Raw genomic sequence first — 57,671 nt, forward strand, 5'->3', positions numbered from 1 at the left:
ATACTTTTTCTTTTATATTTCTGACACTCACCGTTATAGTAGGATTTTTAAGTACAGTGTTTATTATGTATATCACCAATAAAAGGATTACCGCTATGGTTCGTCTTGCGGAAAATATTTCAAAAGGGAATTTTACAATGGTGAAAGATACCAGAAACGATGAGCTGACTGCTTTGTCAAAATCGCTTAACAGAATGTCTGGTAAGCTGGATAAAAATATTCATGAACTTAAAAACAGAAACGCTGAGCTCAACAAATTTGCGTACGCGGTTTCGCATGATCTCAAAGCACCAATCCGTGGAATTCACAACGTTGTGAGCTGGATTGAAGAGGATCATGAAAAGGAACTATCGCCAGAGATTAAAAGATATCTCAGCATTATTCCGCAAAAAACAAGACGCATGGAAGCACTTATTAATGGTTTACTGGATTATGCCCGTCTGAACCTGAAAGCGCCTTCAGAAAATATAGATACAAATGCTCTGGTACGTGAAATTGCAGCTTCTGTTGTTCCGAGAAATTTTAAACTTGAAATAGGGAATCTTCCCAGTTTATTTACCGAAAGAATCAAACTTGAACAGGTATTTGCCAATTTGATTAGTAATGCCGTAAAATATACACCACAAGAAGACGGAGTGATTCAGATAAGCTGCGAAACATTTGGGGGCGTTCATGAATTTTCTGTTAAAGACAACGGAATTGGAATTGCAGTTGAATATCACGAAAAAATATTCGAAATTTTTCAGACATTACGCGAGCAAAATGAGCAGGAAAGCACTGGGGTGGGACTGGCAATCGTAAAGAAAATAATTGATGATCAGCAGGAAAGTATTATAGTTAAATCAAAATTGGGCGAAGGTGCCGAATTTATTTTTACATGGAGAAATAATTAAGCGTATGAAAAAGCCAACGATTTTATTAATTGAAGATGATGAACTGGATGTGATTAGTGTAGAACGGTCTTTAAAGAAATTAGAAAGTGAATATGTACTTCACACGGCTTATAACGGAATTGAAGCCTTAAAAATCCTGAGAGAGCCGGAATTAGCATTAATTCCCGATGTGATTCTACTGGATATTAACATGCCAAGAATGAACGGAATAGAATTTCTTAAAGTATTGCGGGAAGATAAAAAGCTACAAGATTTAAAAGTGTTTATCATGACAACCTCTTCGGAGGAAATGGATCGTTCAGAAGCAGAAAAATTAGGAATAGCAGGTTATATCATAAAACCGCTTAATTATAATGATAACACCAAACGATCAGATTCTATGGACGCGTTTGTGCAATTTCATTTAAGGAAAATATTGTTTGACGAAATTTAAAACCTGAGATCATCATCAGGTAAGCTAAAATATAAAGTATCAGATTTTTTTAATCATTCGATAAAGAATTGGGAATATGAAAAAAACAAACGAAATTAATATTGAAGAAGTTCAGGACATCCTTGAATTCCCGATTATTTCAGGAGATAAACCTTCGCAGGCGAGAGGGAAAAAGGAAGATTCAGAAGAATCTATTTTGACTGATGCAGAGTTTTTAAAGATTTTGCTGAAAGTCAAAAACGGTAATTTCACTCAGCGTTTCCCAACGGATCAGAATGGGATAAAAAGATCAATCTGCGATACTTTGAATGAAATCATCGACCTGAATGAACGTATGGTTTTTGAGTTTCAAAAGGTTGGAAAAAGCATTGGTAAGCAAGGAAAACTGACCAATCGCGTTGCACTTGACGGTGCGAGAGGTTCGTGGAGTTCCTGCGTTGATTCGGTAAATACGCTGATTTCAGATCTGGTGCATCCAACGATTGAAATTGCACACGTAATCACCTCGGTGGCAAAAGGAAATTTATCTCAGGAAATGCCGCTTTCTATTGAAGGAAATCCATTGCAGGGAGAATTCCTCAGAATTGCAAAAGAGGTAAACGGAATGGTAAAACAGCTGAATCTGTTTTCGATGGAGGTTACCCGTGTGGCACGTGAGGTAGGTACAGAAGGTAAACTGGGAGGTCAGGCAAAAGTGAGAGGTGTTGGTGGTGTTTGGAAAGATTTGACCGACTCGGTAAATAAAATGGCAAGTAACTTAACGGGTCAGGTACGTAATATTGCCGATGTAACAACGGCTGTAGCAAAAGGAGATTTATCTAAAAAGATAACCGTTGACGTAAAAGGAGAAATTCTGGAGTTGAAGAACACCATCAATACGATGGTGGATCAGCTGAACTCGTTTTCATCTGAGGTAACCCGTGTGGCGAGAGAGGTAGGAACCGAAGGAAAACTGGGTGGTCAGGCACAGGTAAAAGGAGTTGGAGGAACCTGGAAAGATTTAACGGACTCCGTAAATCAAATGGCTTCTAACTTAACCGGTCAGGTGCGTAATATTGCCGATGTAACAACGGCTGTGGCAAAAGGAGATCTTTCTAAAAAAATTACAGTAGACGTAAAAGGAGAAATTTTGGAGTTGAAGAACACCATTAATACGATGGTGGATCAGCTGAATTCCTTTTCTTCTGAGGTTACGCGTGTGGCGGTAGAGGTTGGTTCTGAAGGAAAACTGGGAGGTCAGGCAAAAGTAAGAGGAGTTGGTGGTGTTTGGAAAGATTTGACCGATTCGGTAAACCAGATGGCATCAAATTTAACAGGTCAGGTAAGAAACATTGCCGAGGTAACAACAGCGGTGGCAAAAGGCGATTTGTCCAAAAAAATTACAGTAAACGTTGCGGGAGAAATCCTCGAACTTAAAAATACAATTAATACCATGGTGGATCAGCTGAACTCCTTTGGTGCCGAGGTAACCCGTGTGGCACGTGAGGTAGGTTCAGAAGGTAAACTGGGAGGTCAGGCCAAAGTAAAAGGGGTTGGTGGAACCTGGAAAGATTTAACCGATTCGGTGAATCAGATGGCCTCGAACTTAACGGGTCAGGTGCGTAATATTGCCGAGGTAACCACTGCGGTGGCGAATGGAGATTTATCCAAAAAAATTACGGCTGTAGCTGAAGGGGAAATTCTGGAGTTGAAAAAAACCATTAATACGATGGTGGATCAGCTGAACTCTTTCTCTTCTGAGGTTACGCGTGTGGCACTTGAGGTAGGAACAGAAGGAAAACTGGGAGGTCAGGCGAAAGTAAAAGGAGTTGGAGGAACCTGGAAAGATTTAACAGACTCCGTAAATCAGATGGCATCCAACTTAACGGGTCAGGTGCGTAACATTGCTGAGGTAACCACAGCGGTAGCAAAAGGAGATTTATCACGCCAGATTACCGTAGATACAAAAGGAGAGATCCTGGAGCTTAAAAACACTATTAATACCATGGTGGGCCAGCTGAATTCATTCGCCTCTGAGGTAACCCGTGTGGCGCGTGAGGTGGGTACCGAAGGAAAACTGGGAGGTCAGGCGCAGGTGGAAGGTGTTGGTGGAACCTGGAAAGATTTGACGGATTCGGTAAATCAGATGGCATCGAATTTAACAGGTCAGGTACGTAATATTGCTGAGGTAACCACAGCGGTAGCAAAAGGCGATTTATCACTCCAGATTACCGTTGACGTAAAAGGAGAAATCTTAGAGCTTAAAAATACAATTAATACCATGGTGGATCAGCTTCGAGGCTTTGCTTCGGAGGTAACCCGTGTATCAAGAGAGGTAGGTACCGAAGGAAAACTGGGAGGTCAGGCGAATGTGCCCGGTGTTGCCGGAACCTGGAAAGATTTAACGGATTCGGTGAATCAAATGGCAGGAAACCTTACCGCTCAGGTACGTAACATTGCCGATGTGGCGATTGCCGTGGCCAACGGGGATATGTCCCGAAAAATTACCGTTGACGTTCGTGGGGAGATTCTGCAATTAAAGGAAACCCTGAATACGATGGTGGACCAGCTTCGTGAGTTCGCATCCGAGGTAACCCGTGTGGCCCGTGAGGTAGGAACGGAAGGAAAACTGGGAGGTCAGGCCAATGTACCGGGAGTTGCCGGAACCTGGAAGGATTTGACCGATTCGGTGAATCAGATGGCGGGTAACTTAACCACTCAGGTACGTAATATTGCCGAGGTTACAATTGCCGTGGCCAACGGAGATATGTCTAAAAAAATTACGGCCGACGTTCGTGGAGAAATTCTTCAATTAAAAGAAACCGTAAATACGATGGTGGATCAGCTTCGAAGTTTTGCTTCGGAGGTAACACGTGTATCCAGAGAGGTAGGAACAGAAGGAAAACTGGGAGGACAAGCGTTCGTACCGGGAGTTGCGGGAACCTGGAAAGATTTAACGGATTCAGTGAATCAGATGGCCTCTAACTTGACAGGTCAGGTGCGTAACATTGCCGATGTAACCAAAGCCGTAGCTAATGGTGACCTTTCCAAACAAATTACCGTTGACGTAAAAGGGGAGATTCTGGATTTGAAGAATACCTTCAACACGATGGTGGAGCAGTTGAATTCGTTTTCATCTGAGGTAACCCGTGTGGCGCGTGAAGTGGGTACGGAAGGAAAATTAGGAGGACAATCAGAAGTAAAAGGGGTTGCGGGAACCTGGAAAGATTTAACAGATTCGGTTAACCTGATGGCATCCAACTTAACGTCGCAGGTACGTGGAATTGCAAAAGTGGTAACCTCCGTAGCAAAAGGAAATCTGAAACAAAAACTATCTATTGATGCCAAAGGTGAGGTGGCGCAATTAACCGATACGATCAACGAAATGATTGATACGCTGGCAACCTTCTCCGATCAGGTAACAACCGTAGCGCGTGAGGTAGGAGCAGAAGGAAAACTGGGAGGTCAGGCCAATGTACCGGGAGCTTCCGGAACATGGAAAAACTTGACCGAAAACGTAAATCAGCTGGCAGCGAATTTGACCACGCAGGTACGTGCGATTTCTGAGGTGGCTTCTGCAGTTACACAAGGGGATTTAACGCGAACGATTGGTGTTGAAGCAAAAGGTGAAGTAGAGGCGCTTAAGGATACCATCAACCAAATGATTTCAAACCTGAAAGCAACAACCTTACGAAATCAGGAACAAGACTGGCTGAAATCGAATTTGGCTAAGTTTACCCAAATGCTTCAGGGGCAAAAAGAACTGAATTCGGTTACCAAAAAAATCCTTTCTGAATTGGCAACCGTTGTAACCGCCCAACACGGACTCTTCTATATTTTGCAGGAAGATGAGAATTTTGAGGACTCAAAACTGAACCTAATTGCGTCTTATGCCTATATCAAAAGAAAGAATTCTCCAACGCAATACGCTATGGGAGAAGGTCTTATTGGTCAGGTGGCGATAGAGAAAGAAAGAATTATTCTGAGCAATGTTCCAAAAGATTATATCAGAATCAATTCGGGTCTGGGTTCTGCCAAGCCTCAGGATGTAATTATTTTACCGGTTTTATTTGAAGGACAACTTAAAGCTGTTATTGAATTGGCTTCGCTTGATACTTTCAGTCAGACACACTTAGATTTCTTAGAAGGACTTACGGAAAGTATTGGAATTGTACTAAATACAATCGAATCGAACTCCAGAACAGAAGAACTTTTGGTACAATCACAATCGTTGGCAAGCGAGCTAAAAAGCCAACAGGAAGTACTGAAAAATACCAACGAAGAACTGGAAGAAAAAGCCTTCTTATTAGCCAATCAAAAAGAAGAAGTAGAGCTCAAAAATCAAGAAGTTGAGGTGGCCAGAAAAGCTTTGGAAGAAAAAGCAGATCAGCTGACTTTAACTTCCAAATACAAATCGGAGTTCCTGGCCAATATGTCGCATGAGCTCAGAACACCGCTTAACAGTTTGCAGATTTTAGCCAACGAATTAATCGCCAACAGAGATGGAAATCTTTCAGAAAAACAGATTCAGTTTGCCAAAACGATCAACTCTTGTGGAGACGATTTAATTCAGTTAATTAATGATATTCTGGATCTTTCGAAAATTGAATCCGGTTATATTTCTGTGGATTACAATCCAATTAGTTTTGATGAAATCAGCCGATTTGTGGAATCCACTTTTAATCCTATTGCAGAAGCCAAACATCTTCGTTTTAAAATCAGTATGGATGACGAACTTCCGGAATTGATCGAAACCGATTCACAGCGATTAAATCAAATTTTGAAAAACCTGCTGTCGAATTCATTCAAGTTTACCGAAAAAGGAGAAGTACAATTAAAAATATACAAAGCCAATAACAATTGGAAAATGGCAAATCTTAGTCTGGATAAAGCAGAAGCAGTTGTGGCTTTTGAAATTTCGGATAGCGGAATTGGAATTTCCAAAGAAAAGCAAAATATCATATTTGAAGCTTTCCAACAGGCCGAAGGTTCAACGAGCCGTAAATATGGGGGAACAGGTTTGGGATTATCCATCAGCCGTGGACTTTCAGATTTATTGGGTGGAAGTATTGAACTGGAAAGTGAAATGAATGTTGGAAGTAAATTTACGCTGTTTCTGCCTCTGCAATACGTTGATATTTCTGAAATTATAGATATTGATGTAGAAGAAGAAATAGATCTTAAAGGCCGTATCAAATCATTGCCTTCAGAGAAGTTTAACCGCTCTGATATTGATTTGTTCTTTGTAGATGAAATAGGGGATGACAGAACCGATATTAAACCCGGTGATAAAATCTTATTGATTGCAGAAGATAATCTGACCTTTGCCAAGATTATGCTCGAGCAAGCGCATATTAACGGAATTAAAGCGATTGTAACCACAAAAGGGAATGATGTGGTTGATTTTATAAATCAGTTTCATCCGCATGCGATTACCATGGATTTGAATATGCCGGATACCAGTGGCTGGAAAATTCTCGATCGCCTGAAAACCGATTTCAATTTACGACACATTCCGGTTTATATTATTTCTGGTGAAGATGAGCGAAACAAAGGCCTTAAACGCGGTGCCAGAAACTTTTTCCTGAAACCGGTTAAGAACGATTCGCTGTCGTATCTTTTTAATGATATTCACGATTTCAAAAATAAGAAGATCAAAAATCTGTTGGTTGTAGATGACAATGAACAGGAACTGAGCAGAATTGTAAATGCAGTTGATGGTGATGATATTAGAATTTCGAGTGCAACAACAGCAGCTGAAGCAGTTAAATTGATTCAGGAAAAATCATTTGATTGTATTATCTTAGATTTGGTTTTACCAGATGCAGACGGACTCGATATTATTACCGATCTGGAGAATAATATTGCCGGACAGGAAACTGCCATTATTATACATTCAGCGGCAGATGTCAATAAAAAACAGCGCTCAAGACTGAATCGATTTGCGCATAGTATCATTACGAAAAGTGCCGGTTCGATGGAAGAATTGATCGATCAGACCGCTTTGTTTATGCATCGTGTTCATAAAGAACTACCAGATGAAATGAAAGAAATCATCGAATCTTTTTACTTAAGAGAAGATGTGCTGCCGGGCAAAAAAGTATTATTGGTTGATGATGATGTGCGTAATCTTTTTGCCTTGACTACCGCTTTAGAACGATATGGATTGGACGTAATCAGCGCCGAAAGCGGTCAGGAAGCAATTGATCTTCTCAATGAGAGTAAAGATATAGATATTGTTTTGATGGATATTATGATGCCGGAAATGGACGGTTACGAAACCATGAAACGCATTCGTAAAGATGCCAGACACAAAGATCTTACCATTATTGCCGTAACAGCAAAAGCAATGAAAGGCGATAGACAGCGTTGTATAGAATCAGGGGCTTCAGATTATATGACGAAACCTGTAAACGTGGAACAATTGTCTTCGCTAATGCGTGTGTGGCTTAAATAATAATTTCATATTCATTTCAAAATAAGAATGGGAGACGCAATTAAAATCTTAATAGTCGATGACAAAAAGGAAAACCTGCTTTCGTTGCAGGTTATCCTGGCTGATCGTGGTTACCAGTTTGTTGAAGCAACATCAGGGAAAGATGCGTTGCGGATCCTGCTGAAAAACCAGGATTTTGCTATTATCCTAATGGATGTACAAATGCCTTTGATGGATGGTTTTGAAACGGCTGAAATGATTCGGCAAAGTGAAAAACTAAAACACGTTCCCATCATCTTTTTAACAGCCAATATGAACACCAATGAATACATTTTCAAAGGATATCAGTCTGGCGCTGTTGACTATATGATCAAGCCATTGTCTCCGGAAATATTGCAGGCAAAAGTGATGGTTTTCACTGAATTGTTCCGAAAAAACCAGGAATTAAGAAAGAAGGAAGAAGAAACCCACGCCCTGAACGAAATGATTTTAAAAGCTAATAAAGAACTTGCTTCTCAATACGCAGCAATTGAAAAACATGCTGATGAACTGAAAAAGAAGAACATGGAACTTGATGCGTTTACCTACATATCAAGCCATGATTTGCAGGAGCCGCTGCGTAAAATTCAGACTTTTGCCAATCTTATTATGTCTAATGAATATGCTAATTTATCGGATGATGGTAAAACGAAATTTGATCGGATTTTATACGCCTGCAACAGAATGCGAGAGCTGATTAACAGTCTGCTTACTTTTTCGAGAGCCACTCTGGTGGACAGAAGGTATGAAACAGTTGATCTGAATACCATTATTAAAGATGTAAAAGAGGCACTGCATGAAAATCTACACGAAAAAGGAGCTATGATTACAACGGATTTTCATGATACGGCTAAAGTGATTCCTTTTCAGTTTGTGCAATTAATGGAAAACCTGATTCATAATGCTATCAAATTTGCAAAAACAGAAACACCATTAGAAATTACAATAAAAAGCCGTTTGGTGAATGGACTTGATTTACAAATTGAAAACCTGTCAACAGCTGTAAATTATTGTCACATTAGTTTTGAAGATAACGGAATTGGATTTGAAGCGCAGCATAGCGAGAAAATTTTTGGTGTTTTTCAGAAATTGCACGGCAGGGATGTGTACGAAGGAACCGGAATTGGACTGGCAATAGTTAAGAAAATTGTAGAAAACCACAATGGTCATATAAATGCTGTGGGCGAGCCTATGCAGGGCGCGACCTTTAATATTTATATTCCTTATTAGGCAGAATGAGGTAATGGTATGTTTTATTCTTTAGCATAAGATTTATTCATCCATCCGTATTTTATGGATTTAGTTTAATATTTTTAAGATAAAAGATCTGATATTGAGATTTTTATAGTACTTTTAAGTTGTAATACTTTAATTTTTTATCATATGAAAAACAAGATTTTAAATGGATTATTATTAGGAAGTGTGCTGATTTCAATGTTAGCCTGTAATACTAAGAAGGAGGACGAAAAACCTGTCGTAGTAGTTGATAAAGAACAGGTAAAAAAGGAAATCCAGGCAAAAGAAGATGAATTTGCGGCAACTTACAATTCTGGTGAAGCTAAAGAAATTGGATACTATGCTGATGATGCTATAAGTTATTACCAAAACAGAAAACCTTTGGTGGGTAAGAAGGCGATTGGTGAGTTCCTGATGGCTGATTTAGGAACAAATTCTAATAAAATTTCTTTTAAAACGAATGAAGTTTTTGTTTCAAATGATGGAAATCAGGTAGTAGAAAGCGGTTCTTTTACCGTAACAGATTCCGTTAGTAAAACTGTTATTAATACCGGAAATTATCTTAGTTTATTTGAAAAAAGAAACGGTAAATATGTTTGCGTCAGAGATATGAGTGCTTCAGATATAGAGGCAAGATAAAAAGATCAAAATTCATAAAAAAAATGGACTAAAACCTAATAAGTTTTAGTCCATTTTTTTTGAAAAGAAGTATTAACGTCTTCTTCCACCGCCCCCGCTTCCAAAGCCTCCGCCACCTCGGCTGCCTCCGCTAAAGCCTCCGCTACCTCTGCTGCTGCTGCTGTTAAAACTACTTCCGCCGCTGCTTCTGGTACGGCCGGAATCAAAACTTGGACTTGATGAACGATTTGAAGTTGATGGACGATTTACGTTTGAAGATCGATCTGAAGTACCTGCTGAAGGGCGATTTACGTTCGAGGAACGATCTGAAGTACCTGCTGATGGGCGATTCACTTTTGATGAACGGTCTGAAGTACCTGCTGAAGGTCGATTAGCATTGGACCCACGATCAGATGTCCCCGCCGTTGGTCGATTGCTTGTGTTTGCACGATTACCATTGCCATTACCATATCTTCCATTTGTGCGGTTATTGTTAACGGTATTGGATCGGTTTCTTTCGTTATTATAATGATTAATCTGATTTCTGTTGTTAATAATTACAGTGTTGTTACCTCCATGATAATGTCCTCCATAATAACCGCCGTGGTGATACCAGTTGTTATGACGATAAATACCAACTGCCAACACTGTAAACGCTGCAAAATAAGGCGGATAATAGCCATAATAATACGGTGGATAATAGGGCACATAGGCAGGAGAATATACATATTGTACAATTGGAGCTGATTCTACGACAACAGTAGTGGTAGCAGGAACATTTACTGTAACAGGGTTAGAACCAACATAGGCCGGATTAGCAGTTACTGAATCACTTTTGGTTTTAGGTTCAATAATATAATTTTTGCCATAAAGATCTTCATCTCCAACTATTTGCAAAGAAACTTTTCCGTTCTTATCTTTATTTACTAATATAACAGCAACATCCTGTGTTTCTTTTTTACTAACGTTTACCTGCAGCACAAAAGTATAAGCATTGCCATCTTTTTTGGTGACGACTTTGATAAAATCTACTTTTTTGTCAAGATTTAAATCCAGGTTATTTATTCCTGTTTCTTTCTGATTTAATGACTTTTCAAACTCTTCAATTGTTTTTGATTTTTGAAAAAGATCCAGAACTGCATAAAGATCCAGATTATCGCCTGGAAGGCCTAACTCTGGTGCATCTTCTGCTGTCTGAGAAAATACAGTAGGACTAAACAAACATATTACAACCACTAAAAAGGACAATAGAGATTTTTTCATAATTATAAAGTTTAGGAAAGTATATTGCAAGTTAGTGAATATCAATTGTATAAAAAAATATTGTGTTTATTTATTTACACCTGTAATTTTGGCTGTGCAGAAAGAAAATAGTTAGTTTTTTAACGTTCTAAGAAGAGATAGTATTAAGCGTCAGGCTTAGAATTATTAAATACTGTTGCAAGAAACTAGTTTGAATAGCTAAATAATTTATTTTTGTATTAACTTAATTAATTATGGCTAAGAAAATTTTAATAGTTGATGATCATTTAGTAGTACGAAATGGGGTTGCCATGGTTTTAGAAAAGCAAATTGAAGATGTAAAGATCTCAAATGCCGAAAATTTCTTTGATGCGATTGCACTGTTAAAAGAAGAATCTTTTGATTTGATTATTTTGGACATCAATATTCCAGGAGGAAAAAGTACAGAGATGATTACTGATTTGAGAGCGATTCAGTCTGCAGTCAGGATTCTTATTTTCTCTGCCCATGAAGAAGAGCAATATGCTTTAAAGTATATTTCTGCCGGTGCTAATGGATATCTAAACAAACTTTCCAGCGAAGAAAAAATGATGTTTGCCATTAACTCTATTTTTGAATCGTCGACCTACATTTCTGCTGAACTGCTTACTAAGCTGGTTGATGCAAGGACAAGTAAAAAGGTGATAAATCCGTTAGAAGTCTTGTCTAAAAGAGAGCTTCAAATCGCACAATTGCTAATAAACGGTAATGGTAATCTTGAAATCTCGAATATGCTGGACATTCACATGTCTACTGTGAGTACCTATAAAGCCAGGGTTTTCGAAAAACTTAAAATTAATAACCTTGTAGAACTTATTAATCTTTACAAAACTTTTGAATGCTAGGCATACTCAACTATAATTTCAATAATGGTACCTTCATTAATCGAACTCGAAATATTAATATCTCCTTTGATGATAATAAGAAGTTCAATAATCATATGAAGTCCCAGATGATAATTTTTTACAATTGGATTTTTGTAAAAATCAAGATAATACTCAATGAGCTCTTTGCTCATTCCTTTTCCATTATCCATAACGGTTAAGGATAACATATTATCTTTTGTGGCACATTGCAATTCGATCTCTCCATTGTTTGTGTTTTTTGTCGCGTTATCCAAAAGATTATGAATAATAATAGATAATGCCTTCTTGTTTGTTTTGATGAAAAAATCTTGTGGAACTGTATTGATAATAACTGTATTTTCTGCTGCCGCAATATTTTCGAAAATCTGAATTTTTTCCTCAATTAAATCATGTAACGAATAGCTTTTGTCTTCAAGCTTTCTTCCTTCTATAAATATCGTCGAATATTTAATTAGGTTTTCAACATATTCATATAGTTGATCTGATGATAATTGTATCGTTTCTATTTGTCTTTTTAGTTTTTCATCTTGCTGAATATTTGCATTGTCAGACAAATGATTTAGGGAAGCGGTTAGAAATTTTAACGGGCTTTTTATATCGTGGCTGATGCTTTTTACCAAAGTTTCCTGTTGCTTAATTTCCTGCTTTAGGTTCTTTTCTGTAGTTTTTAATTTGTTTACTGTTTTGGCCAGTTTTTTGGTTTTTTTTTCAATAACCTCTTTAAGCTTTACATTCTTTAATTTTATATAATACAATCTTAAATGCCACATGAAAAACAAAAATAGTACGACCAACAGATAACAAAGAATCGTAAACCAGATCGTTTGATGGAACATCGCCGGAACAATCAGTGTAACTTTTTTATAAACGTAATTCCCTTCAAAACCAGATAATCCTCTGATTGTAAGAGTGTATTCACCTGGTGGTAATGTGGTAAAGGATATGGATTTTTCGAATCTTATTTTTTCCCAGCGACTGTAGGCTCCTTTATCCAGCTTTGCTTCCAGATTTATATTTTCGGGATTTCCATAATAAGGATAAGCAATTAGGAAACTTACCCTTTGAAAATTATTTTTCAATACAATTGTATCTTTTGGAAAAAAAGAGCTTTGATCTACAATAACCTTGTCAATATAAAATTTTCTATTAGGAAGTAAAGGCTTTATTTTATAGGGATTAAAAAATACGATACCGTTCAGAGATGGTAAAGCGATTTGACCGTTTTGAAGAATGTTTCCACAAGGCTGGCAGCCACCGTTAAATTCGTTAGTTAAAAAACCATCCTCTTTGTTGTATTGATGATAATATATAGGCGTACTCTTGTTTTTGGTATATTTTAATAATGCCATTCTGGATACCTGAAAAAGGCCTTTATTAGTTGGAATCCAGAAAAAACCTTTTTTATCTTCCACTATACAATGTGCAGAATTTAAGTAATTATGTTCATCTATTGGGAATGCAGATAATGCGCCATTTGAACAAAGGAAAAAACCTTTTTCATAAGTCGTTAACCATATTTTTTTTTCGCTGTCAATAAAAACACTTCTAATGTTTAATCCTTCACTTTTCTTTATAATTGAAAAAGTTCCTGCGTCAATTTTATATTTAAAAAGACCTTTTTCGCTCCCAAAATAAAGAGTGTTGTAATCGTATTGTGCAATATAATTGATATTGTCTTTTAAGATTTTTATAAGCTTAAGCTCTTTGTCTTTAATGCAGTATAATTTTGCATTGTTGTATTCATCCTTTTGAAGGCTAATCCAAATAGTATTATTGTCGTCTTTAAAGATGGTTTTCGGACATTGCTTTAAATCATAATTGAGGTGTTTTTTATAATTTGTTTCCTTTAAATAGCAATGCACTCCTTCTTGTCTGCCTACCCAGAAATTATTCTCGTTATCTTTGGCTATAGCTATATGTTCATTGAGTTGCATGCTTTTTAGAAAAGGAATACTATCCAGAACTTTCTTATTGTTAAAGATTAAGCCTTCAGCTGTAACAATTGTACTGTCTGTATAAGGAAAAGCAGCATAATAAATTTCTGCTGACTTGTGTACCTCTTTTTTTACAGTTTTAAAAGCAGGAAAAGTAATGATACACAAACCATTTGTGTAACTTCCTAAATATAGTTTTTGGCTTTTCTGATCATAAAAAATAGAAACAATATTGCTTTTCTCAAACTCTGCAAAGTTTACTATTGGGATTGCTGATAACCGACCAGCTGGGTTTGTTAAGAGATAAATTTTGTTTTTTGAATAAAAAAACACCTGGTGTGCAGTTATGTTCCAGTATAATTTGTGTTTAGTCTTAAAAAGTGGGGAGTTTAGTTTTCCTGAGGATTTTCCAGTATCAGAAAAACTATCATAATCACCATTATTTCTGACGTAGTAAAGTTTGTCATTAAGTACGAAGAATTTAAAAATACTCTCGCTTTTGTGGGCAATTTTATAGAGGCTCTTTCTTTTAGCATCACACAATTCTATTTTTTCTGTATCAACAAAAAAAAGATTCCCGTTGGGCATTCTAAAATAATAAGCTTCACGGGGATTTATCGTATTGTGTGAAGGTAATCCGTCATGATAGAAAAAACGCTGACCATTTCGGGTAATGTTATAGGCCGGACTTCCTTTTCTGATGATTTTAATCTTCCTTTGATTAATAAGGACAAGCTCCTTTTTTTCGGTATTAAAACAGTACAGACTATCTTTTTGTACGTTTCCTAAAATTTCGGTAAAGCGACATTCCTTTAAATCAGTATTAGAAGAATTAAAAGTTAAGAAAGTATCGCCATCGTAGCGAACAAGACCATTTTCGGTCGTTATCCAGATAAAATTGTATTTCCCCTGTACAATAGCTTTTACACTACTTTGAGGTAGTTCATTGTTGTCTGCGGTATACCATCTTGCGGTGTAATTTTCCTGACAAGTTGCTTTAACTGCTGTGAGCAGTAATAAAAGACAGCAACAGCGGAAGGATGTAAGCAACGTCATTTTTGACATCGGACTGGTTTTAGACACACACACAAACTTAGTAAACATTATTCATTATTTTAAACTTGTAGTTTTAAATCTACATGGTTGTAGGCTTATTGAGACAACTTCTAAGAAGTACTCAATGTTTGATCCTGTTATATTTGTTCAAAAACGCAGTTTTAAAACGCTTGTATTAAAAAAAACAGAAATAAATTCGGTATTTTAATCGAGATAAGATTAGTAGAAAAAAGAGATTATGAAAATAGGTATTATAGGAGCTTGTAATATGACTTTGGATATAGCTACCAGAGCAGCAAAATCGGGGTACGAAGTATTAATTAGTCATCCCAGATGTCTTAAAAGTTTAAGGCCTGTTGTAGAAAAAATGGGGGATAAGGTAAAATTAGTTACTAAAGATAAAGCGGTAAAAGCTAAAATGATCGTACTATTTGTAACTAGGGAAGAACTGAATGGATTTTTTGATGGTCTGCCCGATATGTCAGAAAAAATACTATTGCACACCAATAATCCTTTTTTTAATACTGAAAGTCTTTTGTCTCCAATTGCAGAGGTAAAATCTTCAAGTGAAATTATAACTTCACTATTACCGAGTGCACATGTGGTTAAAATTTTCAATGTACTGCAGCCGGATGCTATTTTATCGAAATGTCAAAGTCAAAGCGGAAACGAAATATTCTATATGGGAACCAATCAGGAAGCGAAAAATAAAGTAAAAAGTTTTTTTAAAACCATAAACCTATCAGCTTGTGATCTAGACGAATTATGCTCGGCAGGGCAATGCTAAGATTTAAATTGATCTTATAAAAAAGTACTTCCAGGTTGTCGTTTTGTAACTATCTTCAGGAAAAAAAACATAATGGCAACAAGGAAGAAAATTACATTTTAAAAAGATTTGCAATAATTATATAGGTTTCAAAAAGAGGCAGCTTTTAAATATGTTTTTTTCAAAGCTTAAAATCGGGATTTGTATAATTAGCATTATTTCTTCCTTTAAATTCTTTAGAATTCTACTTAAAATAAGGTGTACCATTCAACATGTAATCTTTTAGCTTACATGATTGTATCATATAATAATATAATTGAGTTAGCTTTGTGCAATAGTTTTTATCTATTGTGGTAAATTAATTTAATAAGCATCTTTCGCTTTACTTTTTTATTTTGTTTGTAAATTAGTCTGATAATAAATTGATTAAGATTAAGAAAACAAAAAAATAAAATTGTAATTATGGACAACCAATCAAATGACATTAGCAAATGCCCTTTTCATAATGGGAGCATGGACAAAGTAGCAGCTACAGGCACAAAAAATCGTGATTGGTGGCCAAAACAATTAAAGGTAAATATTCTGCGACAAAATTCTCCATTATCAGACCCGATGGGAGAAAATTTTAATTATGCTGAAGCCTTTAAAAGCCTTGATCTGGAAGCATTAAAAAAGGACTTACATGCACTTATGACTGATTCGCAAGAATGGTGGCCGGCAGATTTTGGTCATTATGGAGGTTTATTTATAAGAATGGCATGGCATAGTGCCGGAACTTATAGAGTACAAGATGGTCGCGGTGGAGCAGGTGCAGGACAACAACGTTTTGCCCCACTTAACAGCTGGCCGGATAATGTGAGTCTTGATAAAGCAAGAAGATTATTATGGCCAATTAAACAAAAATACGGTAGAAAAATTTCCTGGGCCGATTTGATGATCCTGACAGGAAATATCGCTTTGGAATCTATGGGCTTTAAAACTTTTGGTTTCGCCGGAGGAAGAGCCGATGTTTGGGAACCGGATGAGGCTGTTTACTGGGGTTCTGAAACTACATGGTTAGGCGGAGATGAACGTTACAAAGACGGTTCTGAAGGTGTGCCGAAAGATCATGGTGTTGTTTCATCTGATGATAATGCGGATGGTGATATTCATACAAGAAACTTAGAAAAACCACTTGCTGCTGTGCAAATGGGACTTATATATGTAAACCCGGAAGGTCCAGACGGTAATCCGGATCCTATTGCTGCTGCTAAAGATATCAGAGATACTTTTGGTCGTATGGCTATGAACGACGAAGAAACGGTTGCCTTAATTGCAGGCGGACATACATTTGGTAAAACACACGGAGCCGCTTCTTCTGATCACGTAGCAGAAGAACCGGAAGCTGCAGGTTTAGAACTACAAGGTTTTGGATGGAAAAACAGCTATGGTTCCGGTAAAGGTTCAGACGCTATTACAAGCGGACTTGAAGTTACCTGGACAAAAACACCAACACAATGGAGTAATAACTTCTTTGAAAACTTGTTTGGTTTTGAATGGGAACTTTCTAAAAGTCCTGCCGGTGCGCATCAATGGGTAGCCAAAAATGCAGAACCAATTATTCCGGATGCTTTTGATAGTTCTAAAAAGCATTTACCAACAATGCTTACAACCGATTTATCATTGCGCTTAGATCCTGAGTACGAAAAAATTTCAAGACGTTTTCTTGAAAATCCTGACCAGTTTGCAGCTGCCTTTTCACGTGCGTGGTTTAAATTGACACATCGCGATATGGGACCTGTTTCGCTTTATTTAGGAGCCGATGTTCCGAAGGAAGAGTTGTTGTGGCAGGATCCAATTCCGGCAGTAAATCACGAACTTATAAATGCGAATGATATTGAGCAATTAAAAGGAAAAATTCTGAATTCAGGATTAAGTATTTCTCAATTTGTTTCAACTGCGTGGGCTTCAGCTTCTACTTTTAGAGGATCTGATAAACGTGGAGGTGCTAATGGAGCACGTATAAGACTGGCTCCTCAAAAAGACTGGGCAGTAAATAATCCGGCTCAGCTGAAAACTGTTTTAGATAAGCTTGAAAGTATTCAGGCAGAATTTAATGCGGCTCAAGGTGGTGGAAAAAAAGTTTCACTGGCAGATTTAATTGTTTTAGCTGGTTCAGCAGGAATAGAGAAAGCGGCTGCAGCTGCCGGAAGTTCTGTTACTGTACCTTTTACTCCGGGACGTATGGATGCCTCTGCAGAGCAAACAGATGTTGAATCTGTTGGCTATTTAGAGCCTAAAACAGATGGATTCCGTAATTACAGAAGAACAAAATCAGCTGTTGCAACGGAGGAATTACTTATTGATAAAGCGCAGTTGTTAACGCTTACAGCGCCAGAGTTGACTGTGCTTTTAGGTGGATTACGTGTATTGGATATCAATGCGGACGGCTCTAAAAATGGCGTATTTACAAATCGTCCGGGTCAGCTTACAAATGATTTCTTTGTAAACTTACTGGATATGAATACGCAGTGGCAATCAGTTTCTAACGATAAAGAGCTTTATGCAGGAAACGATCGTTCAACTGGTCAGCCAAAATGGATTGGTACACGTGCCGATCTTGTTTTTGGATCTAATGCAGAATTAAGAGCGCTTGCTGAAGTTTACGCTAGCAGCGATGCGCAGGAGAAATTTGTAAAAGACTTTGTTGCCACATGGAATAAAGTAATGAACCTGGATCGATTCGATTTAAAGAAATAATTTCGATTTAAAGAAATAATTTCTTTTCAATAGAATAAAAAATGAAAGAGGAGCCATGGTGGCTCCTCTTTATATTTATAGGCTTAAAATTAAACTGCTTTTATCTTTGTTTTTTTTCTTTTTTTTCTTCTTTTTCAACCAAATAATAAACCCGGTTACAGGTAAACTGGCTGCAATTAAACTGGCTAAGAAGGCAATTATTTTTCCAAAAATACCAAAGATTTTTCCGGTATGAAGATCGTAGTTACTAGCTTCGATAATATCAACAGTATTAAAATCCTTATATAATTTATAACGAAGCAATTGCCCCGTTGAAGCATCAAAGAAAAAGGTATTTTGTTTTCTGGACCATTGGTACGGATATAACATTCTCAATCTAAGACCTCCGTCTTTTCTTATTGACAAGGTTACTGTATTGGCTCCGGGATATTCTTTTATGGCAGTTGTGTAAATTCGATCATACAGTAGGGCTAAAGGTTCTTCTTTTGAAATTGCTTTTGACTCTACTTTTATGCCTTCAGAAACCTCACTTCCAGTTAAGAATGCAGCTGCATTTTTTACGCCTTTAAAAGCAAAAAACAAACCGGTGAGGGCAATAACAATCAGAAAAAAAGAAGCATAAAATCCTAATACATTATGTACATCGTAGTTAACACGTTTAAATGTTCCTTTCCATTTAATTGTCAAAGCTTGTTTTATCGCTTTAATCCTTACTGGAAACCATAATATTAGTCCGGTAAGTAACATGAGGGTGAAAATAACCACAGACCATTTCTGAATAAAGCTTCCGGTGTCACCTAAAAGCAAAGAAGTATGAAGCTTTCTGACGGTAGTTAACCAATCCTGAGTGTCAGTCGAAATTAAAGTACCATCATAAGGATTAAAATAATATATTTTCTTTTTTGTAGAAAGTTCGACAGCGGCATTAGAAGCTTTTTGATCTACTTTGATTGAAGTAATTTTTTGATCCGGTTCTGCTTTTTGAAAATTGAGGACAATTTTATCAACGCCTGCAAAGGGCTTTTCCTGAATTGGTACAAGTAATTCTTCTTTTTTGCTCAAGCCTCTTATTTCTTCCTCAAAGACATAAATACAGCCAGTAATACTAATTATAAAAACAATTATTCCGGTTGCCAAACCTAACCATAAATGGACCTGGCGTGCTATATTTTTAATTTGTTTCTGATTCATTTTATAAAGCGTATACTAAAATTAGAGGCTGTTTTTTGAAAAGTTTTTCAAACAAGCTGCGCAAATGTAGATGTATTTTAGAAACATTCCAAATAACAGGTGTTACAAATCAAGTAGTTTAGGTACTTGTTAGTTTAAAATTTATAGCCGAATTTATTTTGAAAAAATAGCAATTTGCTGTTGATATATTTAGAAATATATTGTTCTTTTGCGCTCAATTTAGAATCAGTTTAAATAAATATAAATATGAGGACAGTAATACTTTCAATTTCAGGTTATATACAAGCACTAACTAAAAGAATAGCAGGTTTATCGTTGACATCAGCATTTTTATTGATGCTTTTGTTTTTTAATTCCAGTGTACAGGGGCAAACAACCGCAAGCGGTTCCATTTCAGGTAGTGTGATTACTAATGATGGAAATGCCAGTCAGGGTGTAATCGTGAAATTAATAGAGATTAATAAAAACGCAGTTACCAATTCGGCTGGAAATTTCGAATTTAAAAAAGTACCATTCGGAAAATATACTTTAGAAGTTACGATGACTGGTTATGAATCATCTCTCGAAAGTACCGAGATTACAGAGCAGAACCCAGCTGTTTCTATTGACATCAAAGTAAATTCTTCTATTCAAAATCTGGAAGATGTAGTAATTCGTACAGGAGGAAATCGTTTTGCTAAAAAAGAAAGTTTTGACGTTGCCAAAATGCCTTTAAAGAACATTGAAAACTCTCAGGTTTACATAGTAGTAAGTAAGGAATTAATGAAAGAGCAGGTAGTTACTGACTACAATAGTGCTTTTAAAAATGTACCGGGAGCTGGTATCGCCGAAGTAAGAAATCAAGGCCGAACCACTTCTATTTCAAGAGGTTTTCCAACTCCACAAGTAGTTAGAAACGGTGTTGGAAGTTTTACTTACACCACAATTGATCCTTCCAATTTAGAGCGTATAGAGGTTATCAAAGGACCATCTGCAACACTTTTCGGAAGTACATTATCTTCATTTGGTGGATTATTTAATCGTGTGACCAAAAAACCTTTCGATACTTTTAAAGGAGAAGTTTCGTATTCAGCAGCAAGTTGGGATTTGAACCGTCTGACTTTTGATGTGAATACACCTTTAAACGAAGATAAAACAGCTTTGTTGCGAATCAATACGGCTTTGCATAGTGAAAGAAGTTTTCAGGATGCCGGATTCAATAAAAACTTCTCAATTGCTCCAAGTTTCTCTTATGCAATCAATGACAGATTAAGTCTTTTAATTGACATAGAATTCAGCATGTACAAAGCAACGTCGCCAACGAGACTTGCGCCTTTCGTGGTAGCAAACACAGAAAGCAGTATTGAGGAACTTGATATGCCTTATAAATTATCTTTCGCTAATAATACCATCAATTACACAAGTCAACAATACAATATTTTTGCACAGTTAAAATATAAAATGTCAGATAGTTGGGATTCTCAAACTATTTTGTCAAGAACAAGATCATCCTCTGATGGTTATGTGGTGGCTTTGCAAATGAGGTCGCCTACAACAATAAGACAACAGGTAACCTATCAGGAATCACCCTTCTATGGAACAGATATCCAGCAAAATTTTATTGGAAAATTCAACATTGGCCAACTTAAAAATAGAGTAGTAGCCGGTCTTGATTTCTACAGTCTGCGTGCTACCCGAAACGATGCCATCGTTAATATGCCTGCAATGGATTATAAAAAACCTGGCGACGCTTATAATGATTTTAATATTCAAAAAGTACAGCCAATGTTTGCCGGCGCTACTTTTAATAACTACGTTTCTACTGATGAAGATACGTACAGCGCCTACGTTTCTGATGTTTTAAATGTAACAGATAAATTATTAGTAATGGGTGGAATTCGTCTGGATAAATATGAAAATCATGGAACCTATTATCCTAGCAAAGATTCTATTGCCGGAAATTACAATCAAACCGCTTTCTCTCCAAAATTTGGAGTAGTTTACCAAATCGTGAAAGATAAAATTGCAGCTTTTGGTAACTACATGAATGGTTTTAGTAATGTTTCAGGTTCTGATTTTTATGGAAATACATTCAAACCAAATCAGGCCAATCAATGGGAAGGTGGTTTTAAATTTGATCTTAGTAAAATATCAGCTACCTTAAGCTATTATGATATTGCCGTTACAAATATAACACGTGACGATCCTGATCATGCTAACTTTTCAATTCAGGACGGAACTCAGATCAGCAGAGGTTTTGAAGCCGAGTTAATAGCCAATCCAATTTCGGGATTAAACATTGTCGCAGGTTATACGTACAATGATAGTAAATACGAAAAGAGTAATGCAAGTGTTCAGGGATTACGACCAACAACCGCAGGATCACCTCAAACTGCAAATTTATGGGCAAGTTACAGGCTTGTTACGGGTAGTGCCCAAGGTTTAGGAATTGGTTTTGGAGGTATTTACGGAAGCGAATATTATCAGACCAATACAACAACTTTCAAATTTTCAATTCCGGCTTATACCGTTTTGGATGCTTCACTTTTTTACGATCAGCCAAAATATAGAATTGGCCTTAAAGTGGACAACTTAACCAATGAAAAATATTGGTCTTACAGACTTGCAGCTCAAAACCCAACACGTGTTACTGCTAATATAACATTTAAGTTCTAAGTAACTTTGCTACAAAAAAAGGGATTGTTTCATAGGAGACAATCCCTTTTTTAGTTTAAGAATTTGAATAACATTTTAAAATGCTTATTGTTCCTCTTCCTCATCATCCGGTTCGGCTTTATTGGCGCTATATTCGTCTAAAGTTCTTCGGTTCGGATCATTTTTGTCACTTAAATCTCTTTCGGCATCAATGGTTCGATTGCTGTTTTTTTGAAGATTAATATCATCATTATCATCGAGATTTTGCCCGTCTGAATTATCAGTATTATAAGGCTCTCTGTCTTTGTAACTATTCTGATGCTGATTAATTGCCGGATCTTTATTTTCCATTGTTTCAGAAGTAATCGCTTCATTATCTGATCTGCTGTTTCTGTGGTTTGAAGTATTCATAATAATAAGATTTAATAATTAATACTTACAAAGCTAGTAACCAAAAACAGAAATAGGTTATAAGTTTTTGATTTGCAATTGTATTATTATCAGTTGTATATAATTTTAATTTGCCTGTTTTTAAGAAGAAAAAGGATAAGCAGCCATAATTAAATAAGTAATTATAATAATACTCATCAGAAAAATAACAACGGTCAGAACTGTTATTAGTAAGGTAGAATATAAGTATTCGCCTTTTTGCAGCAGTTTGTGCGTTTGTCGGTATTTCCAATACGATAAAAAAATGGTAACGGCACCTGTAAGGACTAATGCTATACCTATAATTATGGTTAAACCATTTTTAGGAATATTGGTTTCACGAAAAAAACTGGCTGGTAATTGATTCACAAACAGTGAAAATTTTACGATTACAAAACCAAAAACCATTATTCCGATGCCAGTTCGAACCCATGAAAGAAAAGTTCTTTCATTAGACATTTGTTCGTTGATCATTTTTTTATTATTCTCCATTGTGTTCAATGTATATCTTTAAATTATAATAACAAAAGGGAAAAACCTGTAAAGAATCTCTCTTTACAGGTTTTGTTTTTTTATGTATTTGAAATCAGTTAAACAGATTCTATATAGGTTTTGAAATTTATAATATCATCTTTTACCAGTTTTTCAAAATACGGATTAAGCAATTTTGCAGCGCCTTCTCCAGCAACTCCGAGCGGTGCGTGATAAGAAATGGTTACAATGATTTCCGTATTTTTTCCGCTTGGTCTAAAGACAACTTTTCCCGCATTTTTTATGGACGATTCCGGAAGAGAATTCCAACTGATTAATCTTTCTTTTTCATCTTTTACAATTTCGGCTTTCCAGGTTAATTTGCCTATTCCGGCCGGCCCTTTTGCTGTCCATTTAGAGGTAGTGTAAGTCAGCGGTTTTACAGATTCCAGATGGTTCATGAATTTTGGAAAATTTTCGAAATCGCGCCAAAAATTATATACCTCGCTTATAGGTTTATTTATGATACTATTCACTCGAATGTTTACATTTGAAGCCTTATCGTTTTTAAGGTGATCTACAGCATCGTACACCGGGCAGTATCCTGAAAGCCCGCGTAAAAGCATTGCGCCTCCTGAACCTATTTGTGTGATATTCTTATCTTCTTTTGATAATCCTTTATACAATAGATATCCGCCGCTGGTTACCATTAAAAATCTTTCCAGAGCTGAAACGTTTGTTTTAAGTTTTGAAGTTCCTGAATTAGAAACTTTTTTCTGAGATGTTGTGGCTGTTTCCATAATTCTATATTTTTATTGATGTGCAATTGTTAGGAGATTAAAATTAAGCTCTTTAAGCTGTTTTTCTTTTACACGATTAATCCTGATTATTACAGAATTAAGCTTGATAGAAAGGAAGTTTTTCGGCTTTAAAACTTAGCAATAATTTGTTTTGTTATAATTCTTATACTGAAGCTTATGTAGAGATTTTCAATCAGAAAGGCTTCTCTTTTTGTGTGGAGTTATGTGTTTTTTGTTTGATATGAATTTTATGTAAATCGATTTGCGCCGGGCCATTGATAACAGATCCGTCTGTCGAGAATCGGGAACCATGACAAGGACAGTCAAAAGATTTTTCATCAGCATTCCAGTTTACAATACAGCCCAAATGAGGACAGACTGCAGAAAATGCTTTTAAAGAGTTATCATAATCCCGGTAAACGGCAATTCTCTTTAATCCGTATGAAATTACGCCGCCTTCTCCAGCTGCTAAATCGGATGTATTTTTTAAGTCAGATGTTGTAATCCAGTCTACATATTGCGAAGCCATATTGCTTATTTCTTTTGCAAAATCAACGGCTATTTTAAGGGTAATGCGTGAAGGGTTGTATAAATCTTCGTATTTATTTTTAATGCCCGCTATGCTATCACAAATAATAATAGCGCCAATTGTGGCATGTGTCATACCATTTCCGGAATCTCCGGTAATAATATAGATGTTTTGATCTCCGGGGTTTTTCCCCATAAATCCTAAAGAATCTACTGGTTCCATTACCTGTCCTGACCATCTGTAAGTCAAATCATTGTCCAGCATTGGGAAATAATTTCGTGTCCAGGCTTCTAGTCGGTCATAACGTTCAGCGGCTGATATTCCGTCTTCATCGGCCTGACCCGTTTTATGATCTTCTCCACCGGCAATTAATAAATCGTATTTGTCATCATAATTTTCCAAACGAACATAATGATAAGGCTGCGAAACCCATTTTGATTTCTGATCGCCGGTATCCCACCAAAGCGCGTAGGGAAGTTTCTCTTTCGGAATTTTACCTGCAATAACATAAGTTCGATACGCATGTTGTTTGGTGTGCATGGTGAGGACATCATTTACAGGACTGTTTGTAGCAACTACAATATGTTGTGCAGAAAACGTATAGCCGTTTACCTTTGCGCCTTTTTTAGTAATATCTTCTGCATGGGCTTCGGTATATATAATGCCTCCTAAAGAAGTAATAGCTTCAGTAAGACCTTTTAAATAATGCAAAATGTGAAATTGTGCCTGATTCGCAAAAGCCAGACATCTTTTATTTTCGGCATTAGCCAATCCGGGAACGGATTCTAAAATGGAAGTTTTTAATCCCGCTTTTTGTGTGACATGAAATTCCTTGTCCAGATTTTCTTTTTTATCAGAAGGATGAAGAAACAAATAACCATTTACTCTTTTAAAGGAACAATCGATATTTAATTCGGTCACTATTTTTTCAATTTCATCGATGGCTTCCGTATGGCTTTCGGCTGCAAGTTTGGCTGCATTTTCTCCAAATATTTTTTCAAGAAAATAATATCGGTCGTCTAAAGCGCAGGTTAAATGGGCTGTTGTACGTCCGGTTTCGCCACTGCCAATAAAACCATCTTCGACCAGAACAACTTTTTTTCCGGCCTTTAGTAATTTATAAGCCGTAGTTAAACCCGCAATTCCGCCACCAATAATAAGTACTTCAGTTTCTATATCATGATCTGGTTTATTACAGGAGATAATTTGTGTAGAATCAATCCAAAACGAAACATTATCGCCTGAAGTAATACTGGAGCTTTTTAAAGTATTGTTTGAATCATTCATAACACTAAAATTTAAAGTTTGCAATTAGTTGGAATTGAGGCTTTTCTAATAGATTTACTTGTATTAGAAGATATCAAAGCTACTATGTAAAAACGTTGTATGCTTACAATTTTAAGTGTAAATTTTATATGATTGCCATTGAGCTGAAGATCAGATTAATCTTTTTGCAATTCTTTCTCTATTTTTTGATAATCTTCTTTTTTGATAGGAATGTATTTGGCATTTTTAGTATTCTCAACACCTTCAAAAAAGTAACGGACATCTGTATTTAAGGATTGTATCAACTCAATTAGAACGGGTAGGGACGGAATAGTTCTTCCGTTTTCGATTCTCGAAATTAGTCCATTGCTAACGCCGGATCTGTTGGCAACTTCATGAATGGTTAGTGAATTTTTCTTTCTAATTTCTTTTAATCTTTTTCCAATACCATTAAAAAATCTTCCAGTTTGAATTGTAAATATAGTATAACCAGCACTAAAACTTTTTAAGAAATGAGCGGAGGAGAAATATATTATCTAAAAACTATAATTGATTCCTGGTAATTGTGCTCTAAACGAATATATACTTTGAAAGCCGTGATCTACTGAAAATAAAGCAATCAATTTTAGTAGTTAAAAACAGCTTTTAGAGGCTAAATAAAAAGAGAAACTTGAAACATAAACACAATATTAATAAATTATTAAATGAATGAATCGCAAAATTATCAATAACCGTTTATCTTACTTTTGTAAGGCTCTTCTTTAACAATTTAAAATTGCATTATGAGTTCTAATTTGGTATTAAGGTTACGAGAGGGAGATGATTCCTGTTTTAAAGAAATCTACGATTTATATCATTTTAAAGTATTTTGTTTTGTAAAAAAATATACTGCACAGCTCGCAGATTCAGAAGATGTAACGCAAAATGTTTTTATTCATCTTTGGAAATACAGGGCAAAATTAGATCCAAATATTGAGTTGGAAGCCATTTTATTTAAAAGCTCAAAGCAAGAAATTTCAAAATGGTATAAGAAGCAAAACAGGATTTTCTCGGTAGAAAATGAGCAATTGATTAAAGAACTTGATTCTCCGTCAGAATCAGACGAAAGTATAAATTTAAAGCTCGAAAAAATCCAATATCTTCTTGATAAAGTTCCTGAAAAAAGAAGAAAGATATTTCACCTCCATAAGTTTGAAGACCTTAGTTACAAAGAGATTGCAGCAGAAATGGATATGTCTCCAAGTGCCGTTGCTAATCAAATTTCAAAAACATTACAATACCTCAAAAAAAATTCGGTAAAAAACCATGAACTCTATTGGTTTACGCTGTTTTTTATTAGTCAGTCGGATGTATTTATAAGTTAAAAAATTTGTCGCTTATTAAGAAATAGTTAAGCCTGATACCTACCCGTGATATTTGAAGTCTTAGAAATCTAATGTACTAAATGGCGATAAACAACTGTGTTTTCTCCAACTATTAAATTTAATTTAAATGAAGTCAAATAGATTTAGAGACGAATGGGATGCAATACCCAATCATGGATTTCTTCCATCAGAAGTTAGATTGCGTATGTGGAGCAACATTCGAAAAAGCACTACTGATAAGTACAAAAATTATTATAAGTGGGCTGCTGCTGCTTGTGCCGTAATTGCATTGTCGATAACAGGCCATCAGTTTCTTTCGTCTCCTGATGCAGCCGTAAATAAGATTGCTTCCATTAGAACATTTAATAAAGATGTCCGTCTTTTATGTTTGCCGGACGGAACGAGGGTTTGGTTAAATGAAGATACGGAAATAGAGTATCCATTGCATTTTTCAAAAAACGAAAGAACGATTACTTTAAAAGGAGAAGCTTTTTTTGAGGTAAAACGAAATACTACAAGACCTTTTATTATTACTTCGGGACCTATTAAAACAACTGTTCTTGGAACTTCATTTAATATTAAAGCTTACGGTAATAAACAATCCGAAGTTAACGTAAGGACTGGTAAAGTAAAAGTGGAAGGCGCACAGAACACGGTTTTTCTGATAAGAGGTGATAAAGCAGTTTATAGTACTGAAACGTTAACGGTAAATAAGAACAAAACAAAAATATTGGAACCGGACTGGAAAAAGGTGCTGATTTATGTTGATGGTCTAACACTTGAAGAAGTAGTAGCAAAGCTAAAAAAAGAGCATTCATTTTCTGTAAATTATTTAGAAGACGATCTGAAAAATCTGAAAATCCAGGGAACCCTTGATACCAGACAAGGCTTTTATGAGATGCTTCAAACTATTGCTTTTGCATTGGAAATAAAAATAAGACCCACCGGAAATAATACTTATCTGATTAGTCGGTAAGGAATTTACCTATTTCAAAAATACATTTTAATCATAATGATGATAGCGAGTTTCAAATTTTTGCAAAAAAGTTTGACAGAGCTGTTATGCAATTGTTCGAATACAAAAATGAAATTATATCAAAAATTAACATATTAAAACAAATTCTAATTAAACTAATATTTATCAATTATGAACAATGATTCTTCCAGGCAATTTATAACTGCCTTCTGGATTTTGCTTTTCGGATTATTTCTGGGAACAAGTACAATTTATTCGCAAAACGGAACCGTATCGGTTGACTTTAAAAATTCTTCGCCACAAAAAATAATTGATAATTTAAAAACTCAGACTCCGTATCAGTTTGTTTATCAGAAAGATTTGGACTTAAGCACTCCTTTAGTAACATTAAAAAAAGACAATGTTTCGATTGATGAGATTTTAGAAGATTTACAAAATCTGACAAACTTAAATTTCAAAAGAACCGAAAACAATATTGCGGTGAAGCTAAATGATGCTGTCAAAAAAAAAAAGAATGGGAAAATTATCGGAAAGGTAGTTGACAGCAACGGACTTTCGTTACCAGGTGTAAATATAAAAGTGACTGAACTGAGTTTAGGCGCACAGTCTGACATTGATGGTAATTATGTTTTAGAACTGGAACCAGGAGAATATACGATTGAGATTAGTGCTATTTCTTTTCAAACACAAAAAATCACGGGTGTTAAGGTGTTGGAAGGCGGCGAAACTCCGCTTGTAGTTTCTTTAAAAGAAGATGCGCAATCACTGAATGAAGTTATCATTATTCAGGATTACAAAAAAGCCACAGCTTCGGTTGAAGGTTTGTTGTTACAGCAAAAAAAAGCAGCCCAGTTTTCTGATGGTATTTCGGCAGAGCAAATTGCCAGAACTCCGGACAGAGATGTAGCAAGTTCATTAAAACGTATTACAGGCGTAACGACAATTGGCGATAAATATGTTGTGGTACGTTCTATGGCCGAGAGATGGAATCAGGCGGTTATGGACGGAATTGCATTGCCAAGTACAGATGCTTATCAGCAGAATTTCTCTTTTGATATTATTCCGACTTCTATAGTCGAAAGTATTGTGGTGAGCAAATCTGCGACGCCGGATATGTACGCCAATTTTGCCGGAGGATATGTTGAAGTTAAGACGATGGATATTCCTAAAGAAAACTTTACCAATTTTTCTATTAGTAATTCTTATAATAGCAAAAGTGCTTTTAAAGAGCGATTAACCAGGCAGGAAGGCGATTATGATTATTGGGGATTTGATGACGGACGACGTGATTATCCGAACAATCTTGTATCACTAGATATACCAAAAACTGAAGCAACATCTGGTCTTTTTATTCAACAGTCTAAAGAGTTTACAGAGGATAATTTTTCTACCTATAAAACGTATGGTGCTCCCGGAACAACCTTGCAATTTGGTATAGGAAGAACTTATAAATTGAAAGACAATAATAAATGGGGATTTGTTGGTTCTTTAATTTTTAAGAATACGCAGGAAAAACTTGAAATTGAGCATACGGAAAGAAATAATAAAAGTAATACGGAATTTTCTGAAGAGAATGATAAAAGTGCATATTCAACTTTTACAAAGTATGGATTTAAAAATTCAGGAGCCAATTACAATTATAATTCAACTTTGGGCGGTATGTTTAATGCCGGTATTCAATTGGGTAATCATAAAATTACAATGCGTAATACGGTTATGCATATTTATAACAATCAATTGACCCAAATTACAGGCTGGGAAAATGACGATAGTACAGCAGAGATTTTAGATGGCAGCAGACTTGCAAATATTAAAGAGTCTAATTATCCTGTTTACACGACTTTTATCCAGAATAAAATTGAAGGGAACCACAAATTCGATAACCTTGAAGTTAATTGGTATGGAGCCTATGGAAATGTAGCAAAAGATACTAAAGACGCAACATTTGTAGATATTGGAAGGGCAAAAGTAGGTGATGATATAATAACGGCTTATAGTGTTTATAACGCTGAAACCAGATTTCCGTTTAGCCGAAGCAATTTTACTAATGATGAGGCCGATTATAACTGGGCCATTAATTTCAAATACACTTTTAATTTTGGTGATTCTTTTACAAATGATCTTAAAGGAGGCTATTTTGGAACTTACAAAAGAGCAACAAATCAGCAGCAATCCGTTAAGTTAGTAACAGTTGGTCAGCCAACTGAGCGCGCTGTTATTTATGAACCGCTTTCTGAATTTTTAGACGGATCAAATTATTATTGGGGAGGTTTTGGATGGCAGAATTATGGTGTCTACGGTAATAAGTATGAAGGTGATGTAAAAATACATTCCCCATTTTTAATGCTCGATGATAAAATTGGCCGATACGTAAGGTTAGTTTGGGGAGTAAGAGCCGAAAGTTACATTTATACAGAAATACAAAGTCAGACTGAAACTCCTGATGGTTTAGCAAAAGACCAGGGGAATGATAAAGTTTGGCAATTTCTGCCATCGGCAAGTTTAATTATTAGTCCAACTAATAAAATGAATATTAGATTGGGGTATAATAAATCTGTTTTGCGTCCACAATTTGCAGAGCGTTTGGGTATTCCTTATTACGATCCAATTCGTTCGGCCAAAGTCTACAATTACTCAAATGGATTGGTTTCCAGTGTAGCTAATAATTATGATTTTAAAGTAGAATGGTTTCCATCCGGTGGTGAGATTTTGTCTTTTGGTATTTATCATAAAGACATTGATGACCCAATCGAATCTGTTGGTTTCCGAAATCCTTCAGGCGGAAGAGATATCTACAATCTGAACTCAAACAATGCTAAACTTTGGGGAGTTGAATTTGAGTTTTATAAAAGTCTTTCTTTCTTAGGCGAAGGCGAAATTTTGAAAGATCTGTTTGTTTATGGCAACGCTTCTTTCAATGATACAAAAGTAACCTCTTATGTTAATATTGATGGAACCGGAGGACTTTATGAAGCCAATAGGCCTTTGTACGGGCAATCACCTTATACTTACAATCTTGGTTTAGATTATGTAGGTGACCGTTTTGGTTTTAGTCTTAGACATAATGCACTGGGAGATCAATATATACTGGTAGGATTTGAATATGCGGCCGAAGAAATCCGCAGACCATACGCGATAACGGATGCTCAGGTAAGTTACAGATTTTTTAAGGAGAAAAATTTGGAATTAAAATGCAGCATGAAAAACATCTTTGATGCAGGCATCGAAACTTATAATAACACTAATAGTTATAGTAAGACTACGGATGTTCCCTATGGGTCAAATCCAAGAGAACGATATAGTCTGGGAGCAGGAGCAACAGATAAGTACGATGAAGATATTGATCAGGTGGTATTTAAAGCCTGGAGCGGAAGAACTATAAGTGTATCTCTTAATTATAGGTTTTAGTAGAGAATCCAGAAATTTAATTTGTTCTCCTGATGGATATTAAGAAACCGTTAACAAAAAAAACAGACATGATTTTTTGCTTTTTCAAAAGCTAATATCTAATAGTAATACACAAGACATTTTGTGTTTAGAGAGATAAATTTAAAATGCTTGTGTTTGTAAGGATTCTACTTTAAGTAAATCTCAAACAGTTCTTTGATAAATTTTAAACAGATAAAGTAAAGGTTGCAGATATTCGGAATCTTCAATAAAAAAGCCAATTTGTAAGTAATGGCATCGGGTTTATCATATCCATAAACATCTAGCTTTTTATGTATTCTAAAATTTAAATGAGAATTTGAACCTGATCCTTTCATTAAACAAAATCCTAATAATGAAAGATGGAGTAGGCGTAAACCTCCGGTGGTAAAGCGGAATCGTTTATAGAAAAGAAGTATTTACCAAAAACGAGAAAGACCTAAGGAAAGGAATTTTGCTGCCCTCTCCAAAGGCCTAGTTTAATAGCAGCAAATATAGAAATAATTAAATTATTATGAAAAACTTTTTTTTATTTGCAATTGTAGCTCTGCTTGTGAGCTCTTGCCAAAATGATGATTCTTCTGCTGATTCTTCTTTTTCTATGAAAGCTGCTGGTGCTGATTATTCAGGATATCCTGCAACAGTACAAACGGTAAGTGGTGATATTACTGTAAACACAACCTGGACAAGCAACAAAGTTTATGAAATAAGCGGTGTTGTAAGAGTAAAATCAGGAGCTACATTAACAATTCAGGCTGGAACTTTTATTAAAGCAAAACCTCTTGCTGCAGGTGTTGCTACAGGAGCTCTTGTAATTACTAAAACAGGTAAAATTAATGCACAAGGAACAGCAAATGCTCCAATTATTTTTACAAGTTATAACTTATTAGATGGTAATGCTACAACAAAAGCAACTCCTGGAGATTTTGCAGGTTTAGTGATTTTGGGTGACGATCAGGTGAATAACGGATTGACTACCAATGTTATCGAAGGATTAGGAGATCAGCCTAATGTTGCTGATTTTTATTATGGTGGTTCTAATGCTGCTCACAACGCAGGAACAATCTCTTATGTACGTATCGAATTTGCTGGTAGAATTTTAGATGATGGTATCGAAATCAATGGTCTTACTTTTGGTGGTGTAGGTGCTCCTACAACCGTAAACCACGTTCAGGTATCTTACGGTAGAGATGATTCATTTGAGTTTTTTGGAGGAAGAGTAAATGCTTCGTATTTAGTTTCTTTTGCACCAGATGATGACAACTTCGATTTTGATCTTGGTTATACAGGAACAATTACAAAAGCTATTGCACTTGCTGATAGTAATTCTACACACAGTACAAGTGGAACTGCACCTAATTTAAGCCCGGATTCAAACGGTATCGAATTAGATAACAACGCTGGAGGTACTGCAACAACACTTATTACACGTCCTGTTATTTCTCAAATGTCTATTATAGGCGTTAGCTCAACTACAGTTGCTGATTTATACGAAAATGCTATCCACGTACGTAGATTAGGACAAATTAACCTTACTAATGTTACTGTTACAGGATACAATAAAGGTATCAACTGGGAGTCTCCATCATTACCAGCTAATTCTACATGGTCTTTATTATCAATCCACGGATTTGATAACCCAGTATTGCCTGTAGGAACAAGTTTAGGTCTTGGTAACACAACTTCAACAGTAAATCCTGCTACAAGCTGGGCTCTTACACAACCATTCTTTAACAATGGTGCATTAAACTTTACAGGTGCTACAGGTGCTTTCAAAACAGAAGCTAACTGGACTAACACCTGGACTAAGTTTACAAACTTCTAATACTTTTAGGTTAACTAATATTTAATTCAGCATGGGTAGAAATTCTGCCCATGCTTTTTACAAAGAAATTATGAAAAACTTTTTTTTATTAGCAATTATAGCTCTAATTGTGACTTCTTGCCAAAATGATGATCCCGTTGATGCTTCTCCTCCACAAATTGTAGATCCTGAACCTGAGTATCCTGAAGAACCTGTAAATGGTAGTTCTACAATATGGGAAGATGACTTTGAAGATGGAGACGTTTCTGATTGGGTTTTGCTGGATAAAGATGGAAATAACAGCAATTGGATTGCCAGAAAAAATATTCAGCTTGATCAAAGTACCGGTGCAATAATCGGGGGTAATATAAATATTTTAGGAACATATAATATAGATTTTAGTACTGGTGCACCGCTTGAACAAATAGAGCAAAATTGGGCCACCATGCCTCCAATAGATTTAACTTATTACAGCGGAAAAATTGAACTCAATATTACAGCACAGCCTTCTATTTACGATGGTAGTCGCAATATTTTAGTTTATGGATCTACATCACCAGATCCGGCCGAAGCCACACTTTTGGGGACAATATTTTTGATTAGGGGATCCACGATAGATGCTGCATATTTTGCGGATTATACATTAGATATTTCACAATTTAAAAGCAGTCATAATGTTTATATTTCATTCTTAAATGAAAACACAAGCTTTGTAGGCTATGAAATTGATAAAATATGGATTACTGCTGAAGGACTTTTAGAAAATGTTTCGAAAAAAGCACCAAAGTTTAAATTTATCAAAAAGTAAAATAAAATCAATGACTGTTTTAGTCGAAGCTCAAAAACAGTTGCTAATTACATATATATAAAATGAAAAATAAGATTGTGAAAATACTTTTTTTTTTAATGCCGCTTCTCCTTTTAGGATCATGCGCAAATGATGAATTGATTCCTTTATACCCACAGCAAAAAGCGGTCAAGCTGGTGATTAGAGGTTATAATGCAAGGCGGGATTCTATTCAGATTGCTGTTAATGGCAAGGTAATACAAATTGAGAAGCAGGATGCATTCGTCAAAAATATTGTCAGAGATTATGACCTTGTAATTTATGAAAATGAGCCCAAAAATGTTGTAATTACAAATAAAAGAACCAAAGAAATTTTGCATTCCTATCAAATATCAAATGAAAAGGATATTGATACCATTTCGTTTTATACTAAAAAAGATTTGTGGCTTGATAAGGTATTATCCACAAAACCCGGAGTACTAACAAAGACAGGAAATGCCGGATTCAAATTTATTTTCCCCACCGTTAATCGCTATTCAGCTAGCGGGTATAATGGAAATCTAGACGGCATTATTCGAAAATTGAACGGCGAAACAATTGCTGTAGCAAAAAACATAGGTAAAGAGCAATACAGCAGTTTTGTTGAATTTCCCGCTTCGCTGCCTCCAATTATAAAAATGGAATTGGTAAAACACGGTACAACAGAATCTTATATAGCCGGAAAACAAGTTTTTACTATTATGCTGATGACAAAAAACAAGTCAGGGTTGATTGTACTGGACGAGAAAAAGTCGGATAATGGGCAATTTTCAGGAATAGACGCAACCTTGAATCTGGTTGATTTTTTTGAATTTTAATTCAATTATAATAAGAGTGTATGTCCATTAATTTTAAAAGTAAAAAATGAAATATTCTTCTCTTATTAAAATACTTTTTCTGGCACTGTTAATATTTTCCTGTGAAGATGATGACAGGCCGGAAATCTACGAAGAAGGTTCCAATAAATACACAAACGATTGGATGTATAACCAAATGAAAAAATATTATAAATGGAATGAAACAATGCCTGATAAGGGAGATTTAGGATTAAATCCAAAAGAATATTTCCAGCGATTATTGCAAAAAGACGATGTGTATTCATACGCCGTACATCCTGATTTTCCTGAAACGGTACCACAGAGTTTAAGGAGGAATTTTGGGTTTGATATCTCATTTGTAGCATATCAAGATAAAACTTATGGTGTGATTTTATATGCACTAAATGATTCTCCGGCTAAAAACAATGGTTTATTAAGAGGACAATTAATAACCAAAATTAACGACGAAGAACTAAATTTGAATAATTACGATAAGATTTATAAAAGCATAGGATCTGCAACACATTTAGATTTGGAAATAGTTTCCTATTCAAAAGAAATGGGTTTTTCTAATCCCGAAGAAGTTTCCTTATTACAAGGTTTTTCTTTTTCTCAACCTATATTTCCTCAAATCATTATAAATAATAATACCAGAATTGGTTATGTCGAAATTCCGCATTTTGATGTTGGTCAGGCAACATTGTTTCTGCAGGTTTTTCAGGAATTAAAAAATCAGAATGTCACAGAGTTAGTTTTGGATTTGAGATACAATGGAGGAGGAGATGTATCATCTGCAACAGCATTAAGTATAATTTTAGCACCTGATATAAAATCAAGCGATCTTTTTATACAATTTGAAGGAAACAAAAATGGAGGTCTTGTAAAACAATCTTTTCAGCAAGCCCTGGAAAGTAACGAACCTAATGTGAGTTTTGATATTCTTAAAAAGGCACATCCTGATATTAAAAGACTCTATATTTTATGTGGGAAACGCACAGCCTCAGCTTCAGAAATAATTATTAATAATCTTCGTCCCTTTATGGATGTAATTACAATAGGGGAAAAAACCGTTGGCAAGGATGTAGCCGGTTTTCCTATTGAAGACGACAGGATTGCAAATACTAAAGGTTGGATTTTATATCCTTCCATCTATAAATTATTCAATGCAAAAAACGAGGGAAATTATTCAAGCGGAATAAACCCGACTTTTAATGTTGATGAACTTCAGGAGGCTGAAGTTTTTTCTCTAGGCAATCGCTCTGAAATTTTGTTAAACAATGCAATCCATTTAATTTCAGGAAATACAGGTAAAATAAAAACTGCAACTACGTCAAAATCATTACCATTATCTAAAATTTATATTGAGGCAGATCCATTGCTCATAGTGCATTAAATTCAAAATAGTTTAATTTTTTTTATAGAAGAGATCTTAATTATGCAAGGAATAAATTCTTCAGAGCATCGGATTTTGCTGGCCGCATTTCGCAAATTCGAACAAATGTCTTCAATTTCCAATACAATTGAGGAACACGAAGACGCTGATACACGAAGAGCTATGGAAGAACTCGACGCGCTCTACGATAGATTTCAAATATTATTTACTGAGCTTGAAAAGTGCGCCAAACAATATGAGCTCAAAAAGAAATCAACTCGAAGTATCATTAATAGAAGCCTCAGGAAATTAATCCCAATTTTTATTTAGGTCTAAAATTCAATATAGTTCCGGTACGTTTTGCTATTTAAAATCATCATTGTATTTCATTATTTTTAGGTAAGACATAAATCCCAATGTTAAGTTTTTAATCTGAAGGAAAACTTAACATTGGGGCGTTATTTTTAAGGGTATATTTGTTAATAATTAATTAACATTCAGTTAAAATGTAAATAACATTGAAAATTATTTAAAATTTCACTCTATAAATTTATCTGCACATGAAAGAAAAAGAAAATGAATTAAATGAAAACTCTGAAAATGATAGTTTAAAGGCCAGTGAGCAAACTCTTGAAAATGAAATTGCTACTGACAATGACATAAAAACGGAAACAACAGATTCAAAACCATCGGCAGCAGTAAAGCCAAAAGCTACCGTAACAAAAAAGAAACCTGTTAAAAAGCCTGAAGTTTTAGTACCAGAAACTACAGAACAAAAAGAAGAAGGCGTTTCGGCTGAGGCTTTGGAAAAAACGGAAGAAATTGTTTCAGAAGATAAAAATAATAGTAAATCTAAAAAGAAGAAGACCAAGATGAAAGAAAAAGACGCAAAAGACAAGGACAAAGAAAAAGCAAAAAAGAAAAAACAACTAGCTAAGAAAAAAGAAAAAGCGAAAGAGGATAAAAAGAAAGAAAAAGCTAAAAAGGCAAAGCAAAAAGCAAAAGCTAAAAAGCAAGCCAAAGCCAAGAAAGCCAAAGAGAAAGCTAAGGCGAAAAAAATAGCTAAAAAGAAAGCTAAAAGATCGAAATCAAAATCGAAAAAGAAGAAATAAAAATAAAGCCCTGAAATTTCAGGGCTTTATTTTTTTACTGCAGTATTCTTTTCTTTATTGCGAATATGTTCCCGATGTGATATTCCCCAATTGATCATTTCAGATATAATAGGCCCGAAAGATTGGCAATAGGAGGTAGATTCATAAAGAATCGGCACTTTTGCATCGTGGTCTTCCGTTCTTTTAACCAGATTATTGAGTTCCATATCTTTTAATTCTTTCGAAAGCATTCTGGAAGTTATTCCGGGAATACTTTGCTGAATTTCTTTGAATCGGGTGTTTCCATTACAAATGGAGTTGATAATAGGCAATTTCCATTTCCCGCCTAAAACATATAAAGTGTCCTGAAGCGCCTGAAACTCTTCTTTCTGATTTCTCGCCATAGCTAGTATTTTAACACTAAGATATAAAAACTTTTTTCACCATAATTTTTTCACCATATAAGTGATATAAGTTCATTTAAACTTTGTGGTTGGTTTGAGTAATCTTTGCGGATGAGGTCATTTAAGCGGGATTATATAAGAGTCATTGTTTTCAAATTTAGTTTAAGTGATAAGCCATTCATTACTATTTTCTTATATGATCTTGATCAGTATTATACAAAGCAGCTAAACCAGTTGCTATAATATGCCCTTATATCACTTTTATGGTGAAAAAAACACACACGCAGTATACTCCATGATACCATTGAAAAAGCAATATCTTTTCAGATTTAACTTTGTACCGTTAATTTAAAAACTTAAAAAATGGACAATTTAAAAAATAAGGTTGCGGTAATTACCGGAGGAAATAGCGGAATCGGTTATGCAACAGCAAAACAATTTAAAGAACAAGGAGCAACGGTTATCATTACCGGAAGAAGAAAAGAAGCAATTGAAAAAGCGGCTTCAGAATTAGGAGTTCACGCCTTTGTTGCAGACCAATCTCGTGTTTTGGACATTGAAAATCTAGCTTCTAAAGTAAAAGAAGATTTTGGTCAAGTTGATATTCTTTTCATAAATGCCGGAATTGCCGGTTTAGGAACAATTGAACAAGCCACAGAAACCTTATACGATGATATTATGACTATCAACTTAAAAGGCGCTTACTTCACTTTAAGCAAGTTTATTCCGATTTTGAATGATGGTGCATCTGTAGTATTTCTTTCTTCTAACACAGCCAGTATGAGCGGCGCCGGATCATCTATTTATTCCACAAGTAAAACTGCTCTGAATGCCGTAATGAAAATAGCGGCGGTAGAATTAGCGCCAAGAAAAATCAGAGTAAATTCGGTTAGCCCTGGTCCAACAGAAACAGAAGTAATGAAAAAGGTAGGTTTAGATGAAACAACTGTAAAATCTATTATGGAGGTTGTGGTTGATAAAATTCCTTTAAAACAAATGGGAACTTCAGAGGACGTTGCCAAAATGGTTTCTCATTTAAGCAGCGATGCTTCAAAATTCATCACAGGAGCTGATTTTATTATGGATGGGGGAATGGTTTTGGCTTAAATTGTTTTGTTTCAAGTTTCAGGTTTCAAGTTTCAGGTTTCAAGTTTCAAGTTGAAAAAGTTTAACCGCAAAGTTATTATCATATAGCTTTGCGATCTTTGCGTTTTATAAAACCTTGCTAAAAAAATCTTTGCACACTTTGCGGTTAAATCTCAAAGTACCTCAAATGTAAAAAACAATTTACTCCATTTCCTAACCTCATTGAGTTAGTGAATGGAGTAATTGTTTATCTTAAATTTATTTACGTACTGATTTGAAAGCTGCTCTTAATTCTTTGCTAAAGGTTTCAGGCTGTTCCCAGGCTGCAAAGTGACCTCCTTTTTCTAATTTATTGAAATAAATAAGGTTTGGATATGCTTTTTCTGCCCACGTACTTGGTGTTGTATAGATTTCATCAGGAAAAGCACTTACTGCTACTGGAATTTTAACGTTTTTGGGAGCAAAGAAAGCAAGTTTATTTTCCCAATACAATCGAGACGAAGAAACGGCAGTATTAGTTAACCAATACAAAGTAATATTATCTAAAATATCATCTTTTGTAAGTCCTTCATTTTTTCCGGAAAAGGTACGTGAGATCAACTCCAGGCTTCTTGCATCATGGTCTAGTATCCATGAAGCTAAACCAATAGGTGAATCTTCAATCGCATATAAGGTTTGAGGACGGTTTCCCATTTCCTGAGCATATGCGAGACCGTTTTTATAGAAGAAAGCAAGTTGTCCGTAAGCTTTCTTTTCATCAATGGAAAGATTAGCAGGTTCAGTAGCACCACTAAAAGCAGCGGCATCAATTGCAGGTGGTACTGCCCCGGCCATATTTGTATGTATTGCAATAAGTTCAGGAGCAGCTTGTACGCCCATCATGTCAGTGATAAGGGCACCCCAGTCGCCGCCTTGGGCTACAAATTTTTGATATCCCAGACGTTTCATTAAGGTAACCCAGGTTTTTCCAACGCGCTGAGGACCCCAGCCTAATTGGGTAGGTTTGCCTGAAAACCCGTATCCGGGAATTGAAGGGATAATTACATCAAAAGCATCTTCGGCTTTTCCGCCATAAGTTGTCGGATCAGTAAGCGGACCAATAATTTTAAGCTGTTCAATAATAGAACCTGGCCATCCGTGCGTAATGATAATCGGTAGTGCATTTTTATGTTTCGATTTCACCTGAATAAAATGAATATCAACCCCATCAATTGTAGTGATGAAATTTGGATAAGAATTAATTTTCTTTTCAATTTTACGCCAATCGTAATCAGCTGCCCAATATTTGGCAAGCGATTGAATTGTTGCTTGTGGTACACCTTGTGTATTATCAGTAACAAGTTCCTTGTCAGGCCATTTTGTATTTTGTATTCTACTTTTTAAATCATCAAGCTGAACCTGAATGGCATGATATTCAAAAGGGCGAATCGATTCCGCAGTATTGGTTGATGTTTGTTTTTTCTGCGCCAAACCTGCTGTTATCATTAGCAACATCATAGCAGTAGTTAGGATACCGGTAGATTTTGGTTTGTATTGTTTAATTGTTTTCATTGTTATGTTTTAAAGGGATAATAGTCTTATTTATTACATTGTTCTGTCTATTATTTTTTGCACCAGAGGCCCAATAAGCAGTATAGCCGGTATGACAAGTACATAAGCTATTCCCCATGATTTAAACCAGACATTCAAAAAGTTATCAGTAAAACCAAGGTTAATTGCTATGAGACTGAAAGAGATGATTCCTGTGGTAATGATACCCATGCTGAGTGCAAATGCAATTTTATTTTTCATGATTATTTTATTGTATTGAAAGCACCATATCTGTGTGTCATGGTGCTTTTAAATTGAATTATTTTCTGCTGATTTCTCTTAGATCAATTGATACTAATAAAGGTTCCGGAAACAAGGGAGTATTGTCTTCCTGTCTTATGTAGACATTCCTTTTAGTCGCTATTTTAATGCCCTGCACATCAATATAATCCGATAAATAATGTGCCGCAGTAGCGCCTCCGGCAATATCAACATTATAATCATGTCTTTTGATAAGACCATCTTTATCTATATAAAAGGTTTGTACAGGAGAATGTGTAGCTACTTCCTTCGGAAAGGTTACCTGAAGTCTTCTGAATACTTCACCTTTTTCTTCCCATGGTTCTAATTCTATGACCTTGTAACCTTCATCATTAAAATTAAAGGGAGCATTAAAGTAGGTCCACATTGCATATCCGGTAAAATAAGCAAGTTGAAGAGCGCTCCATGGCGTTTCTGTAGTGTATCCGGCAAAGGATTCACGCGGATTTGAAAATCCCTCAAGAACTTCTCCTTTACTATTCTCGATGGCAACATGCTCTGCCGTAAATGCAGTATGCCAGTCTTCATTAAGAAATGGAGAATGAGAAGTAAATTGCTTATTGGTGTGAGAAGTAACATAAATGTCATCTACTGATCCGGGATGTCCTACCATTGACCATAGTACTCCATCACAGATAAGTCTTGCTGTTACAGTTTCAAACTTGTTAAAGTTTGCTATGCCGCCATGGGCATTTATAGTAAATTCTAATAAATCATTCTTCGCTTGTTGTTTAGCTGTTTCCATTGTGTTTGATTTTAAATTATTTTAAATTTTAGAAGACAAAGGTATTTTGACTGTACAGCCTGCACATTCAAAATATAGGTTAAACAGACGAACTGGATAGTGAACCAGACAATTTCAAAGCCCAAATGTTTTGGATTTGAAGAATTATAGAAATGGAATCAAATTATGAACAAAAAAATATTTGTTACTATCCTAATGGGGTGGTCTGGAGGTGTGTATAAGTGCGTTTAAAGTATAAAGGTATTGCAATATAAGCGGGTTATGGTGTTGATATTTAATTTGTTATGTTTTAGGCATTCGATTAATAAGAAAATACATTTATAATGTTTTGCAAACAGCAGTTATAAGATTACTTAGTGAATTGTTATGTTATTAAAAGGTAATTTTGTGTTGTGATACTTATTGAATTCCAGGAATTCAATCCTACAGTAAGCAGAACACAAGTCCCATCACTTCCATCTATTTGATTTTAGAGAAACTTCAATTATTGTGGCCATGTAAGTTTTTCAAGTTAGAGAATGTCCGCTTGGGCAGCAACTTCGCCTGTTTGAGATATTTCTTGATTTTAAAGGGCCTGTTATCGTGATAATTTCGTCGAAGAAATTAATAGCAATAACATAATTTAAAATCAAATACAATGGAGACAATTCAAACAAACAAACCAAGCATCGCAAATATTTTTGCCGTAGGTGCTTTTATTTTGCTTACTACAACTGGTTTTGCACAAAAGAATCAGGAAAAAATTAAAATAGAATCAGAAGCAATTCGTCCTTACCACATTAGCATTTCAGAGAAAGCAATCACTGAACTTCGTGATCGTGTAAATGCTACAAGATGGCCACAAAAAGAAACAGTGACAGATCAGTCGCAAGGAGTGAAATTAACTCAAATTCAAGGTATCGTAAAATATTGGGGAACTGATTACGACTGGCATAAAACAGAAATGAAGCTAAATGCCTTACCTCAGTTTATTACTAAAATTGACGGACTAGATATTCAATTCATCCATGTAAAATCTAAACATAAAAATGCTTTACCCATAATTATTACTCATGGCTGGCCAGGATCTTTCTTTGAACTTTTAAAAGTTATTGGCCCGCTTACTGATCCGACAACTTATGGCGGAAAAGCCGAAGATGCTTTTGATGTGATAATTCCTTCTATGCCTGGATATGGTTTTTCTGAAAAACCAACAGGAACCGGTTGGGGGCCTGAAAGAATTGGAAAAGCATGGGATGTATTGATGAAACGTTTAGGGTACAAACATTATGTAGCACAAGGTGGTGACTGGGGTTCTGTAATTGCAGATGCAATGGCCGTACAGGCTCCTGAGGGATTATTGGGTATTCATTTGAATATGCCTGCAACAGTACCGGCAGATATTACTAAAGCATTACAAGACGGTAGTCCGGCGCCTGCGGGATTATCGGTTAAAGAAAAGGCAGCTTTTAATTCGCTGAATAAATTATATACCAGAGGTGCAGGGTATGCCGGAATGATGGTAACCCGTCCTCAAACTTTAGGGTATGGACTTACAGATTCGCCAGTTGGTTTGGCTTCATTTTTCCTTGATAAATTCAATGATTGGACTTACAGTGGAGGTAATGCTGAAAAATCATTGACCAGAGATGAAATTCTTGACGATATCTCTTTATACTGGTTTACTAATACAGCCAATTCGTCTGCTAATTTATATTGGGAGAACAACAATAACAACTTCAATGTTGTAGAGCAAAAAACAAATGAAATCAAAATTCCTGTTGCGGTCACCGTATTTCCGGGAGAAATCTATCAGGCACCAAAAAGCTGGACGGAGAAAGCATACAAAAACCTGATTTATTTCAATGAAGTAAACAAAGGTGGTCACTTCGCTTCCTGGGAAGAACCACAGCTTTTTACAGAAGAACTTCGTGCCGCTTTTAAATCAGTAAGAAAATAACAAAATTTTAAAAAATATAGAATGAAAAATGTAGTAAAAATCATTGCTCATGCCTTATGGGTATTACTATTCGCTCTGTTGTTGAGTGAGATTATGGCTTAAGCAACAGTAATTTAAAAGAGGCCCTGATTCCATTATTTTGGAAACAGGACCTTTTTTAATTAAAAAAACTATGAAATAAAAGACGAGCATAGCTTTACAAAGTTTCATTACCATCGGACTTATTTTATCTTTTGATACACTGATAAAACTCCAGCTTTAAGCCTGTCCGTTTCACTCCCTAGTTTGTCCGTTTGGGCTATTTTCTTATTTCAAAAGGAGGATTGTCGAAGTACTTTTGACGAAGAAATTAACTGATAATCAAACAATTTAAAAATTAAATAATATGAAAACAAATTCAAATTTCAGATCAAATGCAATTACTATTCTTAGCTTTTTTGCATTACTTATTTCAGGCAGCGTTTCAGCACAACAATCAGGAATAAAACGCACCGATTTACAACGACATGACCTTAGTGTTGCCGGATACGAAACGGTACAGGCCAAAATTGATTTTGATGCACATTCCGCTTTTGGAAAACATTCTCATCCTGGTGAAGAAGTGATCTATGTACTTGAAGGTTCATTAGAGTATGAAGTGGAAGGAAAAGGAACAGTAACATTAAAAGCAGGAGAAGTACTTTTTATTCCGGCAGGTGTAGTGCACGCTGCGAGAAACAATACTAATGCAAAAGCTTCAGAACTGGCAACTTATATTGTAGAGAAAGGAAAGTCAATATTGGTTCTGAAAAAATAAAGAATGAACAAAAAAGCAAATAGAGTTAAAATTGAAAAATAAAATAAAAATGAAAAATACAGTAAAAATCATTGCTCATACAGTATGGGTAATACTATTCGCGCTAGTGATGAGCGAAGTTACAGCACAAGAGAAAGTAAAAACAAATGCGAAAAATGATGAGACAATTCGTCCCTATCGCATAAGTATTTCGAATGCCGATTTACAAGATCTTAAAGAACGCATTAAGGATACAAAATGGCCAGGGAAAGAAACTGTTGCCGATCAGTCTCAGGGAGCAAATCTTTCTAGAATGAAAGATCTTGTAAACTATTGGGGAACTACATATGACTGGAGAAAAGCAGAAGCTAAACTAAATGCTTATCCGCAGTTTATCACTAAAATTGATGGTGTCGATATTCACTTCATTCATGTTCGCTCTAAAGAAAAGAATGCAATGCCGCTTATCCTAAGTCACGGATGGCCGGGGTCAGTATTTGAATTTATAAATGTTATCGGTCCATTAACTAATCCTGTTGCTTATGGAGGAAGAGCCGAAGATGCTTTTGATGTAATTATACCTTCATTACCTGGTTTTGGATTCTCAGGAAAACCGACCGAAGCAGGATGGGATATTGACCGAATTGCAAAAGCATGGGCAGTATTGATGAATCGTTTGGAGTATAAACAATATGTTGCCCAAGGTGGAGACTGGGGAGCTGGAATTGTCAATTCAATGGCATTACAAGCACCAAAAGGATTACTTGGTATTCACAGCAACTTACCAGCGACATTACCGGCAGAGGCAGGAAAAGCACTTGGAAGCGGTGTAGCACCAGAAGGATTTTCTACAAAGGAACGCGCTTCTTTTGATCATCTAAGTAAATCAATCAGAGGTGGTGATTTTACATATAAAACTACAATGACCACTAGACCGCAAGCAGTGGGTTATGCTCTCAATGATTCTCCTGCAGGTCTGGCAGGCTGGCTTCTTTTACATCCCGGTTTTGCTAATTGGTCCTATGGAACAGATACTAAACAATCACCAACAAAAGGCGAAGTTCTTGATGATATTTCATTGTATTGGCTTACTAACAGTGCAACTTCTGCATCAAGAATTTACTGGGAAAACAGAAACATCGAGATTGTAAGTGCCGCTTCAATGAAAACAGATCAGATTAAATTACCAGTTGCTATTACCGTTTTTCCGGAAGATGTTTTTACATCGCCCGAAACATGGGCACGCAAAGCATTCAAAAACTTAATTTATTTTCATGAAGTAGATAAAGGCGGACATTTCGCAGCCTGGGAACAGCCCCAATTGTTTACTGCAGAATTGCGTCTTGCATTTAAAACGCTTCGATAATTTTAAAAAGTTGCTAAGTCCCTGAGGAACTAAGAAGCTAAGAATTTATCTTAGAAACCTAGAACCTCAGAATCTTAGTCTCTTAGAACCTTTAAAAAAACAATAATTTTAATAAATACAAAAATGGAAACAAACAATTCAAAAGTGCTTTACACTGCTGTAACGCACACAACAGGTGGAAGAACAGGTGAATCTCGCAGTTCGGATGGTAAATTAGATATCAAACTTTCAACTCCGGGATCTACAGGTCCTGGTACAAATCCGGAACAATTATTTGCAGCAGGCTGGTCTGCTTGTTTTATTGGAGCGATGGGAAAGGCAGCAGCAAATTTGCAAGTAGCGCTCCCTGTTGGACATTATGTAAGTACAGAAGTTGACTTAGTTTCAGGTGATGATGGTTATTCATTACAGGCACGTTTAAACATTAGCTTACCGGGCTTAGATCCTGAAATTGCCAAAAGCATTATACAAGGAGCATCAGAAACTTGTCCGTACTCTAAGGCTATAAAAGGCAATATTAAAACAGAGTATAATCTTATCTAAAAAAAGATAAATCTTCTTAAAGGTCCTGATTCCATTTTTTTGGGAACAGGACCTTTCTATTTTAGTAGAGAATAATCTTTTAGTATAGCATATCATATCATTAATTGCAAAGTAATCTCATACTCAATTAAACATAAAAACTTCAACTATGTGCTTGTCCGTTTCACCTTTTACTTTGTCCGTTTGAGCTATTTTTTCATTTCATAAGAGCTATTGTCAAGCTACTTTTGACGAAGAAATAAGCTAATAATCAACTAATTAAAAAATAAGGAATTATGAAAACAATATCAAAAATTACAAACCGTATTACAGCTTTGACTTCTAAAGTATTTTTAATCGCTGTTCTTTTCTTTGCCATGACATCAATCAATGCACAATCAGAAAATCAAAAAACAAACCCAATAGGAGTAAGTTCCTCTCTTGGCACATTAAAACAAATTAACGCCGGTTTATTAAACGTCGGATATACAGAAGCTGGACCTTCAAATGGAAAAGCGGTTATTTTGCTTCATGGCTGGCCTTACGACATTCACAGTTACCATGAAGTGGTTCCCATTTTAGTTGCAAAAGGCTACAGAGTAATCACGCCCTATTTAAGAGGATCCGGAACGACAACCTTCCTTTCAAAAGATACTTTTAGAAACGGACAACAAGCAGCATTAGCAAATGATATTATTGCTTTGATGGATGCCCTTAAAATTGATAAAGCTGTTATTGGTGGTTTCGACTGGGGAGCGAGAACAGCTGTGGTTATGGCGGCACTTTGGCCAGAACGTTTACAAGGATTGGTTTCGGTAAGTGGTTACTTGGTTGTTAATCTTGAAGCGAACTTAAAACCATTACCTCCAAAAGCAGAATTAGGATGGTGGTACCAATATTATTTCGCTACAGAAAGAGGAAAATTAGGATACGCTCAAAACACGTATGAGTTCAATAAACAAATCTGGCAAATAGCTTCTCCTTTATGGAAATTTGACAAAGCTACATACGATCAAACAGCGCAGTCTTTTGATAATCCGGATCACGTAGCAATCGTAACTCACAATTACAGATGGAGACAATCTCTTGAAGCAGGAGAATCAAAATACGATAGTTTAGAGAAACGTTTGGCAGCAAGACCTGAAATTAAAGTTCCGACGATTACAATAGGAAGTGATTTTGATGGCGCTTTCGCGGATGGAAAAGCTTACCGAGACAAATTCACAGGAAAATATGAACACCGAATCCTAAAAGGCATCGGACATGATGTTCCTCAGGAAGATCCGAAAGCATTTGCACAGGCTATTATCGACGTAGATGGTTTCAATAAGAGTAAAGAGTAAAAGCAATAAAATCACATTTCACAACTCACAACTCACAATTAATAATTAACAATTAACAATTAACAATTAAAAAAGTCATGGAAACAAAAATCTTATACACAGGAAAAACACACACAACTGGTGGTCGCGAAGGAGCATCACAAAGTTCAGATGATCAATTGAATATTAAATTAAGTTCTCCGGGATCTTCACGTCCGGGGACAAATCCGGAACAGCTTTTTGCAGCGGGATGGTCGGCTTGTTTTATTGGCGCAATGGGAATCGCCGCTTCAAAACTAAATATTAAACTTCCTGCAGATACTGCCGTTGATGCAGAAGTTGATTTAGCCGTAACAGATGGCGCCTATTCTTTGCAGGCAAGATTGAATATCAGTCTTCCCGGCTTAGATGTTGAAACAGCAAGAAAACTAGCTGACGAAGCACATCAGACTTGTCCTTATTCAAAAGCGACAAGAGGAAATATTAAGGTTGAAATTAATATTCTATAAAATCAAAAGCCTCTTCGAAAGTTGAGGCTTTTTAAAATAAATTTAAATCATGAAAAAAATAAAATTAATACCAGCATTTTTCATCACATTGATGCTTTTAATCGGAATGACAGTCTTAGGGCAAAATACAGAGAAAAAAGCAGTCAAAGGTTTTGCCCTTTTGGAATTATATACTTCTGAAGGCTGTTCGAGTTGTCCACCAGCAGATGAATTGATGGGGAGAATTCAAAATGAATACAAAGACAGCAATGTTTATGTTTTGGCTTATCACGTCGATTATTGGGACAGACAGGGCTGGAAAGATGTTTTTAGTAATGCAGATTATACCCAAAGACAGTATGATTATGCCAGGTTTTTGGGAAAAGATCCCATTTATACGCCACAGCTAATTGTAAACGGAAAAGCAGATTATATCGGTTCACAGGAAACGATGGTTAGAAATGGAATAAAAGTCGCACTTTCAAAACCTATTGCGACTGATTTATCTTTAGGAGCTAGTCAGACCAATGATAATCTTAATGTAAATTATAACATTGAAGGAACTTTTAAAAACAGTAGTTTATTAATTGCCATTGTTCAAAAGTCAGCCAAAAGTAATGTGAAAAGAGGAGAGAACGCGAACCGTATTTTATCACATTATCAAATTGTACATCATTTACATTCAGTAACTTTAAAAGACAAAAAAGGAACAGTATCGATTCATCTGCCAAAAAGTTTTAATGAAAATGATTTTGAAGTAATTGGTTTTGTGCAGGACAAAAACAATGGAAATATTACAGGGGCAACAAAAGCTTCTTTACAACAATCTTCTGTTTTATGAAAACGCTCTTTTTAAGCTTAAGCCGTTGCAGCAAAACGGAAAAAGCAAAACGCACCAAAAGTGGAAAGCGTTATGAAAATGATCTTATTATAAAAGAAAACATCATGCAGTTAATGCAGGATAATAAAGCACTTTGGCTCTAAATCGAATTTAAAAAGGTAATAAAATCGGGATGAAAATATTTTGTTCCGATTTTTTCCGTCATTAAAAAATGCTTTCAAAATATCCTATCTTTGACAAAGCGAGATCTAAAACACATAAAAAAATATGGAAAAAGTAAAAAGCTTTCACGTTTCCCGAAAGGTGATTTGGGGAAGTTCTATAGCATTGGCAATTCTCGCTTCAATACCAAAATTATTTGATGGCGCTTCAACCCCGGGAGATATTGTCATCAATTCTTCGATTACCTTGATGTTCTCTATTTTTATTTGGTATTACAATATTTACAGCCTGCCTAAATTTTCGTCTCAACGTACCAATAAAAGCCTATTCAATTGGAAACTTTTGTTGAGTGTTATGCTTGGTATAGCGGTTATGGTTATTCTGGTAATTGGACACCAGGAACTTTTTCAGATTTCGAAAATGGATGCTCCCATTATGTTTGAGTTACGAGGTGTTTTAATCAATCTGATCGTATATATGTTTTTGCATTTGCTTTTTCAAAACTATCAGACGCAGCAAATGGGAGTGGAATTAGAACGTACACATGCCGTAAATCTGGGAGCCCAGTATGAATTGTTGAAACAACAGGTCAATCCGCATTTTTTGTTTAATAGCCTGAATACCCTGAAATCAATGGTGGAAATTCAGGATCCGCAGAGTGCTGATTTTATTTTGAAATTGTCTGATTTTTATCGTTTTACCTTAGAAAGCAGAAAAATGGATTTGATTCCGCTTCGCGAAGAACTTCAGATTTTGGATTCGTATGTTTATTTGCTAAAAGCCCGTTTTGAAGACGGATTTATTCTGAATAATAGTATCGATCAAAAACAATATGATTCGGCTATTCCGCCTTTTACTTTGCAATTGTTAATTGAAAACTGCATCAAACACAATGTGGTTTCTCTGGACAAACCGTTGGAAATAAAATTATATACTGAAAATGATTTTTTAGTAATCGAAAACCAGATTCAGCTTAAAAGAGGTGTATTGTCGACCGGCGTTGGTCTGGACAATATTAATCAGCGTTTTATGCATTTGGTTCACAAAGAAATCGAAATTGATAAAACCGAAACTATTTTTAAAGTAAAAATACCACTGATTTATGACTATAATAGTAATTGAAGATGAAATAAAAACGGCCAAAGCACTTGGTCAGCTAATTTTGAGTATCAGGCCCGATGCTCAAATTTTGTCGTATATACAAAGCATAGACGGAGCCGTGAGCTATATGTTAGAAAATGATCAGCCCGATTTGATTTTTATGGATATTCAGCTGGCAGATGGTTTGTGTTTTGAGATTTTCAAAAATGTTGAGGTTCTGTCTCCTGTAATATTTTGTACAGCCTTTGATGATTATGCTATCGAAGCATTTAAGTCAAATGGAATCGATTATGTACTAAAACCTTTTTCAAGAGAAAGCATTGCACAGGCAATCAAAAAAGCGGGTGAATTGAAAAATTTCTTCCAAAGAAATAAAAAAATGATGCCGGATTTCGAATATTTATTAACCCGAACCGGAGAGAATAAAGGAAAGAGCAGTTTTTTGGTTTTCAAAAACAATAAATACCAAACGGTTTTAACAGAGAATATCGCCTTGTTTTGCATTAAAAACGAAACGCCGACAATTATTACTTTTGATAAAGCCGAATATCAGATTACACAATCTCTAGATGAGGTTCATAAGTTGTTATCTCCAACGCAATTCTTTAGAATAAACAGGCAAAATTTAATTAATTTTTCAGCGATAAGGGAAGCAGAACATTATTTCTCCCGTAAATTAATTCTAAAATTAACCATTCCGACGGAAGAAAAATTATTGGTTGGAAAAGAGAAAGCAACTGCATTTTTGAGTTGGCTGGAAAACAGATAACTGCACTTGGTATTTAACCGGGAAGGACGCAAAGTTTTTTTTGAAGTAGAGGACGTTATAAAAACGCAAAGGTCGCAAAGCTAAATGTTAACTTTGCAACCTTTGCGTAATTCTTTGCGTACTTTTCGGTTAAATTTTTTCAGCTTTTGTGGTTATGGAGATTTTTCCCGTATTGGTATTTTGAATAAAACCAATTATTTGGAAATCTTTTGAAGTGAAATTGTCTGGTTGTACAATCTTTATGTTTCCTTCTTTTTTAGTTAGTTGAAAAGAATTAAGCTGTTTTACAATCTGAACATGATGAAGTGTAGCACCTTGGTTTTCTCCGCGAAATACTTTTGAAGTGGCTTGCTTCTGAATGGTAGCGACAACCAAATTAGTATCTTTTTGAAGCAGATTGGTTGCATAAGTAATTTCTAGAGAATCTTTATTAGTTTTTGTTGTTAGGTCTAAATTTGCTGTTGTTTTGGTTTCTAACGCATTTAAAACTTTTTCGTATAAAGCAGATTCATTATAACCTGCAAATTCTGTAGTTCCGTTAATGATAAATTGCGGCGTATACATCACATACAAATTAAGCCAGTCCAGATATTTTTGTTGACGTTTTGTAAATTCATTGGAACTAAATTGATCTTTCCATCCCAAACGATCCCAATAATCAACATGGTACGCTAAAAGATAAATGTTTTTTTTACCAGATTCACGCTGTAATTTCGCCAGTAATTTATCGGCAGGAGGACAGCTAGAACAACCTTCTGAAGTAAAAAGTTCTACAATAGCAAAACCATTGTTATTGACAGTTTCTAGTTTTGTTTTTTCCGTTTTAAAATTCCCTGCTATTTCGCTTTCGGGAAACATAAAACAGTCTAAAAAGAAAAGAGAGGAAAGTGTTATGGCGAAGAAGATTAAGATACTATTTTTCATAATTTCTATTTTTAAGATTTGACATTCTGTTTATTTACTCAAAGGTAAAATCACAGTAACTGTTTTTAAAGCGAAAAAATGTCAAGTGTCCATATTGGGAGTTGAACAGCCCAATCTTTAGTGTAGAAAAAAGGATAAGTTATACGTTGAATTTAACCGCAAAGATCGCAAAGGGTCTAGGCAAAGGTCGCAAAGTTGATAAAGCTTTGCGAACTTTGTGTTTTTATTACGTCCTCTACCTCAAAAAAAACTTGCGATCTTTGCGGTTAAATTTTTCACACCTTTGAAGGTGACAATCCGTATTGTTTTTTAAAAGCGAAGGAGAAATGCGAAAGATCTTCAAACCCTACTTCCAAATAAACTTCAGATGGGGTTTTTCCTTTTTCTTTTATAAGATAATAAGCCTGTTGTAATCTCTTTTGGAGTAACCATCGGCTTGGTGAAATGTCAAAAATACGTTGAAAGTCCCGTTTAAAAGTAGCCAGACTGCGACCGGTTAAATAAGCAAAACGTTCTAATTGCACATTAAAATGAAAATTCTTTTTCATGAAAGCTTCCAGGTCTATTTTGCCGGGTTCATTAAAATCAAATAAAATATCCTTGAGTTCCGGTTTGCATTGCAGTAAAATGTTGATAGCTTCATTTACTTTTAAAGCCTGAAGTTCCTCTGTAATCAATTGATCTTGATTGATATAAGGAATCAGTGAATCCATTAAACTTTTAAGCAACGGAACTTCTTTTAACTGAAAAACGGTTTCAGTTTCAGGGCTCTTAATTAAACTGGTTTTCAGATTGTGTTTTATAGAGAAATCACGCAATACTTCCTGATTCAGATAAATGGAAATGGACTGAAAAGCAGTATTAGGATCGGGTTGTTTGTTGAATTTGATAAGCTGATTCCTTTTGATAAACCGAAAATCTCCGGGTTTGAAGACATATTCCTGATTTCCATTATTTAAAGTAAGTATTCCCGAAATCTGAAAGCTTAAAACATGTTCTGCAGCAAATTGCTCGCCTTCCCGATTTTGCGTATAATAACAGGAGTAGGCAATTGGCGATGTCTTTTGATTTATTTTTGAATCGTTCATATCACAAATTTATAAAAAAATGGGCAGTAATCATGGATAACTGCCCACTACAAAATACCTGTAAATTATTGTTTTTTACCATTATTAGTATACCATTTTCCCTGTGCTGTATCAAAAAAACTTCCTGCATCATCATGATCTGTAGATAAACTAACATCAATCCATTTTTGCATTTCTTCTGTTCGGCTTTGATCAGCATTTTTCAAAATACCAATGGCTTCACTACCCAATACCAAATGTACTGGTGGATTTGGATGGGAAGCTAAATCAACCATCACTTTCGCTGCTTTTTCAGGATCTCCAACAGCAACAAATTTTCCTCCTTTGAAAAAATCAGTACGTTGTTTTACCATTTCGTAGCCTTCTATTTCAGTGGCATACGACATAGAAGCTCCAGCCCAATCGGTACGGAAACCACCTGGTTCAACACTGGTTACGAATATTCCTAATGGAGCAACTTCTTTAGCTAAAGCTTCCGTAAAACCGCTTAAACCAAATTTTGCTGCCTGATACATCGTTAAACCCGGATTACCAACGCGTCCGCCAATAGAACTGATTTGTAAAATCCTTCCTGAACCCTGTTTACGCATATAGGGCAATACGGCACGGGTAATTTCGATTGGTGCGTATAAATTGGTTTCCAACTGACTTCTAACTTGTTCATCAGTGTAAGCTTCAGCAGCACCAATTATCCCGAATCCGGCATTGTTTACCAATACGTCTATTCTTCCAAAATACTGTGCTGCCATTTTAACTGCAGTATAGACTTGTTCGTAATTAGTAACATCTAAAGCTAAGGGAAAGATTTGATCTTTAAAACGTTCCTTCAAATCATTTAATTGATTGATATCGCGAGCTGTCGCTATCACTTTGTCACCACTCTCTAAAACTGCTTCTGTAAGATTACGTCCTAATCCTCTTGAGCTTCCTGTAATAAACCATATTTTATTCATTGCAATTGTATTTAATTGTTCATGACAAAATTACGTCAGAAGCAATGTTTGCTATTTTGCTGAAAAGCTCAAATTTATTTGTTTAAAAGCTCAATAGTAAAAGCCGAAAAGCCTAAGATTAAATCTCAGGCCTCTTTAATTCTTATTGAATAAGTTTATTCTACAGTAGTGGCAATATATTGAACACTATATAATTTTCTAAACATGAAATAAGTCACACTTACCATTACAAAAGCAATAATAACATCTGTTGTTGCAGGAAAACCTAGTACAGCCAATTTTGAAAAATAAGCAAAAGTGATGTCGAAGAAAACACCCGCAAATACCCATTCTTTCAATCTTAATAATTTATTCGGAATTAATAAAGTAATTACGCCAGCAACTTTGAATACACCAAGTAAGTATATGAAATGTTCCGGATAACCTAATTGTTGTGTAATTTCCCAAACAATTGGATTTGTTGTAAGTTCAAAAAAACCGCTGGCGCCAAACCATAAAGAAGTTAAAATAACACCTGTCCAATAAATAATTTTTGTTGTTTTTGCATTCATGATTTTAAAATTTTAAGTTGTTAAACAGGACAAATTTCTATCAGAAGCATCCTAAAAAATAGTGCTTTTTTGTCGAAACGGACAATTTTAGCTTCCAAATAGACAAACAATAAGTTCAATAGATTTCATAACTTTACAAAAAAGATTTATTCAGATTTTATAATGGAAGCCAAGGAACTCTTACAACAACATATTGCGAAAATCGCGTCTATAAAAGAAGAAGATTTTGATTATGTATTTTCTCATTTTAAACCGATGCCTTTTAAAAAAGGACAAGCCGTTCTTAGTGAAGGGGATAAAGTAGATTGCGAGTATTTTGTAATTTCCGGTTGTTTGAAAGCTTTCTTTATTAATGATGAAATAAAAATGTACATATTACAGTTTGCCATGCCAACGTGGTGGACATCTGATTATGCTGCTTTATACAATCAGACGCCTGCCACAATAAGTGTTGATTGTATTACAGATGCAGAAGTGCTTTGCCTTTCTAGTGAAGATCGTGAAAAACTTTGTAGAGAATTCCATCAGCTAGAACATTTTTTCCGCTGGCGAACGAACAGAGGTTATATCGCTTCTCAGAAAAGGCTTTTGTCCTTTATGAATAATAATGTCAAAAAAAGGTATGAGGAACTTTTGGCATTGTATCCCCAATTATACAATCTTGTTCCGAAACATTTAATTGCCGCATATCTTGGAGTTTCAAGAGAAACTTTAAGCCGATTGCATAGTTCTTAAAAGAAGCTTTAATTTTTTATAGCTGTAAATAAAAAATATTTCATGCAGATTTGGCAGATTAAATCTGCGTGAAACAAAGAAACTTTGCGACTTCGCTCCCGATAACTATCGGGATTGCGAGATTAAAAAGTCAACGTATATAAAAACTTAAAATCCGCGTGAAATAAGCCCATTATAATCATGATTTAATCCCCAAATCAGAATGTGATCTACATCACGTAACCAATTTTCATAGTCGCCGTTCCTTTGTATTGTACTTTTAAATACAATAAAAATGGAAACAACAAATTTTAAAATCGTAAGCTCAAATAGCAACGTAGAATGGACTGGCAGAAAAGTGACCGGTGCTCATAATGGTACAATTGGTATCAAAGAAGGTAATTTCGTCTTTAATGATGGAATAATAAAAGAAGGTAATGTTGTCATCAACACTTCTTCAATTAAAATTCTGGATGTAACAGATCCGGCTACAAATGCGCAATTCGCGGGTCATCTTGCCTCTGATGATTTCTTCTCAATCGAAAAATTTCCTACTGCCTCTTTTGATATTCTTACTGTTAGAGAAGTATCAGACAGCACTTATTATCTTGAAGGTAATCTTACCATAAAAGATATTACTCACGTTGTTGGTTTTGAAGCAACGGTTGAAAACAATAGAAATAACATTACCCTTTCAGGTAAACTGGTAGTTGATCGTACTAAATATGATATCAGATTCCGTTCAGGGAATTTCTTCAAAGATTTAGGAGACACTTTAATTTACAACGACTTTGAGTTGGATTTTAATATCACAGCTGAAGCCATCTTTTCAGAACAATCTAAAAACTAAAGACATGCCTTACGTAAAAATCGAATTGACTCGCGAAGGAGTAACACGCGAGCAAAAACAGGAATTAATCAGTGGTATAACCAATCTGATTACAGAAGTATTAAACAAAGACCCGCACTTAACTCATATCGTGATTCAGGAAGTAGATTTAGACGATTGGGGTTACGCAGGAGAACAAGTATCAGTATTAAGAGAAAAAGGCATTACAGCCGATAAAAAATAAGTATCATGAAAAAACAAACAATAATTGTAACAGGTGCAGCATCTGGTATAGGAAAAGGAATCGCTAAATATTTTTTAGACAGAGGCGATAATGTAGTAATCAATTCAGTAACTCCGGCTTCATTAGAAATAGCTTACAACGAATTTGGCGCAGGAGATAATCTGGCAATGTACGCCGGAGATATCAGCGATAAAACTACAGGTGAACAACTGGTAAAAATCGCAATAGAAAAATTTGGTTCTGTAGATGTATTGGTAAACAATGCCGGAATCTTTGACAGCAGACCATTTTTGGAAGTAGACGAAGCTTATTTAGACAAGTTTTTGACTACAAACTTAAAAGGAACTTATTTTACTACACAAGCTGTTGTTCCTCAGATGCTAGAACAAAAAGGTGGTGTTGTAATTAACATCGGAACACCATTGGTAAATCACGGATTAGGCGGATGGCCGGCTTCGGCTCCGGTTGCAAGTAAAGGTGCGATTCATGCTTTGACTGTTCAATTGGCAGCAGAATTTGGAAAACGTAATATTCGTTTTAATACTGTCGCTCCAGGCGTTATCAGAACGCCGATGCACGGTGATAAAGCCGATCAAAATGCAGGTCTGCACTTGTTAAACAGAGTAGGGGAAATAGAAGATGTTGCCGAAATGGTTTATACCATAGCAAAAAGCAATTTTATCACCGGATCAATTATCAATGTTGATGGAGGTAAAGCTGCTGGTCATAACTTAAATTAATTTAAAAAAGAATAATAACTGCTTCAATGCTTTGTAGCAATATAAAGTGTTGAAGCATAAATAATAAGAAAAATGAAAAATATAATGAAATCAGTATTTATTGCTCTTTTTGCAATAAGTAATCTTGCGGTTATTGCGCAGGAAAACAAAAAAACAAAAGTATTGTTTGTTTTGACTTCACACAATAAATTAGGTGACACAGGTGAATTAACCGGTTCGTGGATTGAAGAATTTGCAACACCTTATTTTTACTTTTTAGATAAAGGAATTGAAGTCGTAATTACTACTCCAAATGGCGGACAGGCTCCAATTGATCCCAAAAGTAATGATCCGTCGTTTCAAACTCCGGCAACTAAACGTTTTTATGCAGATCAAAAGGCACAAAAAGCATTGGCAAGTACAGTGAAAATTTCCAGTGTAAAACAAAAGGATTTCAAAGCAGTTTTTTATCCAGGAGGTCATGGTCCAATGTGGGATTTGGCTACTGATAAAAATTCGATAAAACTTATTCAGGATTTTTATAATAATAGCAAACCAATTGCTTTTGTATGTCATGCACCGGCAGCTTTGGTAAATGTTAAAGACAAAGACGGAAAATATCTGATTGCCGGAAAAAAAGTAACAGGTTTTACTAATAATGAAGAAGCAGCCGTTGGATTAACCAAAGTGGTGCCCTTTTTATTAGAAGATAAATTAAAAGAAAGAGGAGGTAAATACTCTCAAGGTTCTGATTGGAGTTCATATGTAGTAGAAGATGGCTTATTGTTGACAGGTCAAAATCCGCAATCTTCTGAAGAAGTAGCTACTAAATTATTATCAAAAATAAAATAAGTAATGATTTGGTATGGTTTGAAAAACAGCTGTACCAAATCCTTTTTTAATAATTTAACGAGGTTCATTATGAAATTAAAAATATTCTATAATAGCATCTTAGTACTATCTTTTATTTTTGCTAATCTAAGTTCTGCACAAGGACTAAGTACT

The 57,671-nt window shown here is 35.5% G+C and carries 50 protein-coding genes and 1 pseudogene (2 of these 51 running past the window's edge); 34 read left to right on the forward strand and 17 right to left on the reverse strand.

Annotated features, from left to right (window positions below; genetic code table 11):
* The 5 genes from Q7C23_RS08965 to Q7C23_RS08985 all read left to right on the forward strand — a co-directional run.
* Positions 1-893, forward strand: the 3' portion of a protein-coding gene (locus Q7C23_RS08965) for an ATP-binding protein (protein ID WP_375032196.1). The gene continues 550 nt to the left of window position 1, outside the view; only the last 893 of its 1,443 coding nucleotides appear in the window; its start codon lies off the left edge, out of view; its stop codon occupies positions 891-893.
* A 4-nt stretch (positions 894-897) separates the two neighbouring features.
* Positions 898-1,326: a response regulator gene (locus Q7C23_RS08970; protein ID WP_375032197.1), complete on the forward strand. Its 429-nt coding sequence runs from the start codon at positions 898-900 to the stop codon at positions 1,324-1,326.
* Positions 1,327-1,402: 76 nt separating this feature from the next.
* Complete coding sequence (locus Q7C23_RS08975; protein ID WP_375032198.1) at positions 1,403-7,762, forward strand: HAMP domain-containing protein; 6,360 nt, start codon at positions 1,403-1,405, stop codon at positions 7,760-7,762.
* Between the two features lie 27 nt (positions 7,763-7,789).
* Positions 7,790-9,010 (forward strand): response regulator, encoded by a 1,221-nt coding sequence (locus Q7C23_RS08980; RefSeq protein ID WP_375032199.1) that lies wholly within the window; start codon positions 7,790-7,792, stop codon positions 9,008-9,010.
* Between the two features lie 153 nt (positions 9,011-9,163).
* Entirely contained in the window at positions 9,164-9,655 is a 492-nt protein-coding gene (locus tag Q7C23_RS08985) for a YybH family protein (RefSeq protein WP_375032200.1), read from the forward strand.
* A gap of 72 nt (positions 9,656-9,727) precedes the next feature.
* Here the strand turns inward: Q7C23_RS08985 and Q7C23_RS08990 are convergent, their stop codons facing one another.
* The gene (locus Q7C23_RS08990) at positions 9,728-10,897 is read right to left on the reverse strand and encodes a hypothetical protein (protein WP_375032201.1); all 1,170 of its coding nucleotides are present in this window, start codon (positions 10,895-10,897) and stop codon (positions 9,728-9,730) included.
* A 233-nt stretch (positions 10,898-11,130) separates the two neighbouring features.
* Here Q7C23_RS08990 and Q7C23_RS08995 point away from each other — a divergent pair, with 233 nt between their 5' ends.
* Positions 11,131-11,760, forward strand: a complete 630-nt coding sequence (locus Q7C23_RS08995; RefSeq protein ID WP_375032202.1) for a response regulator — start codon at positions 11,131-11,133, stop codon at positions 11,758-11,760.
* Here the strand turns inward: Q7C23_RS08995 and Q7C23_RS09000 are convergent.
* Positions 11,757-14,780, reverse strand: coding sequence for an ATP-binding protein (locus Q7C23_RS09000; RefSeq protein ID WP_375032203.1), 3,024 nt, complete (start codon positions 14,778-14,780; stop codon positions 11,757-11,759). The two genes, Q7C23_RS08995 and Q7C23_RS09000, sit on opposite strands and share 4 nt — an antisense overlap.
* Before the next feature lie 229 nt (positions 14,781-15,009).
* On the opposite strand from Q7C23_RS09000, the gene Q7C23_RS09005 reads away from it, so the two are divergent.
* Entirely contained in the window at positions 15,010-15,558 is a 549-nt protein-coding gene (locus tag Q7C23_RS09005; RefSeq protein WP_375032204.1) for an NAD(P)-binding domain-containing protein, read from the forward strand.
* 441 nt (positions 15,559-15,999) lie between these two features.
* On the forward strand, positions 16,000-18,276 hold the full coding sequence (katG, locus tag Q7C23_RS09010) for a catalase/peroxidase HPI (RefSeq protein WP_375032205.1): 2,277 nt from the start codon (positions 16,000-16,002) through the stop codon (positions 18,274-18,276).
* Between the two features lie 75 nt (positions 18,277-18,351).
* Here katG and Q7C23_RS09015 read toward each other — a convergent pair whose 3' ends face one another.
* Entirely contained in the window at positions 18,352-19,467 is a 1,116-nt protein-coding gene (locus tag Q7C23_RS09015; RefSeq protein WP_375032206.1) for a PepSY-associated TM helix domain-containing protein, read from the reverse strand.
* A gap of 246 nt (positions 19,468-19,713) precedes the next feature.
* Between Q7C23_RS09015 and Q7C23_RS09020 the strand changes: the two genes are divergently transcribed.
* The gene (locus Q7C23_RS09020) at positions 19,714-22,122 is read left to right on the forward strand and encodes a TonB-dependent siderophore receptor (RefSeq protein WP_375032207.1); all 2,409 of its coding nucleotides are present in this window, start codon (positions 19,714-19,716) and stop codon (positions 22,120-22,122) included.
* 84 nt (positions 22,123-22,206) lie between these two features.
* On the opposite strand, the gene Q7C23_RS09025 is transcribed toward Q7C23_RS09020, so the two are convergent.
* From Q7C23_RS09025 to Q7C23_RS09050, 6 genes and pseudogenes are all read right to left on the reverse strand, one after another.
* Entirely contained in the window at positions 22,207-22,512 is a 306-nt protein-coding gene (locus tag Q7C23_RS09025; RefSeq protein ID WP_375032208.1) for a hypothetical protein, read from the reverse strand.
* 120 nt (positions 22,513-22,632) lie between these two features.
* A complete protein-coding gene (locus Q7C23_RS09030) occupies positions 22,633-23,022 on the reverse strand; it encodes a YidH family protein (RefSeq protein ID WP_375032209.1) in 390 nt (129 codons plus the stop codon).
* Between the two features lie 98 nt (positions 23,023-23,120).
* On the reverse strand, positions 23,121-23,801 hold the full coding sequence (locus Q7C23_RS09035) for an SRPBCC family protein (RefSeq protein ID WP_375032210.1): 681 nt from the start codon (positions 23,799-23,801) through the stop codon (positions 23,121-23,123).
* Positions 23,802-23,994: 193 nt separating this feature from the next.
* Entirely contained in the window at positions 23,995-25,617 is a 1,623-nt protein-coding gene (locus Q7C23_RS09040) for an FAD-dependent oxidoreductase (protein WP_375032211.1), read from the reverse strand.
* Positions 25,618-25,772: 155 nt separating this feature from the next.
* On the reverse strand, positions 25,773-25,901 hold the full coding sequence (locus Q7C23_RS09045; RefSeq protein WP_375032212.1) for a hypothetical protein: 129 nt from the start codon (positions 25,899-25,901) through the stop codon (positions 25,773-25,775).
* Between the two features lie 12 nt (positions 25,902-25,913).
* A pseudogene (locus Q7C23_RS09050) lies at positions 25,914-26,132 on the reverse strand (helix-turn-helix domain-containing protein); the annotation flags it as partial.
* A 246-nt stretch (positions 26,133-26,378) separates the two neighbouring features.
* Between Q7C23_RS09050 and Q7C23_RS09055 the strand changes: the two are divergent.
* The 8 genes from Q7C23_RS09055 (at position 26,379) to Q7C23_RS09090 (ending at position 37,294) form a co-directional block, all read left to right on the forward strand.
* Positions 26,379-26,960, forward strand: coding sequence for an RNA polymerase sigma factor (locus Q7C23_RS09055; protein ID WP_375032213.1), 582 nt, complete (start codon positions 26,379-26,381; stop codon positions 26,958-26,960).
* A gap of 127 nt (positions 26,961-27,087) precedes the next feature.
* A complete protein-coding gene (locus Q7C23_RS09060) occupies positions 27,088-27,936 on the forward strand; it encodes a FecR family protein (protein WP_375032214.1) in 849 nt (282 codons plus the stop codon).
* 171 nt (positions 27,937-28,107) lie between these two features.
* Positions 28,108-31,344, forward strand: a complete 3,237-nt coding sequence (locus Q7C23_RS09065; RefSeq protein ID WP_375032215.1) for a TonB-dependent receptor domain-containing protein — start codon at positions 28,108-28,110, stop codon at positions 31,342-31,344.
* A 532-nt stretch (positions 31,345-31,876) separates the two neighbouring features.
* Positions 31,877-33,187 carry a hypothetical protein gene (locus tag Q7C23_RS09070; RefSeq protein WP_375032216.1) on the forward strand — a complete coding sequence of 437 codons (1,311 nt, stop codon included), beginning with the start codon at positions 31,877-31,879 and terminating at the stop codon, positions 33,185-33,187.
* Between the two features lie 70 nt (positions 33,188-33,257).
* Entirely contained in the window at positions 33,258-33,974 is a 717-nt protein-coding gene (locus Q7C23_RS09075) for a hypothetical protein (RefSeq protein WP_375032217.1), read from the forward strand.
* Between the two features lie 62 nt (positions 33,975-34,036).
* On the forward strand, positions 34,037-34,810 hold the full coding sequence (locus tag Q7C23_RS09080) for a hypothetical protein (RefSeq protein WP_375032218.1): 774 nt from the start codon (positions 34,037-34,039) through the stop codon (positions 34,808-34,810).
* Between the two features lie 46 nt (positions 34,811-34,856).
* Positions 34,857-36,203, forward strand: a complete 1,347-nt coding sequence (locus Q7C23_RS09085) for a S41 family peptidase (RefSeq protein ID WP_375032219.1) — start codon at positions 34,857-34,859, stop codon at positions 36,201-36,203.
* A 539-nt stretch (positions 36,204-36,742) separates the two neighbouring features.
* Positions 36,743-37,294: a hypothetical protein gene (locus Q7C23_RS09090; protein ID WP_375032220.1), complete on the forward strand. Its 552-nt coding sequence runs from the start codon at positions 36,743-36,745 to the stop codon at positions 37,292-37,294.
* A 26-nt stretch (positions 37,295-37,320) separates the two neighbouring features.
* Here the strand turns inward: Q7C23_RS09090 and Q7C23_RS09095 are convergent, their stop codons facing one another.
* Complete coding sequence (locus tag Q7C23_RS09095; RefSeq protein WP_375032221.1) at positions 37,321-37,677, reverse strand: winged helix-turn-helix transcriptional regulator; 357 nt, start codon at positions 37,675-37,677, stop codon at positions 37,321-37,323.
* A gap of 363 nt (positions 37,678-38,040) precedes the next feature.
* Here Q7C23_RS09095 and Q7C23_RS09100 point away from each other — a divergent pair, with 363 nt between their 5' ends.
* Positions 38,041-38,784, forward strand: coding sequence for an SDR family oxidoreductase (locus Q7C23_RS09100; RefSeq protein WP_375032222.1), 744 nt, complete (start codon positions 38,041-38,043; stop codon positions 38,782-38,784).
* 237 nt (positions 38,785-39,021) lie between these two features.
* Here the strand turns inward: Q7C23_RS09100 and Q7C23_RS09105 are convergent, their stop codons facing one another.
* From Q7C23_RS09105 to Q7C23_RS09115, 3 genes are read right to left on the reverse strand one after another with little or no spacing between them, the layout of a single operon-like run.
* The gene (locus Q7C23_RS09105) at positions 39,022-40,314 is read right to left on the reverse strand and encodes an epoxide hydrolase family protein (protein ID WP_375032223.1); all 1,293 of its coding nucleotides are present in this window, start codon (positions 40,312-40,314) and stop codon (positions 39,022-39,024) included.
* 33 nt (positions 40,315-40,347) lie between these two features.
* Positions 40,348-40,554: a DUF2798 domain-containing protein gene (locus Q7C23_RS09110; protein ID WP_375032224.1), complete on the reverse strand. Its 207-nt coding sequence runs from the start codon at positions 40,552-40,554 to the stop codon at positions 40,348-40,350.
* 58 nt (positions 40,555-40,612) lie between these two features.
* Positions 40,613-41,359, reverse strand: coding sequence for a hypothetical protein (locus Q7C23_RS09115; RefSeq protein WP_375032225.1), 747 nt, complete (start codon positions 41,357-41,359; stop codon positions 40,613-40,615).
* Positions 41,360-41,996: 637 nt separating this feature from the next.
* On the opposite strand from Q7C23_RS09115, the gene Q7C23_RS09120 reads away from it, so the two are divergent.
* The 10 genes from Q7C23_RS09120 (at position 41,997) to Q7C23_RS09165 (ending at position 50,644) form a co-directional block, all read left to right on the forward strand.
* Complete coding sequence (locus Q7C23_RS09120) at positions 41,997-43,298, forward strand: epoxide hydrolase family protein (protein WP_375032226.1); 1,302 nt, start codon at positions 41,997-41,999, stop codon at positions 43,296-43,298.
* 385 nt (positions 43,299-43,683) lie between these two features.
* Entirely contained in the window at positions 43,684-44,094 is a 411-nt protein-coding gene (locus Q7C23_RS09125) for a cupin domain-containing protein (protein ID WP_375032227.1), read from the forward strand.
* 49 nt (positions 44,095-44,143) lie between these two features.
* Positions 44,144-45,439, forward strand: coding sequence for an epoxide hydrolase family protein (locus Q7C23_RS09130; protein ID WP_375032228.1), 1,296 nt, complete (start codon positions 44,144-44,146; stop codon positions 45,437-45,439).
* A gap of 123 nt (positions 45,440-45,562) precedes the next feature.
* Entirely contained in the window at positions 45,563-45,982 is a 420-nt protein-coding gene (locus tag Q7C23_RS09135) for an organic hydroperoxide resistance protein (protein ID WP_375032229.1), read from the forward strand.
* A gap of 275 nt (positions 45,983-46,257) precedes the next feature.
* Positions 46,258-47,304: an alpha/beta fold hydrolase gene (locus Q7C23_RS09140; protein ID WP_375032230.1), complete on the forward strand. Its 1,047-nt coding sequence runs from the start codon at positions 46,258-46,260 to the stop codon at positions 47,302-47,304.
* Between the two features lie 77 nt (positions 47,305-47,381).
* Positions 47,382-47,792: an organic hydroperoxide resistance protein gene (locus Q7C23_RS09145; protein WP_375032231.1), complete on the forward strand. Its 411-nt coding sequence runs from the start codon at positions 47,382-47,384 to the stop codon at positions 47,790-47,792.
* 49 nt (positions 47,793-47,841) lie between these two features.
* Positions 47,842-48,612 (forward strand): DUF1223 domain-containing protein, encoded by a 771-nt coding sequence (locus tag Q7C23_RS09150; RefSeq protein ID WP_375032232.1) that lies wholly within the window; start codon positions 47,842-47,844, stop codon positions 48,610-48,612.
* Positions 48,609-48,755, forward strand: a complete 147-nt coding sequence (locus tag Q7C23_RS09155) for a hypothetical protein (protein WP_375032233.1) — start codon at positions 48,609-48,611, stop codon at positions 48,753-48,755. The genes Q7C23_RS09150 and Q7C23_RS09155 overlap by 4 nt, the downstream gene beginning before the upstream one ends.
* Positions 48,756-48,879: 124 nt before the next feature.
* Positions 48,880-49,896, forward strand: coding sequence for a sensor histidine kinase (locus Q7C23_RS09160; protein WP_375032234.1), 1,017 nt, complete (start codon positions 48,880-48,882; stop codon positions 49,894-49,896).
* Positions 49,877-50,644 (forward strand): LytR/AlgR family response regulator transcription factor, encoded by a 768-nt coding sequence (locus tag Q7C23_RS09165; RefSeq protein ID WP_375032235.1) that lies wholly within the window; start codon positions 49,877-49,879, stop codon positions 50,642-50,644. Before Q7C23_RS09160 ends, Q7C23_RS09165 begins: the two co-directional genes overlap by 20 nt.
* A 129-nt stretch (positions 50,645-50,773) precedes the next feature.
* Here Q7C23_RS09165 and Q7C23_RS09170 read toward each other — a convergent pair whose 3' ends face one another.
* From Q7C23_RS09170 to Q7C23_RS09185, 4 genes are all read right to left on the reverse strand, one after another.
* Positions 50,774-51,568, reverse strand: a complete 795-nt coding sequence (locus Q7C23_RS09170) for a DUF1223 domain-containing protein (RefSeq protein WP_375032236.1) — start codon at positions 51,566-51,568, stop codon at positions 50,774-50,776.
* A gap of 275 nt (positions 51,569-51,843) precedes the next feature.
* Complete coding sequence (locus Q7C23_RS09175; protein WP_375032237.1) at positions 51,844-52,656, reverse strand: helix-turn-helix domain-containing protein; 813 nt, start codon at positions 52,654-52,656, stop codon at positions 51,844-51,846.
* Between the two features lie 65 nt (positions 52,657-52,721).
* Complete coding sequence (locus Q7C23_RS09180) at positions 52,722-53,609, reverse strand: oxidoreductase (protein WP_375032238.1); 888 nt, start codon at positions 53,607-53,609, stop codon at positions 52,722-52,724.
* 155 nt (positions 53,610-53,764) lie between these two features.
* Positions 53,765-54,160: a DoxX family protein gene (locus Q7C23_RS09185; protein ID WP_375032239.1), complete on the reverse strand. Its 396-nt coding sequence runs from the start codon at positions 54,158-54,160 to the stop codon at positions 53,765-53,767.
* Positions 54,161-54,322: 162 nt separating this feature from the next.
* On the opposite strand from Q7C23_RS09185, the gene Q7C23_RS09190 reads away from it, so the two are divergent.
* From Q7C23_RS09190 to Q7C23_RS09215, 6 genes are all read left to right on the forward strand, one after another.
* The gene (locus tag Q7C23_RS09190; protein ID WP_375032240.1) at positions 54,323-54,895 is read left to right on the forward strand and encodes a Crp/Fnr family transcriptional regulator; all 573 of its coding nucleotides are present in this window, start codon (positions 54,323-54,325) and stop codon (positions 54,893-54,895) included.
* A gap of 274 nt (positions 54,896-55,169) precedes the next feature.
* Positions 55,170-55,724: a YceI family protein gene (locus Q7C23_RS09195; protein WP_375032241.1), complete on the forward strand. Its 555-nt coding sequence runs from the start codon at positions 55,170-55,172 to the stop codon at positions 55,722-55,724.
* A 4-nt stretch (positions 55,725-55,728) separates the two neighbouring features.
* Entirely contained in the window at positions 55,729-55,947 is a 219-nt protein-coding gene (locus tag Q7C23_RS09200; RefSeq protein ID WP_192184244.1) for a 4-oxalocrotonate tautomerase family protein, read from the forward strand.
* A gap of 5 nt (positions 55,948-55,952) precedes the next feature.
* The gene (locus Q7C23_RS09205) at positions 55,953-56,687 is read left to right on the forward strand and encodes an SDR family NAD(P)-dependent oxidoreductase (protein WP_375032242.1); all 735 of its coding nucleotides are present in this window, start codon (positions 55,953-55,955) and stop codon (positions 56,685-56,687) included.
* 72 nt (positions 56,688-56,759) lie between these two features.
* Positions 56,760-57,518, forward strand: a complete 759-nt coding sequence (locus Q7C23_RS09210; protein WP_375032243.1) for a type 1 glutamine amidotransferase domain-containing protein — start codon at positions 56,760-56,762, stop codon at positions 57,516-57,518.
* Between the two features lie 69 nt (positions 57,519-57,587).
* Positions 57,588-57,671 carry the 5' portion of a cupin domain-containing protein gene (locus Q7C23_RS09215; RefSeq protein ID WP_375032244.1) on the forward strand. The gene runs 402 nt beyond the window's last position, so 84 of the gene's 486 nt are visible here — the first part of the coding sequence; its start codon is at positions 57,588-57,590; the stop codon falls past the right edge of the window.

The organism is Flavobacterium sp. LAR06 (assembly GCF_041946075.1).
GTDB lineage: Bacteria > Bacteroidota > Bacteroidia > Flavobacteriales > Flavobacteriaceae > Flavobacterium.

Coding starts and splice junctions, on each gene's coding strand:
- Q7C23_RS08970 (WP_375032197.1), top strand. CDS start 898: ATGAAAAAGCCAACGATTTTATTAATTGAAGATGATGAACTGGATGTG.
- Q7C23_RS08975 (WP_375032198.1), top strand. CDS start 1,403: ATGAAAAAAACAAACGAAATTAATATTGAAGAAGTTCAGGACATCCTT.
- Q7C23_RS08980 (WP_375032199.1), top strand. CDS start 7,790: ATGGGAGACGCAATTAAAATCTTAATAGTCGATGACAAAAAGGAAAAC.
- Q7C23_RS08985 (WP_375032200.1), top strand. CDS start 9,164: ATGAAAAACAAGATTTTAAATGGATTATTATTAGGAAGTGTGCTGATT.
- Q7C23_RS08990 (WP_375032201.1), bottom strand. CDS start 10,897: ATGAAAAAATCTCTATTGTCCTTTTTAGTGGTTGTAATATGTTTGTTT.
- Q7C23_RS08995 (WP_375032202.1), top strand. CDS start 11,131: ATGGCTAAGAAAATTTTAATAGTTGATGATCATTTAGTAGTACGAAAT.
- Q7C23_RS09000 (WP_375032203.1), bottom strand. CDS start 14,780: ATGTCAAAAATGACGTTGCTTACATCCTTCCGCTGTTGCTGTCTTTTA.
- Q7C23_RS09005 (WP_375032204.1), top strand. CDS start 15,010: ATGAAAATAGGTATTATAGGAGCTTGTAATATGACTTTGGATATAGCT.
- katG (WP_375032205.1), top strand. CDS start 16,000: ATGGACAACCAATCAAATGACATTAGCAAATGCCCTTTTCATAATGGG.
- Q7C23_RS09015 (WP_375032206.1), bottom strand. CDS start 19,467: ATGAATCAGAAACAAATTAAAAATATAGCACGCCAGGTCCATTTATGG.
- Q7C23_RS09020 (WP_375032207.1), top strand. CDS start 19,714: ATGAGGACAGTAATACTTTCAATTTCAGGTTATATACAAGCACTAACT.
- Q7C23_RS09025 (WP_375032208.1), bottom strand. CDS start 22,512: ATGAATACTTCAAACCACAGAAACAGCAGATCAGATAATGAAGCGATT.
- Q7C23_RS09030 (WP_375032209.1), bottom strand. CDS start 23,022: ATGGAGAATAATAAAAAAATGATCAACGAACAAATGTCTAATGAAAGA.
- Q7C23_RS09035 (WP_375032210.1), bottom strand. CDS start 23,801: ATGGAAACAGCCACAACATCTCAGAAAAAAGTTTCTAATTCAGGAACT.
- Q7C23_RS09040 (WP_375032211.1), bottom strand. CDS start 25,617: ATGAATGATTCAAACAATACTTTAAAAAGCTCCAGTATTACTTCAGGC.
- Q7C23_RS09055 (WP_375032213.1), top strand. CDS start 26,379: ATGAGTTCTAATTTGGTATTAAGGTTACGAGAGGGAGATGATTCCTGT.
- Q7C23_RS09060 (WP_375032214.1), top strand. CDS start 27,088: ATGAAGTCAAATAGATTTAGAGACGAATGGGATGCAATACCCAATCAT.
- Q7C23_RS09065 (WP_375032215.1), top strand. CDS start 28,108: ATGAACAATGATTCTTCCAGGCAATTTATAACTGCCTTCTGGATTTTG.
- Q7C23_RS09070 (WP_375032216.1), top strand. CDS start 31,877: ATGAAAAACTTTTTTTTATTTGCAATTGTAGCTCTGCTTGTGAGCTCT.
- Q7C23_RS09075 (WP_375032217.1), top strand. CDS start 33,258: ATGAAAAACTTTTTTTTATTAGCAATTATAGCTCTAATTGTGACTTCT.
- Q7C23_RS09080 (WP_375032218.1), top strand. CDS start 34,037: ATGAAAAATAAGATTGTGAAAATACTTTTTTTTTTAATGCCGCTTCTC.
- Q7C23_RS09085 (WP_375032219.1), top strand. CDS start 34,857: ATGAAATATTCTTCTCTTATTAAAATACTTTTTCTGGCACTGTTAATA.
- Q7C23_RS09090 (WP_375032220.1), top strand. CDS start 36,743: ATGAAAGAAAAAGAAAATGAATTAAATGAAAACTCTGAAAATGATAGT.
- Q7C23_RS09095 (WP_375032221.1), bottom strand. CDS start 37,677: ATGGCGAGAAATCAGAAAGAAGAGTTTCAGGCGCTTCAGGACACTTTA.
- Q7C23_RS09100 (WP_375032222.1), top strand. CDS start 38,041: ATGGACAATTTAAAAAATAAGGTTGCGGTAATTACCGGAGGAAATAGC.
- Q7C23_RS09105 (WP_375032223.1), bottom strand. CDS start 40,314: ATGAAAACAATTAAACAATACAAACCAAAATCTACCGGTATCCTAACT.
- Q7C23_RS09110 (WP_375032224.1), bottom strand. CDS start 40,554: ATGAAAAATAAAATTGCATTTGCACTCAGCATGGGTATCATTACCACA.
- Q7C23_RS09115 (WP_375032225.1), bottom strand. CDS start 41,359: ATGGAAACAGCTAAACAACAAGCGAAGAATGATTTATTAGAATTTACT.
- Q7C23_RS09120 (WP_375032226.1), top strand. CDS start 41,997: ATGGAGACAATTCAAACAAACAAACCAAGCATCGCAAATATTTTTGCC.
- Q7C23_RS09125 (WP_375032227.1), top strand. CDS start 43,684: ATGAAAACAAATTCAAATTTCAGATCAAATGCAATTACTATTCTTAGC.
- Q7C23_RS09130 (WP_375032228.1), top strand. CDS start 44,144: ATGAAAAATACAGTAAAAATCATTGCTCATACAGTATGGGTAATACTA.
- Q7C23_RS09135 (WP_375032229.1), top strand. CDS start 45,563: ATGGAAACAAACAATTCAAAAGTGCTTTACACTGCTGTAACGCACACA.
- Q7C23_RS09140 (WP_375032230.1), top strand. CDS start 46,258: ATGAAAACAATATCAAAAATTACAAACCGTATTACAGCTTTGACTTCT.
- Q7C23_RS09145 (WP_375032231.1), top strand. CDS start 47,382: ATGGAAACAAAAATCTTATACACAGGAAAAACACACACAACTGGTGGT.
- Q7C23_RS09150 (WP_375032232.1), top strand. CDS start 47,842: ATGAAAAAAATAAAATTAATACCAGCATTTTTCATCACATTGATGCTT.
- Q7C23_RS09155 (WP_375032233.1), top strand. CDS start 48,609: ATGAAAACGCTCTTTTTAAGCTTAAGCCGTTGCAGCAAAACGGAAAAA.
- Q7C23_RS09160 (WP_375032234.1), top strand. CDS start 48,880: ATGGAAAAAGTAAAAAGCTTTCACGTTTCCCGAAAGGTGATTTGGGGA.
- Q7C23_RS09165 (WP_375032235.1), top strand. CDS start 49,877: ATGACTATAATAGTAATTGAAGATGAAATAAAAACGGCCAAAGCACTT.
- Q7C23_RS09170 (WP_375032236.1), bottom strand. CDS start 51,568: ATGAAAAATAGTATCTTAATCTTCTTCGCCATAACACTTTCCTCTCTT.
- Q7C23_RS09175 (WP_375032237.1), bottom strand. CDS start 52,656: ATGAACGATTCAAAAATAAATCAAAAGACATCGCCAATTGCCTACTCC.
- Q7C23_RS09180 (WP_375032238.1), bottom strand. CDS start 53,609: ATGAATAAAATATGGTTTATTACAGGAAGCTCAAGAGGATTAGGACGT.
- Q7C23_RS09185 (WP_375032239.1), bottom strand. CDS start 54,160: ATGAATGCAAAAACAACAAAAATTATTTATTGGACAGGTGTTATTTTA.
- Q7C23_RS09190 (WP_375032240.1), top strand. CDS start 54,323: ATGGAAGCCAAGGAACTCTTACAACAACATATTGCGAAAATCGCGTCT.
- Q7C23_RS09195 (WP_375032241.1), top strand. CDS start 55,170: ATGGAAACAACAAATTTTAAAATCGTAAGCTCAAATAGCAACGTAGAA.
- Q7C23_RS09200 (WP_192184244.1), top strand. CDS start 55,729: ATGCCTTACGTAAAAATCGAATTGACTCGCGAAGGAGTAACACGCGAG.
- Q7C23_RS09205 (WP_375032242.1), top strand. CDS start 55,953: ATGAAAAAACAAACAATAATTGTAACAGGTGCAGCATCTGGTATAGGA.
- Q7C23_RS09210 (WP_375032243.1), top strand. CDS start 56,760: ATGAAAAATATAATGAAATCAGTATTTATTGCTCTTTTTGCAATAAGT.